This window comes from Bacteroides sp. 2201st1_D9_2201SCRN_220225, from assembly GCF_040928965.1.
Classification (GTDB): Bacteria; Bacteroidota; Bacteroidia; order Bacteroidales; family Bacteroidaceae; genus Bacteroides; species Bacteroides stercoris.
In genome coordinates this window covers 1-57,671 of the sequence record NZ_JBCODG010000012.1, presented here as the reverse complement: position 1 = coordinate 57,671, position 57,671 = coordinate 1, and the positions used below count along the sequence as shown (strand labels likewise).

42 protein-coding genes (1 of these 42 running past the window's edge) are annotated in these 57,671 nt (G+C 46.4%); 28 read left to right on the top strand and 14 right to left on the bottom strand.

From position 1 onward, the window contains the following. Positions 1-196, bottom strand: the 5' portion of a protein-coding gene (locus AB5903_RS05895) for a hypothetical protein (RefSeq protein WP_117741266.1). Its footprint begins 1,064 nt before the window's first position; 196 of the gene's 1,260 nt are visible here — the first part of the coding sequence; its start codon is at positions 194-196; the stop codon falls past the left edge of the window. 204 nt (positions 197-400) lie between these two features. Here AB5903_RS05895 and prmA point away from each other — a divergent pair, with 204 nt between their 5' ends. Then, positions 401-1,243 (top strand): 50S ribosomal protein L11 methyltransferase, encoded by an 843-nt coding sequence (prmA, locus tag AB5903_RS05890; protein WP_022103662.1) that lies wholly within the window; start codon positions 401-403, stop codon positions 1,241-1,243. 33 nt (positions 1,244-1,276) lie between these two features. Here the strand turns inward: prmA and AB5903_RS05885 are convergent, their stop codons facing one another. From AB5903_RS05885 to AB5903_RS05865, 5 genes are all read right to left on the bottom strand, one after another. Then, positions 1,277-2,125, bottom strand: coding sequence for a glycoside hydrolase family 25 protein (locus tag AB5903_RS05885; RefSeq protein WP_022103661.1), 849 nt, complete (start codon positions 2,123-2,125; stop codon positions 1,277-1,279). Between the two features lie 142 nt (positions 2,126-2,267). Continuing rightward, positions 2,268-3,914, bottom strand: coding sequence for a diphosphate--fructose-6-phosphate 1-phosphotransferase (locus AB5903_RS05880; RefSeq protein WP_022103660.1), 1,647 nt, complete (start codon positions 3,912-3,914; stop codon positions 2,268-2,270). A gap of 104 nt (positions 3,915-4,018) precedes the next feature. After that, a complete protein-coding gene (locus tag AB5903_RS05875) occupies positions 4,019-5,398 on the bottom strand; it encodes an efflux transporter outer membrane subunit (protein ID WP_117666256.1) in 1,380 nt (459 codons plus the stop codon). Between the two features lie 35 nt (positions 5,399-5,433). Further along, positions 5,434-8,544 (bottom strand): efflux RND transporter permease subunit, encoded by a 3,111-nt coding sequence (locus AB5903_RS05870; RefSeq protein WP_005654891.1) that lies wholly within the window; start codon positions 8,542-8,544, stop codon positions 5,434-5,436. Between the two features lie 9 nt (positions 8,545-8,553). Next, on the bottom strand, positions 8,554-9,804 hold the full coding sequence (locus AB5903_RS05865; RefSeq protein ID WP_040315804.1) for an efflux RND transporter periplasmic adaptor subunit: 1,251 nt from the start codon (positions 9,802-9,804) through the stop codon (positions 8,554-8,556). Between the two features lie 303 nt (positions 9,805-10,107). Between AB5903_RS05865 and AB5903_RS05860 the strand changes: the two genes are divergently transcribed. The 3 genes from AB5903_RS05860 to AB5903_RS05850 are packed head-to-tail and all read left to right on the top strand — an operon-like array spanning position 10,108 to position 11,806. Further along, positions 10,108-10,377 carry a hypothetical protein gene (locus AB5903_RS05860; RefSeq protein ID WP_005654889.1) on the top strand — a complete coding sequence of 90 codons (270 nt, stop codon included), beginning with the start codon at positions 10,108-10,110 and terminating at the stop codon, positions 10,375-10,377. Positions 10,378-10,382: 5 nt separating this feature from the next. Next, positions 10,383-10,937, top strand: coding sequence for a 1-acyl-sn-glycerol-3-phosphate acyltransferase (locus tag AB5903_RS05855; protein WP_005654888.1), 555 nt, complete (start codon positions 10,383-10,385; stop codon positions 10,935-10,937). A 29-nt stretch (positions 10,938-10,966) separates the two neighbouring features. Beyond that, complete coding sequence (locus AB5903_RS05850) at positions 10,967-11,806, top strand: amidohydrolase (protein ID WP_005654887.1); 840 nt, start codon at positions 10,967-10,969, stop codon at positions 11,804-11,806. On the opposite strand, the gene AB5903_RS05845 is transcribed toward AB5903_RS05850, so the two are convergent. Further along, entirely contained in the window at positions 11,778-12,479 is a 702-nt protein-coding gene (locus AB5903_RS05845) for an SIMPL domain-containing protein (RefSeq protein WP_016661332.1), read from the bottom strand. The genes AB5903_RS05850 and AB5903_RS05845 overlap by 29 nt on opposite strands. A gap of 251 nt (positions 12,480-12,730) precedes the next feature. Here AB5903_RS05845 and nagA point away from each other — a divergent pair, with 251 nt between their 5' ends. From nagA to AB5903_RS05785, 12 genes are all read left to right on the top strand, one after another. Beyond that, on the top strand, positions 12,731-13,897 hold the full coding sequence (gene nagA / locus AB5903_RS05840; RefSeq protein WP_005654885.1) for an N-acetylglucosamine-6-phosphate deacetylase: 1,167 nt from the start codon (positions 12,731-12,733) through the stop codon (positions 13,895-13,897). A 101-nt stretch (positions 13,898-13,998) separates the two neighbouring features. Beyond that, positions 13,999-15,990: a glucosamine-6-phosphate deaminase gene (locus AB5903_RS05835; protein WP_005654884.1), complete on the top strand. Its 1,992-nt coding sequence runs from the start codon at positions 13,999-14,001 to the stop codon at positions 15,988-15,990. Positions 15,991-16,078: 88 nt separating this feature from the next. After that, on the top strand, positions 16,079-19,009 hold the full coding sequence (locus AB5903_RS05830) for a xanthan lyase (protein ID WP_368117686.1): 2,931 nt from the start codon (positions 16,079-16,081) through the stop codon (positions 19,007-19,009). Positions 19,010-19,123: 114 nt separating this feature from the next. Next, positions 19,124-19,447 (top strand): hypothetical protein, encoded by a 324-nt coding sequence (locus tag AB5903_RS05825; RefSeq protein ID WP_005654882.1) that lies wholly within the window; start codon positions 19,124-19,126, stop codon positions 19,445-19,447. Further along, positions 19,444-19,656 carry a sulfurtransferase TusA family protein gene (locus tag AB5903_RS05820; RefSeq protein WP_005654881.1) on the top strand — a complete coding sequence of 71 codons (213 nt, stop codon included), beginning with the start codon at positions 19,444-19,446 and terminating at the stop codon, positions 19,654-19,656. The genes AB5903_RS05825 and AB5903_RS05820 overlap by 4 nt, the downstream gene beginning before the upstream one ends. Before the next feature lie 26 nt (positions 19,657-19,682). Next, positions 19,683-21,488, top strand: a complete 1,806-nt coding sequence (locus AB5903_RS05815; protein WP_368117685.1) for a YgiQ family radical SAM protein — start codon at positions 19,683-19,685, stop codon at positions 21,486-21,488. A 331-nt stretch (positions 21,489-21,819) separates the two neighbouring features. Continuing rightward, positions 21,820-22,512: a DUF3575 domain-containing protein gene (locus AB5903_RS05810; RefSeq protein ID WP_005654874.1), complete on the top strand. Its 693-nt coding sequence runs from the start codon at positions 21,820-21,822 to the stop codon at positions 22,510-22,512. Between the two features lie 20 nt (positions 22,513-22,532). Next, complete coding sequence (locus AB5903_RS05805) at positions 22,533-23,603, top strand: OmpA family protein (RefSeq protein ID WP_005654872.1); 1,071 nt, start codon at positions 22,533-22,535, stop codon at positions 23,601-23,603. Between the two features lie 73 nt (positions 23,604-23,676). Then, positions 23,677-24,882, top strand: a complete 1,206-nt coding sequence (locus tag AB5903_RS05800; RefSeq protein ID WP_005654870.1) for a fimbrial protein — start codon at positions 23,677-23,679, stop codon at positions 24,880-24,882. A 13-nt stretch (positions 24,883-24,895) separates the two neighbouring features. Further along, positions 24,896-25,795: a FimB/Mfa2 family fimbrial subunit gene (locus AB5903_RS05795; protein ID WP_117857861.1), complete on the top strand. Its 900-nt coding sequence runs from the start codon at positions 24,896-24,898 to the stop codon at positions 25,793-25,795. A gap of 18 nt (positions 25,796-25,813) precedes the next feature. After that, positions 25,814-27,256, top strand: coding sequence for a fimbrial protein (locus AB5903_RS05790; RefSeq protein WP_272710230.1), 1,443 nt, complete (start codon positions 25,814-25,816; stop codon positions 27,254-27,256). Positions 27,257-27,292: 36 nt separating this feature from the next. Then, the gene (locus tag AB5903_RS05785) at positions 27,293-30,436 is read left to right on the top strand and encodes a hypothetical protein (RefSeq protein WP_272710228.1); all 3,144 of its coding nucleotides are present in this window, start codon (positions 27,293-27,295) and stop codon (positions 30,434-30,436) included. Positions 30,437-30,632: 196 nt separating this feature from the next. Here the strand turns inward: AB5903_RS05785 and mfd are convergent, their stop codons facing one another. Then, entirely contained in the window at positions 30,633-34,019 is a 3,387-nt protein-coding gene (gene mfd / locus AB5903_RS05780) for a transcription-repair coupling factor (protein WP_272710225.1), read from the bottom strand. 191 nt (positions 34,020-34,210) lie between these two features. Between mfd and AB5903_RS05775 the strand changes: the two genes are divergently transcribed. From AB5903_RS05775 to AB5903_RS05745, 7 genes are all read left to right on the top strand, one after another. Further along, positions 34,211-34,963, top strand: a complete 753-nt coding sequence (locus AB5903_RS05775) for a polyprenol monophosphomannose synthase (RefSeq protein WP_016661339.1) — start codon at positions 34,211-34,213, stop codon at positions 34,961-34,963. Positions 34,964-34,967: 4 nt separating this feature from the next. Continuing rightward, positions 34,968-36,329 (top strand): dihydroorotase, encoded by a 1,362-nt coding sequence (locus tag AB5903_RS05770; RefSeq protein WP_005654859.1) that lies wholly within the window; start codon positions 34,968-34,970, stop codon positions 36,327-36,329. 46 nt (positions 36,330-36,375) lie between these two features. After that, positions 36,376-37,269, top strand: a complete 894-nt coding sequence (locus AB5903_RS05765; RefSeq protein WP_175456003.1) for a vitamin B12 dependent-methionine synthase activation domain-containing protein — start codon at positions 36,376-36,378, stop codon at positions 37,267-37,269. 71 nt (positions 37,270-37,340) lie between these two features. Beyond that, positions 37,341-37,826 (top strand): RNA polymerase sigma factor, encoded by a 486-nt coding sequence (locus tag AB5903_RS05760; protein ID WP_005654855.1) that lies wholly within the window; start codon positions 37,341-37,343, stop codon positions 37,824-37,826. Between the two features lie 3 nt (positions 37,827-37,829). Beyond that, positions 37,830-38,456, top strand: coding sequence for a hypothetical protein (locus AB5903_RS05755; RefSeq protein WP_016661342.1), 627 nt, complete (start codon positions 37,830-37,832; stop codon positions 38,454-38,456). Continuing rightward, complete coding sequence (locus AB5903_RS05750) at positions 38,444-39,673, top strand: metallophosphoesterase (RefSeq protein ID WP_272710221.1); 1,230 nt, start codon at positions 38,444-38,446, stop codon at positions 39,671-39,673. Before AB5903_RS05755 ends, AB5903_RS05750 begins: the two co-directional genes overlap by 13 nt. A 47-nt stretch (positions 39,674-39,720) precedes the next feature. Beyond that, positions 39,721-40,479 (top strand): 1-acyl-sn-glycerol-3-phosphate acyltransferase, encoded by a 759-nt coding sequence (locus tag AB5903_RS05745; protein ID WP_005654850.1) that lies wholly within the window; start codon positions 39,721-39,723, stop codon positions 40,477-40,479. Positions 40,480-40,498: 19 nt separating this feature from the next. Here the strand turns inward: AB5903_RS05745 and AB5903_RS05740 are convergent, their stop codons facing one another. Beyond that, the gene (locus AB5903_RS05740) at positions 40,499-41,257 is read right to left on the bottom strand and encodes a DUF4369 domain-containing protein (protein WP_005654848.1); all 759 of its coding nucleotides are present in this window, start codon (positions 41,255-41,257) and stop codon (positions 40,499-40,501) included. A gap of 132 nt (positions 41,258-41,389) precedes the next feature. Between AB5903_RS05740 and AB5903_RS05735 the strand changes: the two genes are divergently transcribed. From AB5903_RS05735 to AB5903_RS05715, 5 genes are all read left to right on the top strand, one after another. Beyond that, positions 41,390-42,622 (top strand): anaerobic sulfatase-maturation protein, encoded by a 1,233-nt coding sequence (locus AB5903_RS05735; protein WP_016661344.1) that lies wholly within the window; start codon positions 41,390-41,392, stop codon positions 42,620-42,622. Positions 42,623-42,652: 30 nt separating this feature from the next. After that, a complete protein-coding gene (locus tag AB5903_RS05730; RefSeq protein WP_005654841.1) occupies positions 42,653-44,812 on the top strand; it encodes a S46 family peptidase in 2,160 nt (719 codons plus the stop codon). Positions 44,813-44,949: 137 nt separating this feature from the next. After that, on the top strand, positions 44,950-47,139 hold the full coding sequence (locus AB5903_RS05725; protein ID WP_272710216.1) for a S46 family peptidase: 2,190 nt from the start codon (positions 44,950-44,952) through the stop codon (positions 47,137-47,139). 82 nt (positions 47,140-47,221) lie between these two features. After that, positions 47,222-47,518 carry a thioredoxin gene (gene trxA / locus AB5903_RS05720; protein WP_005654838.1) on the top strand — a complete coding sequence of 99 codons (297 nt, stop codon included), beginning with the start codon at positions 47,222-47,224 and terminating at the stop codon, positions 47,516-47,518. A 9-nt stretch (positions 47,519-47,527) separates the two neighbouring features. After that, positions 47,528-47,998 (top strand): co-chaperone YbbN, encoded by a 471-nt coding sequence (locus AB5903_RS05715; protein ID WP_005654836.1) that lies wholly within the window; start codon positions 47,528-47,530, stop codon positions 47,996-47,998. 170 nt (positions 47,999-48,168) lie between these two features. Here AB5903_RS05715 and AB5903_RS05710 read toward each other — a convergent pair whose 3' ends face one another. The 5 genes from AB5903_RS05710 to AB5903_RS05690 all read right to left on the bottom strand — a co-directional run bounded on the left by AB5903_RS05710 (position 48,169) and on the right by AB5903_RS05690 (position 57,323). Then, entirely contained in the window at positions 48,169-49,020 is an 852-nt protein-coding gene (locus tag AB5903_RS05710; protein ID WP_016661346.1) for a histidinol-phosphatase, read from the bottom strand. A 71-nt stretch (positions 49,021-49,091) separates the two neighbouring features. Continuing rightward, positions 49,092-50,981, bottom strand: a complete 1,890-nt coding sequence (gene abc-f, locus AB5903_RS05705) for a ribosomal protection-like ABC-F family protein (RefSeq protein WP_016661347.1) — start codon at positions 50,979-50,981, stop codon at positions 49,092-49,094. A 78-nt stretch (positions 50,982-51,059) separates the two neighbouring features. Beyond that, positions 51,060-51,869 (bottom strand): DUF3805 domain-containing protein, encoded by an 810-nt coding sequence (locus AB5903_RS05700; RefSeq protein WP_016661348.1) that lies wholly within the window; start codon positions 51,867-51,869, stop codon positions 51,060-51,062. 261 nt (positions 51,870-52,130) lie between these two features. After that, positions 52,131-54,101 (bottom strand): SusD/RagB family nutrient-binding outer membrane lipoprotein, encoded by a 1,971-nt coding sequence (locus AB5903_RS05695; protein ID WP_016661349.1) that lies wholly within the window; start codon positions 54,099-54,101, stop codon positions 52,131-52,133. A gap of 24 nt (positions 54,102-54,125) precedes the next feature. Then, complete coding sequence (locus AB5903_RS05690; protein WP_016661350.1) at positions 54,126-57,323, bottom strand: SusC/RagA family TonB-linked outer membrane protein; 3,198 nt, start codon at positions 57,321-57,323, stop codon at positions 54,126-54,128. Between the last annotated feature and the right edge of the window lie 348 nt (positions 57,324-57,671).

Genomic DNA, 57,671 nt, shown 5'->3' with positions numbered 1-57,671 from the left:
TGCCCGGCGACGCATAAACCGTAGTCGGAGCATTTGTCTTTACTACAACCGCATCGGCAGCCGGAGTTTTTTTCTTCTCCGTCTTTTCCTCTTTTTTCTTGGAAGGAACGTAGTAAAGGTCGTCATCTACACTTTGAGCTGAAAGTGCCCACGGAAGACACAATGCAAAAAGCGATAAAAAAACAATCTTTTTCATATTTATTTGGTTTATGGGTTTACAATTCCATACTTTTTCACACCACAAAGATAACGCAGGGATTTACTCTATACAGAAGATTTTCCCCAAAGATTTATAGGGATTTCCCTAAATGCACCTATCTTTGTATCCAAAACAAATATACGCAGAAATAGGATTTTCTCCTATACCTGCCTTTTGCATTTAACAAACAATTATATTCCAATGAAATATTTAGAATTTACATTCCATACCACTCCCTGCACGGAAATCGTCAACGATGTCTTATCGGCAGTGCTGGGTGAAGCCGGTTTTGAGAGTTTTGTAGAGCAAACAGACGGGATTGCCGCCTACATTCAAAAAGATTTATACAATGAAACTGTCCTCAAAGAAGCTCTTGCCGATTTTCCCTTACCTGATACACAGGTAGAATATGCTTACCAAGAAGCGGAAGACAAAGACTGGAATGAAGAATGGGAAAAGAATTTCTTCCAGCCCATTATCATTGGCGACCGCTGTGTCATCCACAGCACATTCCATCGCGACATCCCTCAAGCTGAATACGATATAGTCATCAACCCTCAAATGGCATTCGGTACAGGACACCACGAAACGACCAGTCTCATTATCGGTGAATTGCTGGATAACGATCTGCAAGGCAAATCTTTGCTTGATATGGGATGCGGAACATCCATTCTCGCCATATTGGCACGTATGCGCGGTGCTGCGCCCTGTACAGCCGTCGATATAGATGAATGGTGCGTACGCAACTCTCTTGAAAACATAGAGCTAAATGGAGTAGACCGTATATCCGTTTTTCAAGGAGACGCTTCTCTATTGAAAGACCAAGGACCTTTTGATGTAATCATAGCCAACATCAACCGTAACATCCTGCTGAACGACATGAAACGATATGTAAGTTGCATGCATCCGGGGTCGGAACTATATATGAGCGGTTTTTATGTAGATGATATTCCTGTAATACAGGCTGAAGCGGAGCATAACGGACTGCGCTTCGTACATCATAAGGAAAAAAACCGTTGGGCCGCAGTGAAGTTTGTATTATGACACAACGATAAAAGGAAGAAAACGGAAAGCAAGCTATTGCAGGGTCATACCAACCAATTCTTCCAACGTGCCGTTAAAAACATTCAGATCGACTTCTTCTTCAATGCCGGGGACATTACCTACATCGGTATGTTGCCAAAAGTGCCATTTGCCCTCATACTTCACGGAATCAACGTAATAATGGGCTATCCAGTAAGGATAAGCGTTGAATATGGAGTCGTTGAGATAACGTTTCTTAAATTTATAGGAAGTGTAAAGAATCGGTTTTACGCCGTAATGCGCCTCCACTCTGTCAAGCCAGGTTTTAACGGCAGATTTCAGTTCCTGAGGAGATCTCTTACCCGTAGTTTCCACATCAAGAACGGGGGGAAGGTCTCCTTTTGACAAGTGTACTGTACTAATAAAAAAGTCAGCCTGCTTATGCGCATCTGTCTTGGGTAGGAAATAATGATAAGCTCCTCGGATAAAACCGTATTTCCGTGCCTGACTGAAATTTTCTACAAAAGTTTCATCGCCATAATCGCCCCCTTCGGTAGCTTTCATAAAGATAAAATGTATGGGAAATTTCGCTTCTTTATTATGAAGGAGCTTATCCCAATCTATAATACCCTGATAGTGGGAAATATCAATGCCATGCACCTCATAGTTGCAAGGCATGCATACGCCGTAGCCTTTTAAACCATAACAAGGTTTCCAACGATAAGCATAAGGACGGATAAAGAACCAATAGAATCCTGCTGAAAATACCGCTATAATACAAAATGCCAATAAATTACGCAACCATACAGGCATGGGACGAGACACCGTCTGCTTCTTTTTTCGAGAAGAAGTACGACGGGATACAGGTTTGCGCCGGGAAACTGTACTGTTTTTAGAAGGCATTCAAGTATATTGAAGTAACAAATATCTATCAAAAATAAAACACAAACTACACAGATTACACAAATTCGGATTTGCGCAACTCTTGTGTAATTTGTGTTCTACATAGCCAATTACTGCAAATGCAGCAATTGGCTATAAGATTTTATCTACCTTGTTCCAGTTGCAAAGTCTTGGTAGGCTGGTCGCAAACTTCGGCAGGACCGAAGTATTGGATAGGACCCGGATAAACATAGTCTGTTTCCACAGCCCAACGCTCACGCTGAGCGGCAAATGCCTTGAAAGGAGCACCGTCCAGTCTTACCAAAGCTTTCTGGATAACCGGTTTCATTTCGCCGTGACGACGTTCCATATTCATCATCATTGTAATAGGTACACCACCTGCAATCCACTCTTCGGCAGGAGCTGTAGTATTACGTACGGAAGACATGTAACCGGTCTTACCGTTAGCAATCAGCGCAGATGCCGCATAACCCAAAGAGTAGCAGTAGTCAGCATCGAAATTAGACGGAGCAGCGCAACGTCCTTCATAACCGAAGAAGTGATGCTGTGCAGCGAACTTACCTACATATTTACCTTCTTCTTTCCACTGAGCCAATTTGGCAGCTACCATTTCGGACAACAGTTTCTCCGTTTCAATGAGAGATACCTGTACGTTTCCATGCGGGTCGCGGTCCAATGACAACTGACGCGCTACACCTTCGGGAAGGCTGGCATAGATAGCGGCATTTTCCGGAGAAAGTTTGCGGATGATATAGTCGCGTTGGTGTGACTTCTTAATCTGAGAGAATTCCTCTGCATTGGCAGCCAGGAAATCATTCAACTCAGCGATAAGACGTTTCATAGCGGGGATGAACTCAACCAAGCCCTCGGGGATAAGAACCGTACCGAAGTTATTGCCCTGCGCGGCACGATTAGCCACCACCTGAGCGATACCCGTTACGATATCATCCAAAGACATATCCTTAGCTTCAACTTCTTCGGAGATAATGCAGATATTAGGCTGTACCTGCAATGCACATTCCAAAGCGATATGTGAAGCGGAACGTCCCATCAGTTTTATGAAATGCCAGTACTTACGTGCCGAGTTACAGTCGCGCTGGATATTACCGATTACTTCAGCATACGTTTTACAAGCTGTATCGAATCCGAAAGAAGTTTCAATCATTTCGTTCTTCAAGTCACCGTCGATAGTTTTCGGACACCCGATAACCTGTACACCGCAATTCTTCGCAGCATAATACTCAGCCAATACGCAGGCATTTGTATTAGAATCGTCACCACCGATAATAACCAGTGCTTTGATATTCAATTCCTTCAAGATTTCCAGTCCTTTTTCAAACTGTTCCTCTTTCTCCAATTTGGTACGGCCTGAACCTATGATATCGAAACCACCGGTATTACGATATTCATCGATGATATCGGCCGTCAGTTCCATATAGTTATGGTCTACCAAACCACCGGGGCCAAGAATGAAACCGTACAGTTTACTATCTTTGTTCAACTTTTTAATACCGTCAAAAATACCGGATATCACATTGTGACCACCGGGAGCCTGACCACCGGAAAGAATTACGCCCACATTCATAGCAGGGAAATCAACGGTTTCATCGGTATTTTCGAACTTAATCAAAGGCATCCCATAAGTATTGGGAAACAATTTCTTGATTTCTTCCTGATCGGCAACCGACTGGGTAGCTGCGCCGGCCACTGCTTTTACAGTACCTGTCAGCCCTTTCGGAAGTTTGGGCTGATAAGCAGCCCTTGCAATTTGCAATGCACTTTTAGTCATTTCTCTTAAATATTTAAAGGTGTTAATAAAGTTTCGTTTAAAAGCGTCGCAAATTTCGCTCTTTTCCGCAAGAAATGCAAACTGAATGAAGAAATAATGCAAACTTATTCTTCTATCTGCCAGCCTCCACCCAAAGCCTTATAAACATTTACCACTGCTATCAGTTCGTCACGGATTGCATTGCTGACACCAATCTGGGCATCGAAATATCCACGCTGGGCATCAAGCACGTCCATATAATTAATAACACCATTAATATATTGCAACTGCGCTAAATCCACGTACGTTTTGGCTGAACGTTCCAACTTGAGACGCAACTGATACACTTCCTTTATTTTGTTGAAGTCCACAATTGCGTTCTTAGCCTCTTTAAAAGCATTCAGCACCGTTTTCTCATAGCTATGAACTTCCGCCTCAAACGAAGCTTTCTGTGCCTTTAGAGCAGCCCGATTTTTACCCCAATTGAAAAGCGGAGTCAATACCGCTCCGTTCAACAATGAATAAGGCGACTGAAGGAAGTTTGACAAGACATCACTCTCCAATCCAAACTGACCAGTCAGCGACAACCGAGGGAACATATTGGTATAGGCCACTTTCACACGAGCATGTTCAGCTATAAGCTGCTGCTCTGCAGCACGAATGTCAGGACGACGTTCCAATAAGCCGGACGGCAATCCTACAGGTAAAGACTCCGGCACATCCAACTCCTCCAAAAAGCGGCTGCGCTCTATACGTGTAGGAAATTCACCGGCAAGAAAAGCTATGTCATTCTCCTTAATGGAAATCTTACGTTCCAGATCCGGAACAAGCGTAGCTGTACGCGCCAACTCTACTTGCGCCTGCTGATAAGATGTCTCCGAAGTAAGTCCGCCTTCAAAACGGATTCTTGCAAGACGCACACCTTCTTCACGAGCCTTTTGTGTCTGACGGACAATTTCCAATTCTGTATCGAGTGCTACCAGTTCGTAATATGCCTGCGCCACTTCCGCAACAATTGTCATACGCAAGGCACGCTGTGATTCTACACTTTGCAGATAATCGGCAACAGCAGCTACTTTTTTCCAACGCAGATTTCCCCAAAGGTCAAGTTCCCACGACAAAAGAGCCTTTGCTTCATAGCTGTTACCCACATCGCGGCTATGTCCGCCATAGTTTTCAACTTCACGCTCTGCCTCTATTTTTCCATTTAACTGAGGAAGTAGATTAGCTACGCTGATACGTTTCTGGGCCGCCATTTCTTTCACACGAGCGGCCGCAACGAGCATATCTTTATTATACTCCAATGCGCGTGCTATCAGATTACGCAAAGTATTGTCTGTATAAACAGCCTGCCACTGCTCATCGGCAATGCTGATGCTGTCCTGCTGTTGCATCAAACTGTCGGGCAATGCCATTTCGGGACGGACATAGCTTTTGCCTACCTTGCACGATGCAAAAAGAACCGGGGCGAGCAACAGAAGTATATATATATTCTTTTTTTTCATAAGCGTGTAATCAGAATTCATTTACAATGTTATCATCAATCTTTTTTGATTTTGTGTTGCACTTTTTCCTTTGCCTTATAAATCAAAACAAAGAAGAAAGGCACAAGCACAATGCCGAATACAATGGCAAAAATCATTCCAAAGAAAACTCCCGTACCTATTGCCTGACGGCTTGCAGATCCCGGTCCGCTTGCAAGAACCATAGGAAGCATACCCAATACAAAGGCAAGTGAAGTCATCAATATAGGACGGAAACGGAGTTGGGCGGCATGAATGGCCGACTGCACCAAATCTCCTCCATTATCCACCTGTACTTTGGCAAACTCAACGATAAGGATAGCATTTTTTGCTGCAAGTCCCACCAACATTACCAAGCCAATCTGGAAATAAATATCATTTTCCAAGCCACATACAGCAACGCCCAAATAAGCTCCCAATGCAGCTACCGGCAACGAAAGCAATACAGCAATAGGCACAGTCCAGCTTTCGTATTGTGCTGCCAGGAACAGGAATACGAAGAGGAATACCAACGTCAGCACCAGTCCGGTCTGCCCACCGGCTTTCTTCTCCTGATAAGAAAGTCCGCTCCACTCAACACCTATATTATCCGGTAAATGTTCGCGCGCTATCTGTTCCATAATCTCCATAGCCTGGCCGGAACTGTACCCCTGTGCCGCCGAACCGAGAATAACTGCAGTAGTAAACATATTGAAACGTTTAATACTGCCCGGACCGGTTGTATAGGATGCATTACCCAACGAGGTTAACGGAACCATCGCACCATTAGCTGCTTTTACAAAGAACAGATTAATGTTCTCTTTGTGCTCACGATACGGAGCTTCAGCCTGAATATATACCTTATATATACGATTGAACATATTAAAGTCATTTACATATACGGAACCCGTATAAGCTTTCATCGTAGAGAACACATCTGCCAACGGCACCCCCAGCATCTTCACCTTGTCACGGTCTACATCAAAATAGAGTTGCGGAATCTCAGACTGCAAAGAAGAAGAAAGCCCCGTCAATTCCTTGCGTTTCTGAGCATAATACATCAAAGTATCCGCTGCCTGTACCAGATTTTCAAAAGTAGCTTCCCCACGTGCCTCAAGCTGCATTTCAAAGCCACCGGATGTTCCCAATCCCGGGATTACAGGAGGAGTAGAAAGATAGACTCTACATTCGGGGTATTCCCTCAAATCCTTTTCCACTTTCTCCATTATCTTATTGATAGTGGTATTTTTGCGTTCCTCCCAGGGCTTCAATATAACAGTTAACTCACTGCGCGCCTGATTGCTTCCTACACGCGGACTGCTACCCGTTACATTCTGCACATAAGCCACATACGGATTCTGCTCCAGATACTGCACGGCACGATCGGTCACGATACGGGTACGTTCCAAAGTAGAACCTTCCGGCAGTTCCAACTCCACTTTAAAGTATCCCTGGTCTTCCACCGGCAAGAAACTGGTAGGAATCAGACGGTGAATGATGAAAATAGCTATCAATACCATACCGAATGCACTCATCAAACGTCTGGGATGCTTGATAACGCGGCTGATAACACCAATATACTTATGATTACTGATATTCAACCATTCGTTAATCTTACGGAACACGATATTCTTTTTCTTTCCGCTGTCGGGCTTCAGGATAAGCGAACACATCACGGGACTAAGCGTCAGTGCCACAACCGTAGAAAGCAATACCGATACAGCAATGGTAATAGTAAACTGGCGATATAATTGTCCGGTGATACCGCTCAGAAAGCTTACCGGAACAAATACGGCACAGAGCACCAATGAGGTTGCAATCAAAGCACTTGCCAAACCGTTCATTGCTTTTTTCGTTGCTTCATAAGGAGAGAGTTTTTCCGTTTCCATCAGATGTTCCACATTCTCCACTACCACAATAGCATCATCCACGACAATACCGATAGCAAGAATCAATCCCAACAATGTCAATATATTCAGCGAGAAACCGAAAATAAGCATGAAACCGAAAGTACCGATCAAAGAAATAGGCACTGCAACAACAGGTATCAAAGTAGCACGCCAGCTTTGCAGTGAAAGGAACACTACCAATACCACAAGAACCAATGCTTCGAACAACGTCTTATACACCTCGTGGATAGACTCCGAAATATAGGTAGTCATGTCAAAAGGTATCTCGTAACTCATTCCTTCAGGAAAGTTCGCACTGATTTCTTCCATTGCCTTCTTCACGTTGTCCGCCACTTCCATAGCATTGGCACCCGGAAGCATATAAATGCCGAGAACTGCCGCATTTTCACCGTTAATACCACTTTCCGTACTATATGAGGAAGCTTCAAGTGACACTCTGGCCACATCGCGAAGACGAATAATAGACCCATTGGCATTGGCACGGACCACAATATCCTCAAACTGCTTTGCCGAGCTCAAACGACCTTGCGTTGTAATAGGAATTGTAATGTCCAAACCTTGCACCGGCTGCTGTCCCAAAACACCGGCAGCCGATTCGCGGTTCTGGTCTTTCAAAGCATTCTGCAAATCCTGAACAGTCAATCCGAAATTTGCCAGTTTGTCTGGCATGGCCCAGATTTGCATGGCATAGTAACGGCTACCGATATTAGACACACGTCCCACACCGGGAATACGGCGTAAAAGGTCGAGTACGTTAATAGTAGCAAAGTTACTTAGATAGATTTCGTCGAATTTCGGATCATTGGAAGTCAAACAGATTGTCATCAGCTGGCTGGGAGCCTGCTTTTCTACCGAAATACCATTCTGAATGACTTCCGCAGGCAAACGGCTTTCCGCCAGCTTTATACGGTTTTGAATTTCCACGGCAGCCAAATCCGGATCGGCAGATACATCAAAGGTCACGGTTGCCGAAAAGCCACCGGAATTGGAACTGTTGGACTCCATGTACAACATACCCGGAGTACCGTTTATTTCCTGTTCGATAGGAGTCGCCACTGCTTGTGACACAGTCAGCGCACTTGCCCCCGGATAGGATGCACTGATTTTCACAACGGGCGGTGTTATCTGTGGGTATTGATCCACCGGAAGCATAGTCAGACCGATGATACCGACAATTACAATCACAATCGATATCACCGCCGAGAATACAGGGCGGTCTATAAAGAAACTTACTTTCATACTGTTATTTTACTTTGAGAGATTCTTATCCTTTTCTTTATTCTCAGAAGCGGCTTTCTTATTCAAAGAATCTGCCGGCTGCTCATCTTCCTTTTTGGGAGCAGCTGCTTGTGCACGCACTTTCATTCCCGGAGTAAGTTTATGGAAACCTTCCGTCACTACCTGCTCTCCTGCCGCCAGTCCGCGTTCAACAACCATATTGTTACCAAACTCAGGTCCTAATTCAATGAAGCGCTTTTCAACTGTCGAATCGCGGCGCATTACATATATATAAGCACCACCTTTCTCAATGGTAACGGCCTTTTGAGGAACTGCCACAGCACCTTCGCGTACGTCCAACAACAGTTTTACTTTCGTAAACTGTCCGGGCAGCAATACTCTGTTCGGATTAGGCATTTCGGCACGAACGGAGAACGTACCGGTTTGCGGGTCAACCTGCGGTTCTGCAAAATCGACATAACCTTTGTAAGGATAAACAGTATTATCAGCCAAAGTAATCGTGATATTAGGCTGCCAAGAGCGGGTAGAATCCTGACGGCCTATCTCTATATTGCGCTCTTTGCTTTTAAGATAGTCCAATGCGGTCATGCTGAAATCTACCAATACCGTATCACTTTTTACTATGGTAGCAAGCAATGATTTAGCCCCGGGACCTACCAATGTTCCCAAGTCCACATTTCTTTCACTGATATGCCCTGATAGCGGAGAACGCACAATGGTATACCCCAGTTCCAATTCCGCCTGGTCCAGATCGGCCTGACTCATAGCAACAGAAGCCTCGGCCGTTTCATAAGCAGCCTGCGCATTATCCAAATCCAGCTGACTGGCAGCATTCTGTGCATACAAAGGACGAATACGTTCCAAATCCCGTTTGGCTTTCAACGCCTGCGCCTCATCTTTCTTTAACTGTGCACGAGCCTTGTCAGCCTTTGCACGGTATTGGTCTTGATTGATAACAAATAAAACCTGGTTTTTAGTTATATACGTCCCTTCGGCAAAAAGCATACTCTCCAAATAGCCTTCCACACGTGCACGGACTTCCACAAACTGTTGTGCACGTATACGACCTACATACTCACCAAAAATTTCCACATCACCCACTTCGGCAGGTTCTACAATAACAGTAGGTAATTCCGGCTGAATTTTCTTGGGCCAAGTCAATATCAGATAACCGGCAAGCAGCACTGTCATGCAGGCTATCATCATTATCACCCGTTTCTTTCTCAGCTTTAATTCTTTTTTTGTAAAAAATAGTCTCATGCTTGTTTGTTTATTTAATTTAACCCTATTTCCCATTTCAAAGCAAACGCAATGCCAAAGCAGGACAAAGGGTATTCTTTATTATATAATAGTTTAGTTATCAGACATGAACATATATATAAGTAGTAATATTCCACCTGCTTTCCACACTCACATTGTAGAAAATCTCCACAAATGTAGAATTATTCCACGAACTATTTCTCATTAAAAACACATAAATTTTCATTTTTTCACTCAACTCATGAAGAAAAACACTATCTTTACCGAAAATAACACTATTCATTCACATAAAAAGTAAAGATTATGGCAAGTAGAAAAGCATTGAAAAAGAACGTCAATTATATTGCCGGTGAATTATTCGCCGAATGCCTTATGAACAGTCTGTATGTACCCGGAACAGACAAGAAGAAAGCTGATGAACTAATGGGTGAAATTCTGAAAATGCAAGATGAATTCATCAGCCGTATCAGCCATACCGAACCGGGAAATGTAAAAGGTTACTACAAGAAATTCCGTTCTGATTTTAATGCAAAAGTAGACTCAATCATTGAAGCTATCGGCAAACTTAAATAATAAGAATGAAGAAAAGACTATATAGTTTTATCTATTATCGCCTGTTAGGTTGGAAAACAAATGTAACAGTGCCCAACTATGACAAATGTGTCATTTGTGCAGCGCCACATACATCCAACTGGGATTTGTTTATCGGCAAACTGTTTTATGGTGCCATCGGACGAAAAACCAGCTTTATGATGAAGAAAGAGTGGTTTTTTTTTCCTTTAGGATTGATATTCAGAGCCATCGGCGGCATACCGGTAGACCGAAGCCGGAACACATCTTTGGTAGACCAGATGGCAAACAGATTTGCCGGAAGCAAACTGTTTCATTTAGCCATTACTCCGGAAGGTACGCGCAAATCCAACCCTAACTGGAAAAAAGGTTTTTACTTCATTGCGTTGAAAGCACAAGTTCCTATCATGCTTATCGGTATAGATTATCCTACCAAGACTATAACTTCCACCAAGGCAATAATGCCAACAGGAGACTTTGAGAAGGACATGCATGAAATAAAGCTCTATTTTAAAGATTTTCGCGGAAAGATTCCTGAGAATTTCTCCGTTGGAATAAATTAAAAGACAACCGATAGCAACTGTTTACTAAAATGAACCAACTGCGTGTCAGTATCCTACAAATGGATATTGCTTGGGAGAATAAACAAGACAATCTTCGCCGTCTTCGCGAAAAGCTGGAAGCTCTTCGCGGAGCGACGGAGATTATTGTTTTACCGGAAACCTTTTCTACCGGTTTCAGCATGAACACCGACACATTGGCAGAGCCGGTAACAGGTAATACAATTACAACACTACGCCAATGGGCTTCAGAATATCAGATAGCTATTGCCGGAAGCTATATAGCTTGTGAAGAGAATTTTGTTTCATCTGAAAGCAATCCATCATCCTACAAAAACTCTACCTATTACAACCGCGCCTTTTTCCTCACTCCCGAAGGGGAAGCTTATTTTTACGATAAACGACATCTGTTCCGCATGGGCAACGAGACAGATAATTTCACGGCAGGCAGCCGTCGTATCATAATTCCGTATCGAGGTTGGAATATACTGCTACTCGTCTGCTACGACCTGCGCTTTCCGGTATGGAGCCGGAATACAGGCAATGAATACGACCTCCTGATTTACGTTGCCAACTGGCCTGTACCCCGACGTAAAGTCTGGGACATACTTTTACAGGCACGGGCATTGGAAAATATCAGTTACGTTTGCGGTGTAAACCGTATCGGTAAAGACAGTAATAGCTTCTCCTATAACGGCGGCAGCGCAATCTACTCATACAAAGGTGAAATGCAGATTCAAGTGCCCGACCATGAAGAAGGAACAGCTACGGCTACTCTTGAACTTTCCGCACTACAAGAATTCAGAAACAAATTTCCGGCATGGAAAGATGCGGATTCATTCACTATCGTCTCAGATAGTAATTCACGGTAGTCACTACCCGTATACTTTTAATATAAGGCGTATTGGCATCTCTGTCCGATATGGAGAATTGTCCCTGCGAAGCATTCCGTATCTTACCCAGGCTACTGTCTGAGTCTTTTGCAAACTTTTCGGCAGCGGCACGGGCATTTTTCGTAGCTTCTTCTATCATTTGCGGTTTCACATCATTCAAGCCTGTAAATTCATACACCACATTATAGCGATAATCACCTCCACTGATGGCAATACCCTGTTTCAACAGTTCAGCCTGTTCCGACATCAGTTTCCGTACCTTATCTACATTTTTTGAAGTAACCGTAATGACTGATGTAGCATTATACCGATAAGCAATATCACGATTTCCATAGCGTTCGGCCTGCATATCTATCACTTCCGGAGGGGCAATACTGATTTCTTCCTTAGCAATGCCGTTGCTTTCCAAAAATTTCACAATTGCCTTGTTTTTCTGTTCCATATTGGCATAAAGCAGCGACGGATCATTCCCTATATCTTTATACATCAAGGGCCATATCACCTTATCAGCAGGAACTTCCATCTCAGCCAACCCTTTTACACTGACAATACGTTCTTTATCTATAAAATCATTTATACCCCATTTAATTATCACTCCCAGCAGTACCATACCAACGGCAATAATAGCCGCTTCTACTTTCCATGTTTTCATAATCCATCGTTTTATTAAGTTTATCATAAGTAAAACAAAATAACGAAAATAAAATTCCCGCTTACCATCATCCTGATTAAAAGATATTAAACAGGTATTTCTTTAAACATTACGTATTAAATTTTAGAGTATTTAATAGAAATACCTAAATGTATGGAGTGCATCTTACCTAAAAAGTAGTTATTTTTGTCCTTTGAAATAATGTCTGACGACTGAAACATTTAATTTATTAACACTAACCCCTAAATCCTATGTTGACTCAACTTATCAACGCACGTATTCTGACCCCTCAAGGTTGGCTCAAGGACGGTTCCGTACTCATCAGAGACGGAAAAATTTTAGAAGTAACCAATTGCGACCTCGCCGTTATCGGTGCACAACTGATTGATGTAAAAGGAATGTATGTACTGCCCGGCGGTGTAGAGATCCATGCACATGGCGGTGGCGGACGCGATTTTATGGAATGTACCGAAGACGCTTTCCGCGGTGCGGTCCAAACCCACATGAAATACGGAACTACCAGCATATTCCCTACTCTGTCCTCTTCTACCGTACCGATGATTGAACAGGCGGCAGAGACTTGTACGAAGATGATGGCGGAAAAAGACAGTCCTATACTGGGTCTGCACCTCGAAGGCCACTATCTGAACATGGCGATGGCAGGCGGACAGATGCCCGAGAACATCAAGAATCCCGACCCTAACGAATACATTCCTATCGTGGAAAACTGGCACTGCATCAAGCGTTGGGATGCTGCTCCCGAATTACCCGGAGCCATGCAGTTCGGAAAATATATCACCGGAAAAGGCATTTTGGCTTCGGTAGCCCATACACAAGCCGAATTTGAGGACATACGTACAGCCTATGAAGCCGGATACACACATGCTACACATTTCTATAATGCAATGCCCGGATTCCACAAACGCCGTGAATACAAATACGAAGGCACTGTGGAGAGCATTTACCTCATGGACGACATGACTGTGGAAGTTGTAGCCGACGGTATCCATGTACCGCCCACAATCCTGCGCCTGGTCTACAAGATAAAAGGTGTGGAACGGATGTGCGCCATCACCGATGCCCTGGCATGTGCGGCCAGCGACAGCAAAGAAGCTTTCGACCCGCGTGTCATCATTGAAGACGGAGTCTGTAAGCTTGCGGACCACTCCGCCCTTGCCGGCAGTGTGGCTACTATGGACCGGCTGATACGTACAATGGTGCAGAAAGCCGATATACCTCTGGCAGACGCCGCACGAATGGTATCCGAAACACCGGCACGCATCATGGGTGTATACGACCGTAAAGGCTCGCTCCAAAAAGGGAAAGATGCCGATATTATCGTAATGGACGAAGATTTGAAGATTAGAGCAGTATGGGCAATGGGTAAATTAGTGCCTGAAACCGATACTTTATCATAAAATTTATCCCAACATCATGCGGATGAACTTTGTTTTTCGTATTTTTGTTAAGTTTTGAACAAGCGAACAGCTTTAATCATTTATTAATAACCAAATATTGTATGAAAACCAATCTTAGTTCTCAAATTACTCTGAACAGAGTATCCCCCAGGTACTACAGACCGGAGAACGCTTTCGAGCGATCGGTACTGACACGTCTCGAGAAAATTCCGACAGACATTTACGAGTCTCCCGAAGAAGGAGCCAACCAAATTGCATTGGACATCGCACAGATGATTCGTGACAAGCAAAAGGCCGGACGCTTCTGTGTATTGGCACTGGCTGGCGGCAACTCACCGCGCAATGTCTATTCGGCCCTTGTGCGCATGCATAAAGAAGAAGGACTGAGTTTCCGCAATGTAGTGGTATTCAACCTTTACGAATATTATCCGTTGGCTTCAGACGCTGTGAACAGCAACCTCAATTCTTTAAAGGAAATGCTGCTCGACCACGTAGACATTGACATGCAGAACGTATTCAGTCCCAGCGGTACTATCGCCAAAGATACTATTTTCGAATATTGCCGTTTGTACGAGCAACGTATCGAAAGTTTCGGCGGCATTGATATAGCTGTATTAGGTATCGGACGTGTCGGTAATATAGGTTTCAACGAACCGGGTTCACGCCTGAACTCCACCACCCGATTGATTTTGCTGGACAGTGACTCACGCAACGAAGCATCCAAAATGTTTGGAAGCATTGAAAGCACACCGGTAAGTTCCATAACAATGGGTGTAGCCACGATTCTCTCCGCCAAGAAAGTATATCTGCTGGCATGGGGTGAGGAAAAAGCCAAAATGGTAAAAGAATGTGTGGAAGGTAACGTAACGGATACAATTCCTGCCTCTTATCTTCAAACCCATAACAATGCCCATATCGCCATCGACCTTTCGGCAGCCGCCAATCTGACACGTATCCAACGTCCCTGGCTGGTGACTTCCTGCGAATGGAACGACAAACTGATTCGCAGCGCCATCGTCTGGCTATGCCAACTGACCGGAAAGCCGATTCTGAAACTGACTAACAAAGATTATAACGAAAACGGTCTGAGTGAGTTGCTTGCCCTCTACGGTTCTGCCTATAATGTAAACATCAAGATTTTCAACGATCTGCAACACACCATCACTGGTTGGCCGGGCGGCAAGCCGAATGCAGACGACACTTATCGCCCCGAACGTGCGAAACCGTATCCAAAACGTGTCATTGTATTCTCTCCGCATCCGGACGATGATGTCATATCCATGGGAGGTACTATCCGCCGACTGGTAGAACAGAAACATGACGTACATGTGGCCTATGAGACTTCCGGCAACATTGCCGTAGGCGATGAAGAGGTAATCCGTTTCCTGCACTTCATCAACGGTTTCAACCAACTCTTTAACAACAGTGAGGACCAAGTTATCAACGAAAAGTACACCGAAATCCGCAACTATCTGAAAGATAAGAAAGACGGTGATATGGACACCCGCGACATCCTGACTATCAAAGGACTGATTCGCCGCGGTGAAGCGCGTACGGCATGTACCTATAATAATATCCCGTTGGATCACTGCCATTTCCTCGACCTGCCGTTCTATGAAACTGGTAAGATTCAGAAGAACCCCATCAGCGAAGCCGATGTGGAAATCGTACGCAACCTGTTGCGTGAAGTGAAACCCCACCAAATCTTCGTTGCCGGCGACCTTGCCGACCCACACGGCACACACCGTGTTTGTACGGATGCCGTATTCGCAGCTATCGACCTTGAAAAGGAAGAAGGAGCCAAATGGCTGAAAGATTGCCGCATCTGGATGTATCGCGGTGCATGGGCAGAATGGGAAATCGAGAACATTGAAATGGCAGTGCCCATCAGTCCCGAAGAATTACGTGCGAAACGTAACTCTATCCTGAAGCACCAAAGCCAGATGGAGAGCGCACCATTCCTGGGCAACGACGAACGTCTGTTCTGGCAACGAAGCGAAGACCGCAACCGCGGTACAGCTGCATTGTACGACAGCCTGGGTCTGGCATCCTACGAAGCTATGGAAGCATTCGTAGAATACATTCCGCTGTAAATGTTTGCTAAATAGAAACAAGAGAGTGGGAAGTGATGAACTTCTCACTCTTTTTTATGTATTTTTGTACGGTACTTAACCATCGGACATGAAAAAACTATATTTATCCATATTGTTCCTGCTCGCAGGAGTTGGTTCTGTCTTTTCACAAGACGTAGAACAGGCCGTTCGGGAACGGCTACAGGCCTTTTTCCAAACGTATATCCCTGTCAATGTCAATATCGGTACATGCCGACTCGACAGTGTACTTATCGATTTCCACCGAAAAACAATCCGCATCTATGCCGATAATACATTCTCCTACCAGCCCTTCCGGCCGGAAACGGTGAACAGAATTTACCGGAACATCAAAGAAATTCTTCCGGGTCCCGTAACTTACTTCGACATTACTGTCTTTACAGACGGATATTCCATCAACGAACTTATTCCCAACACATACAGAAACGGAAAAAAAGACAAGAGCCGCCTGTTTACCGATATACACTATAAAGATGCTCCCTGGGTGACCCGTACATCCCGTCCTTTTGAAATAACCCGCGGACTGGAGGGACGCCATATCGCTCTGTGGCAAAGTCACGGAAAATACTACATCAATAACAAAGACAAATGGGGTTGGCAGCGTCCGCGCTTGTTCTGTACCTCCGAAGACCAATTCACACAATCGTTCATCCTGCCTTACCTCATCCCGATGCTGGAAAATGCGGGAGCCAACGTATTCACCCCTCGCGAACGGGACACGCAAAAACAGGAAATCATTGTAGACAACGATGACAACCGGAACACCACAAACTCCCTCTATCTTGAGGTAAAGAGCAGAAAAGCACAGTGGGAAAAAACCGCTCTGCCTGGATTTGCACAACAGAAGCGTATCTACACGGAAGGAGAAAATCCTTTTCATGACGGTACAGCCCGCTTTGCACAAACTGAAAAGAAGAAAAACAAAGCCTTTGCCGAGTGGGTTCCCGACATCCCGGAAACCGGAGAATATGCTGTATACGTTTCCTATCAAAGCCTGCCCAACAGCGTGAGCGATGCCAAATACCTTGTATTCCATAACGGCGGTGTCGCTGAGTTTAAAGTAAACCAACGTATAGGCGGCGGCACATGGGTATATCTCGGCACTTTTACTTTCGACAAAGGAAGCAACGACTACGGCATGGTAGTATTGAGCAATGAAAGCCGGGAAAAAGGAGTGGTATGCTCCGATGCCGTGCGCTTCGGCGGTGGTATGGGCAACATTGCGCGCGGCGGCCAAGTCAGCGGTCTGCCCCGTTATCTGGAAGGCGCGCGTTATTCCGCTCAATGGGCCGGTATGCCCTACCCCGTATATGCCGGATACAAAGGACAGAACGACCTTTCGGATGATATCAATGTACGTTCGCGTACAATCAACTACCTGTCGGGCGGTTCCGTATTCAACCCCAAAGAACCGGGATTGGGAGTTCCTCTTGAGATGAGTATGGCACTGCACAGTGATGCGGGTTTCAGGACAGACGACCGGATTGTAGGTACACTCGGCATCTACACTACCCATTTCAACGATGGCAAGTTAGCGGCAGGAACAAACCGCTACGCTTCGCGCGACCTTACCGACCTGTTCCTCACCCGTCTGCAACAGGACATCCGTTCCACTTTCAACGCAGACTGGACGCGCCGCAGCATGTGGAACCGTAACTATAGCGAGACCCGCCTGCCTGCTGTTCCTTCCACAATCGTAGAACTTCTGTCGCACCAGAATTTTGCCGACATGCGCTTGGGACACGACCCCAAATTCAAGTTCACGGCAAGTCGTGCCCTATACAAATCCATCCTGCAATATATCTGTACCCAGCATAATAAAGAATACGTCGTACAGCCCTTACCTGTCAACAATTTCTCCGTCCGCTTCGGTAAGAAGAAAAATACCCTGGAACTTTCCTGGCAAGGAGTGGATGACCCGTTGGAACCGACTGCCACACCCCGCGAATACATTGTCTATACACGCATCGGGCGAGGCGGATTTGACAATGGTGTACGCGTAAGCAATCCTTTCCACACTCTGAAGATAGAACCGGGCATCGTCTATTCCTTCAAAGTAACGGCAGTGAACCGGGGTGGTGAAAGCTTCCCGTCCGAAATCCTTGCCGCATACAAGTCCAAGCACGAAAAAGCACGCGTTCTCATCATCAACGGTTTCGACCGTATCAGTAGCCCTGCTGTGATAAACACACCCGACGAAGCCGGCTTTGATTTGACGAAAGACCCCGGAGTACCTTATCTATATGATATATCACTCTGCGGCAGCCAGCTGAATTTCGACCGCAAAGAAGCCGGAAAACGTTTGGGAGAAAGCGGCAATGAATACGAAGGGATAAAAATAACCGGAAACACATTCGACTATCCCTTTATACACGGTAAAGCCATACAGGCCGTCGGCAGCTACAGCTTTACTTCATGCAGCGACGAAGCCGTAGAAAACGGTAGTGTAGCATTGGAAGAATATCCAATAGCAGACTATATTCTGGGACTGGAAAAGACGGACGGCAATCTGTCACGGGCAACCTATTACAAAACTTTCTCTTCGTCCATGCAGCGTGCCTTGACAGCTTACTGCCGGTCGGGCGGCAATCTACTGGTCAGCGGTGCATACATAGGCAGCGACATGAACGACTCGCAAGGCAATCGGGAATTCACCCAAAACATCCTGAAATACCGTTTCGACAGCAGCTTACAGGTATCCGGCGAACATATCGGCATACAAGGTTTGGGGCGCATCCTCAGCATTCCCCGCCTGCCCAATGAACGGGCTTATCCCGTGACGACCCCCGATTGTATCCGCCCTATGGCAACCGCCTTTCCCGTAATGACCTATACCGAGAGAAATCTTCCTACTGCCGTAGCTTATAAAGGTAACGACTACCGCACATTCATCATGTCATTTCCCTTTGAAAGTATCCGGGAAGAAGCCGGCAGAACAGCGGTTATGGCATCCATTCTGCATTTCTTTTCCGCCGATAATGCAGGTGTACACAGAGAATAACGGCAATCTTGATAAATAATCCGGTGAAATAGGTATAATCTGTGGTGAAAAACTTATCTTTGCTTTTACAGAAAATATGAATCACTGAATATTAACCATTAAAACATTAACGCCATGTACACTATACAAGCCAATCCCAGCGGAACCCGCAACTTGGAAATATCGGAAGAAAACCTTGCCACTATCGAAAAATACGGTCTCTTCCGTCATCTCATCGACAGTAACGGCATCGTGGACGAAACCGTGCTCGACAAACTCAAACTGAATATCCGTTCCCTCATCGCCGCCCAGGAAGAGGACAGCAAAGACCTGCTCGACCTCTGCATCGATGTTATCTACCACAACAATATGAAAGCCTTCGGATTACAGCAGCTTATCAAGCTCTACCTGCAATGGCTTTCCCAACAAACAACCATAGAAGAGGAAGAAAATAAATGAGAACCATCGACACACGCGGACAGAACCTGTACAGTCCTCTTATTCCGGCCATAAAGGCCATGTGCGAAGCCGGAAAAGGCGAGAAACTGGAAATCATTATGGACGATGCAACCGCCTTTAATGACCTCAAAGAGTATCTTGCCGAACAGGGAATCGGCTTCCGGGAGATTTATGACGGAGAGGAAATGCTGGTACAATTCTGTAAGTAATTAAAACTTTCCGTATCTTTGCACCCATGAAAGAGTACAGACTGACTGATTGGTTGCCTACAACCAGGAAAGAAGTGGAACTTCGCGGGTGGGATAAGCTGGACGTTATTTTGTTCAGCGGTGATGCGTATGTGGATCATCCGTCATTCGGGGCAGCCGTCATTGGGCGCATCCTCGAAGCGGAAGGTTTGCGTGTGGCGATTATACCCCAACCCAACTGGCGAGATGACTTACGGGATTTCAAGAAACTGGGACGTCCCCGTCTCTTCTTCGGTGTCAGTGCAGGCTGTATGGACAGCATGGTCAACAAATACACTGCCAACAAACGTCTGCGCAGCGATGATGCCTATACTCCCGACGCACGTCCGGACATGCGTCCCGAATATCCTTCGATTGTCTATACCCAAATACTGAAAAAGCTATACCCCGATGTACCTGTCATACTGGGCGGCATCGAAGCAAGCATGCGCCGGTTGACACATTACGACTACTGGCAAGACCGTGTGCGCCCAAGCATCCTTGTGGACAGCGGTGCCGATGCACTGATATACGGCATGGGTGAAAAACCCATTATGGAACTTGTACGAAAACTGAAACAGCAACAACCGATTCTTGACATCCCCCAATTGGCTTATCTTACGAAAGAAGTGCTGCCGCAAGAAGGAGATATCACCCTATTCACACATGAAGAATGTCTGAAAGACAAGAAGAAACAGGCTTCCAACTTCCGCCATATCGAAGAAGAGAGTAATAAATATGCTGCTTCGCGTATCTTGCAGGCCGTAGGCAGGCAAACTGTCGTTGTCAACCCGCCTTATACGCCCTTGACGGAAGCGGAACTCGACCGTTCTTTCGACCTGCCTTACACGCGTCTCCCGCATCCCAAATATAAGGGCAAACGCATACCCGCATACGATATGATTAAGTTCTCCGTCAACATTCATCGCGGATGTTTCGGCGGTTGTGCTTTCTGTACCATTTCGGCACATCAGGGCAAGTTTATCGTCAGCCGCAGCAAGGAAAGCATATTGAAAGAAGTAAAGGCAGTAATGGAATTGCCGGATTTCAAAGGGTATCTTAGCGACTTGGGCGGTCCTTCTGCCAATATGTACAAGATGCGGGGACGTGATGAAGCCATGTGTAAGAAGTGCAAACGCCCGTCGTGCATCCACCCCAAAGTATGTCCTAACCTGAATACAGACCATAGTCCGCTACTCGATATTTATCATGCGGTAGACAGTCTGCCCGGCATCAAAAAATCATTTATCGGCAGCGGTGTACGCTATGACCTGCTGCTGCACCAAAGCAAAGACCCCAAAACCAACAAAAGCACGCAGGAATACACCCGCGAACTCATAGTTCGCCATGTCAGCGGCCGCCTTAAAGTTGCGCCGGAGCATACCTCGGAACGGGTGCTCAGCATCATGCGCAAACCGCCATTCAGCCAGTTCGGAGAGTTCAAAAAGATATTCGACCGTATCAACCGCGAAGAAGGTCTGAGACAACAGCTCATCCCCTACTTTATCTCCAGCCACCCCGGCTGCAAGGAAGAAGATATGGCGGAACTTGCTGTCATCACCAAGCGTCTGGACTTTCATCTGGAACAGGTACAGGACTTTACTCCTACCCCCATGACCGTTGCTACCGAAGCATGGTACACTGGTTTCCACCCCTATACACTGGAACCCGTATTCAGTGCCAAGACCCAGCGCGAGAAATTGGCACAACGTCAGTTCTTCTTCTGGTACAAACCCGAAGAACGGAGAAATATTATCAATGAACTGCGACGGATAGGACGAAAAGATTTGATTGACAAGCTGTACGGGAAATAACAGCACCGACAACCGGACCATCCATATCCTGTGACAGGCAACTTTCAATAAGTTAAAACATTCTTTTCTATTAAAATAAACTTACTTTCATAAAACAAATGAATAGTTATCGATGTTGATAGATGACATTGCCTGATAACTATTTGTAAAAATTAGTATACAGGCATATCATTAGAAGCTAATTGTTCCGTTTGCAATAATACCATCCGACCAATTAAAATTCTCTTGAACTTAGTAATAATAAAAGTACGAAAACCGGACATCGTATCCGGCTTTCCGGACTCCAACACTCTCTTAAAAGCAATCGGTTGGTAACAAAAAGTCAGTAGCAATGATACAGCGTACAATTAAAAACAGAATCCGATACTCTAAATATAAACTTCTGCTTATGCTCATAGGGGTATTATCGGCACACTCTTGGACACAAGCGCAAAACAGTCCGCCGACCAATGAAGTGATGATCGACATCGACACAACCGCCTCATGGGAAAAAATAAAAAAGAAAAAGACACATCTGGCTCTCAAAACAAATCTCCTGTACGCTGCTACCTTAACTCCCAATCTGGGTTTGGAAATAGGAATAACCCCACAGATAAGCCTCAACATAGTCGGCAGCTATAATCCATGGAACCGTGAAGGGAAAAAAGGCGATAATGACAAGCTGGTACATTGGTTAGTGCAACCCGAAGTGAGATACTGGCTTTGTGAAGCATCAAACGGACATTTTATCGGCATTCATGGCATTGTCACAAAATACAATATCGCCGGGTATAGCCTATTCAGCATGCTCGATAAGAACTATCGCTACGAAGGTTGGGGAGCAGGAGTCGGAATCAATTACGGATACAGTTGGGCATTCTCCAAAAGATGGGGCATAGAGGCTTACCTTGGAATAGGAGTCGTGCAATTCACATTCGACAAGACAGATAACAGGGACTGGTGCTGTAACAAGTCCGAACATGCTGAAAAGACCTATTTCGGGCCCACCCAAATAGGCATTTCATTAATCTACAACATTAAATAATCCGGAGAAATATAAACCTAATGAATCCTATTATTATCATCATTTCATTCATTTCACTACTGATACCTGCCTATGCCCGGGCATCAACAGAAAGCGGGTCTCAGGGAAGACACCTGTCCATCACTCAAATTCAAGTGCGGAATACAGGTGACAGTATAGAGCTCAGCTTCAGTTGTGCTTCCGCCCGGTTCAATACCCGAAAGCCGGAACGCATTACGGTTACTCCGGTAATTTCCGATGGCGTTCATCAAGCACGGTTCCCCTCTTTTGCAATAATTGGCAAAAGGAAGAGGATGTCCCCTGCATTACAGTACAATGCAACCATGAAATACGAAGACTGGATGCGAGGAAGCATACTTACCTTTGAAAGCAACATTAAATTATGCGCCAAACAAGCCATACTGACAACAGCCGTTGTCAACAACAGAATACTTCAGGACCCGGATGTGGAAATCGTACAATTTACCGATACCGCCGAAACTGTCATACCTGTTCTTACTACTGCCGAAAAGCTGGCTCAAGACTACGATTTTCTGGCTGACGAGTCCACGAGAAGCGAATTTGATGAAGAAAACCGGAGCAATGCTGTTTCCATTTTATTTAAAACTGGTTCGGCAACCCTGCTTCCCGAATACCGGAACAACAGTCGGAATCTGGATTTACTGGTCGATATTATCCTGAAGATTAACCAGTCTCCCGACAGTCGCATCAGTCATATCCTGATTGCAGGTTATGCGTCTCCCGATGGCGATATCCGCATAAACTCCGACCTTGCAATGCTTCGCGCCGCTGCATTGAAAAAGTATCTGATGCGGCACACCCGGCTCGACTCCGGTACATTCGAGGTAATTAACGGCAAGATAGACTGGTACGGTTTGTCCCAGATGGTCGGTAAATCCGATATGCCGGATAAGGAAACGGTACTCAATATTCTCAGTGTCACTCCCGTCGAGGGAAGCTCGGGCAAACGTGGCAGAAAGAACGAACTTATGTACCTGAAAGCCGGAGTCCCTTACCGTTATATGCTGAAGAACTTCTTTCCGGCACTCCGTTCAAGCACCTGTATCAAGGTATTTTACGAAAAAAAATAAGAATATAAAATAAAAAGACTCCCGACAGGGAGTATGCAATTCACTTTTCTAATAACTTAACAAAACTTTAATTATGAAATTAAGAAATCTTTTGGCAGTTTCCGCAACTGCATTCACATTGCTGTCATGCAATGATTCAGACAATCATCCGACTCCCGGCAAAGGTGAGTTAACCCCCATTACCGTCAATATAAAAGGAAATGCCGACACCCGTGCACTGACAGGAGAAGAAACGGGCGCAACCAACGAAAACGACATCAACTCATTGGAGTTCTTTGTTTTCAACAGCGACGGTTCTTTCCAGAAGTATTATAAACCGGCAAGCGTGGCATCCGACAATCAATACACATTCCTTGTCAACGCCGGCAGTCTGACCATCCTTACTGCTGCCAACCAAAACTTAGGTGAACCCTCACCCGCCCCTGCCTCTTTGGCAGATTTCAAAAAGAGCAGCTCATACAAAGAGCTTTCTTTGGATGGCACAAACTCCCGTTCGGACATCAGTACTTCCCTCGGGTTTGCCATGGCGGCAGAAGGGACGGCCAATGTAGTGGAAGGCGAGACAAACAAATTAAGCCTTTCCATACGCCGTTTGCTGAGTAAGGTTGAAAGCCCCAGGGTAGCCCCTACCAACGAAATAAAAATACCCGATGCCGAGTTGCTTAAAATATTGGGACTCGGCACTTCCGAAACCGTTCCAAACGATTTGAAATGGACATTCAAGGGTTATATGGTAATCAACGGCATCAACCAATCACTGGCTTTTGAATACGAGAACCTGACAAACTGGGAACGTTTTGCCACTGCATCCAACTTCAAAACTACATTCAGCCCCGACGGTGCAACTGTAGAGACCGTATATTCCGTAAAAAGCGATGATAACAGCGAAACATCAAACGGCTTCCTGCCGGCTGGCTACGACAAACCGGTCTATGTATACGAAAACATTCCTACCATGCTGCAAGGCGGCAACGGACAGGCGGCAACGGTATTCGACAAAGATGAAGTTGTGGCTTTCATCATCAAGGGAACATTCTCTGGCACAGGAGTTTCAGATGTGACCCGCTACTGGAGAGTCAATCTTCTGAAAGACGACGCTTGGAAAATATTCCGTAACAGCATTTACCGCATCACGATGCAGGACATCACTACCGTAGGATGGGGTACTCCGAAAGAAGCCGAAGAAGAAGGACCTGTTATCGACCCTTCCGAAAGCAGCATTACAATAGACATTGAAGTAGCCAAGTGGGATGTCAGAACCCAAGATGTAGACCTATAAACGTACAAATATCGTGAAGAAAGTAATTCTAATAATATCAATGGCATTATCCCTCACCGGATGTACCCATGAAGGTCCTCACACAGGTTGTGACGAGGGCTCATTGAATCTGCTCTTCACGTATGACGGCAACACGGCCGGCTTTGACCAAACCATAGCCGAAGACATAGAATTATATCTGTATGACGACCAGGGAAAAAAGATGAATGAAAGGCATATCCCCTATGAAAACATCAAAGGGGGTAAGCCTTACCCTCTTGAGTTGTCCTATTCGGGAAATGCCTATCTTGTGGCATGGACATTGACAGGCAACGAGGATATCAAAAAGACTTCCCCCGCATTGCATGACGATGAAAGCTATTCCACCGCCAGGTTCAGTATGGGCGAACATGCCACGAAGCTGTCATCTGCCTATAACGGTTCCATGCAGGAACTCTTCCTGAGAAGTATGGCGTTTACCCACAACCGACAGGAAAACCGTATTCTCAGTGTCGATGTCCAAAAACAGTTATGCAGCATTTCCGTCACCATAGAAGAAGGAAGCAATTTCGCAACCCGATACTCCGGAACACTCAGCATGGCCATTTACGGTTCATCCCATTCATACAATATTGCTGAAGACAAACAAAACGGCAGCAGGATTGTGATAGAAGACAGCTTCGCCTATATAGAAAGCAGCAATGAATACGTTGCGGAGAACAAGGTCATGCCTGCTTCCGTCGATTCGGCAACCGGGCAGAGAGACAACATTGTTGTCACGATTCTTGAAGACGGAGCAGCCTGCCTGAGCGTAGATACGGAGACTCAAGCGCTACGAGGCGCACAAATCAATGTTGTAATCAGACCGACGAAAATGGAAGCGATTATTACAGTCGGCTCATGGCAGATTCGTAAGGCAGTGACTGTACTTTAATAAAAAAACGGTAAAAATATGAGAAAATCATTTATACTATTAACAATATGCGCATTGGCGGGACTTTGGTCGTGTCAGTCAAGGATTGAAGACGAAACTCCCATTACGTACGCTTCGGACGAATCCGAAGTGGAAATTACTGTTGCAGCGGACAGAACGCCCCGCAATGTCCCGTCAGCCACTCCGGACGAAAACATCATCGATAATCTGGATATATTGCTTTTCGATTCCAACGGAAAGTTTATATGTTGGCGGGCGACTTTCAAGATAAACGGAAAGTTGCGGACGACTCTTCCCGTAGGCAAAGACTACGATGCCTATTTCTTGGCCAATTGCCGTAGCTTCATCGGGGAAATGCTTCCCGATAAAGCCACGGAAAAACAATACAGGCAGCAGGCGGATTGGGAAGTCTTTCGAAAAACCTTGGTTGATGCAAACCCTCAAAGGCTGCTCCAGGAAAATACAGCTTTTACCAGCCTGCCCATGTGGGGAATGCTGAAGAAGCAGGATGTAAACGACCGTGTAATCAATTATTGGCCGCTACTGAGCCTGACCCGTTCGGTCGCATCAGTAGATGTGTATGTAGCCAATGGCATCGACTATTTTATATTAAAAGACATCACCCTGTTTCATGTGCCCGACAAGGGCTTCTTAGGCAACGTCCCTGCTAATGTTACAGATGGGCAGGCTCTGGAAGCCTCTTCACCCGCAGATATGCAGACCGGCCTGACTTTGGAATCGGACAGCTACAACAGCACCGACCGTTCCATTGCCAACAAGCTTTATCTGTACGACAACGATACGGAGAACGAAACTGCAGACAAGAAGCATACCCGCCTCGTCATCGGAGCCGAATACAAAGGAACGAAAGGCTATTACCCCGTTGATTTTGAAGATACCGATGCAGACAAGCTCATCAAAATCATACGGAACAAGAAGTACGTATTCAATATCAATTCTGCCGACGGTCCGGGATATGCGGATAAGGCAACAGCCGCCAGCCAGCCTTCCGTCCATATCAATGTCAACATCATAGAATGGGACATGACGGAAGGACAGATGGGAGCAAGCGGCAATTACTACTTGTGGACGGAAAAGCGTGAAGCGGTATTATACCGCAAGGCAAACTCTGCTGTTACTATCGGCATGAAAAGCAACATCCTGTCAGAAGCTATTACCATGGTTTTTAAAACGGACCTAAACGGGCCTGCCACAAACATCGCAAACGGCATCCGCAACAACCGCTTCGAAGCCCTGTTTGTGAACGATGCCGACGGCTATCCTGCCGGACTGAAAATAACGGCTTTGGGAGACTACGATAAAAACTCCGCCGGTACCAACTCCGATACAATCGTGCTGCTTTCCGGACGAATCAGACTGGAAATACAAATACACCTGTATAATCAAGGGCAGAACGACTGGGAACTGGATGGCGACATCAGCACCGATTTAGGAGAATAATTATATAACATCATTACAATAAAAACAATCAACATAATGAGAAAAATATTATGGTATGCTTTTCTTCTGATACCGGCCGTTTTCACGTCTTGCAATTTGGAAGACGATAGCGGGCTCATTCCACAAGAAAACAGAAAACTGACTATCAGCTTCAGTGTACAAGACCCTGCCAGCGGATTGGCTACACGTGCGGCCATCGCACCGGAAGCCGGGGAAGAAAATATAAAAACGCTCGATTTGATTTTCTTCGAATCAAACGGTAACGGTACCGGCACATTCAAAGGCTGGAAAGAACTGACCTCTGCATCCGGCTCTCCCTTGGAGATGAATACCGACATTGTGTTCGACTTTTCGGATATAGGACTAAAAACGACAGATGCTTATGATATTTTAGCTGTAGCCAATATGGGAAGCAACTATCTGCCCACAGACGGTTCGCAAAGTATGGACGACTGGAAAAACGCCATTAAGAACAGCAACTTCAAAACAGCCCGGGCGGAAGTACAGGCTTTTATGGCAGGTACATCCGCAGATATCCCCGAATATATTACAAAACCGATAGTGAGCGAAGCATTGCTTATGAGCGCTTCGCTTAGAAAAGAATCGGAAGATACTAAAATCAGCATAGTATTGCAACGTTCCGTTGCCCGTTTCGACGTGTATAACTCGGCGGCAGGATATACGCTTGAATCCGTTTCCGTATGGAACGGATACCCTTCCCTCTTTGTGTGGAACGGAGAGCCTACTGCTTTCGACAAAGCGGCGAAACGAATTGCAAGACTCTACGGAGTGGAGAGCGAAGCCGGTGCCGACATTGTAGGAAAACTATACGCATACGAAAACTATGTACCCGCCCCCAAACAGAACGACCAGGTGACTACCTGCCTCATCATCAAAGTAAGAAACAAGCAGAGCGGTACGGCATCGTATCACCGCGTCAATGTACACCCGCTGGAATCGGGACAGTCGCTCAAACGCAATAATGTGTACAAACTTACCGTCAATTCCGTAAAGAAAGAAGGATATGCCACCGAACTGGAAGCCTATAAAGGCACACTGACTTCTTTAAGTTACTCCATCAACTACTGGGATATGGACAGCCACGGCACGGTGCAATTCGATGGTGACAACATTCTGGCCATACCTTCCAAAAAAGTTCTGTTCACCCCCAATGGCGGCAGTTATGATTTGGGCATATTCACTTTTGGCGAAGGGACGTTATCCGTCAGCAAAAAGGTGCTGGACAACGGTCTGTCCGCCACTCTGAACGGCAAAACACTGACCGTATCGGCCACTGCACTGGACAATGTAAAAGACCGGCGCAGCGGAATCGTCGAACTCTCTTTCGGCAATCTGAAAGCGACCATAGACGTGGTACAGTTGGAAGGCGGAGACCTCTATCTAGAACTGAACCCGAAAACCATTTCCCATTTTGGCAATACCGCCGGTGTGGCTGCATCTCCCATTGCAGTAAAGAGTTCGGGAGAGTGGAGCGCAAGCATCTATCCCCCGGGAGCCGGTGCTTTCTTCTCTTTTGCCCAAACGGGTTCCGCCGCCGTAACCGATTACGACAGCAGTAAAGCTGTAAACAACATTATTCCCGTCTATACCCATACCGGCAACACAGGTATCAGTCCGCGTTATGGTTTTATGGTAGTCAGCTTGAAAGAAGACCCTTCGGTACAAGGCACCATGTTACTGATTCAGGACGGTGTGCCCGGATTTACGCTGACACCGGATATTGCTTCCATCGACTTTGAATACGACGGTGAACTGACAATCACCGGCAACAATACCAATTCGTTCCTTGTCAACCCCGGATTGACGGCAGACGGCTCAACCGTCAACGAATGGGAATACGTGCTTGAAGGCAACGATGCGGCAGTCTTTGAAGTAAAGGACACGCACGATGCGTCCGATCCCAAGCTCAACCGTATCACCGTAAAGGCCAAAAGTCATAATGAAGGCAACGGTATCCTGAAAGCCCGGCTCTATCTGGCTTTGAAAGCCTCTCCCGGAGTGAAGTCTCATGTAATCGACATCAGCCAGCAACCAATGTCATTCGGTACAGGAGTTCCGGGCAACACGCTTTACATATCCGAAAATGCGGACGAGACCCAACTTATAACTCTGCAAGGCGGTAGCGGGATGCGATGGATTGCCGAACTGGAACAACCCGAACCGGCAACGGCTCATGCGTACAATATAAAAATGACCGGCGAAAACGGTACGGAGATGTCTTGGGGAAGCGAATACACCATGAGTACCAAATTCAAGGTCAATTTTCCCAAAACACTGTACAAGGACGCCAACCGGAACATCACCTATAATGTAAAACTTACTTTGGCCGGAACGGCAGTAACAATCCGTCTGGCTATCGTAAGAACGGTGCTTCAGCCCATAGCGATTAACACCGCCAATCTTTCCGGTGGCTACGGTTCACTCGGCAACGGCATTTTCAGCACATTCCGCGAATACGGCAATTACGGCACATTCTTCGGTCCTCAAGGAATAGTCTATACTCCGGCAGTACCGACTTTGCCGAACAGCGACAATAACAATGCGGGAGTAGGCGCAGACATTCCGGACAATGTGAACATTCTCTTCTCGGGAACATACACAAGCAGAATTGCAAATTATTATGACAATCTGCTTACTTGGCTCAAGAGCAGTCCCGGCAAGAACAGAATTACCGTAATCACTCTTGACAACAGTGTCGCGGATAATCAGGCCTTGTTCACCAAGATCGCCTCATTGGGATATACCTACAAGAGCAACAGTAGCATATCTGCAACTTGGGTCGGAACTCATTCCAACGATCCTGTATGGGATTATATTGTCAAAAACGGACCGTTCAGCAATTACAAGCCGTCGCAATCCATTGACTTCACCGCCTTGTTTTATAGAGACGGGATAAGCGGAAGCTTTGACACGCCTACCGGAGTAACCCATGTACTGGAAGTGCCCGGTTACGGATGTTCCTTGTCTGTCGACCTGCAAAGGCGAATTATAGTTATCGGCGACAGCCAGCATACCAATACCTGGACACCGACTTATAGTGCGCTGGCAAGTACCACCGACAATAAATACTACGGCCGCGGAATACTATGGGCTTCATTGTGGGCAATCATTTACAATACCGCTCAGTACGGAGACCATTTTACGGATGCACTCAAATAGTTGAGGATATCCGGTTACCGCTTATATACAGAGAAGTCCTCAAAAACGGAGCATATCGAATCCGTTTTTGAAGACTTCTCTCATTATATCAATAATAAACAAAGATATATTCTCCACGAGCATATTGCTCCTTTGCCCGTATGGCCGATGCCAACTCATGTTCCGGAATTTAGAATAAAGTCGTAAGCCAATAGAATCATTCTTCCGCCTGCATCGCCACAATCTCCTGTAACACCGACACAGCCTCTTCCACGGTAGTGACGTCCTTCACCACCATGCTCCGCTTGCCGTTCTGCTCACGCAGGTCGCAACGGCGGGTATATTTCATCATGTAGGCGATGACTTTGCCGAAAGCCAGGCTCTGATAGTAAGGGCTGTCCGGATTGGAAACAAAGAACAGCGTCATGCGACCGCCTTTAAGGAACACCTTTTCCGTTCCCAGACGCGCTGCAAGACGGCGTAGGGGAACGATGCGGAGCAGTTCCTCCGTTTCGGGCGGAACAGGTCCGAAACGGTCTTCGAGACGGGCACGGAAAGCATCTACGTCTCTGTCCAGCGTCAATCCGTCCAATTCGCGATAGAGCAGCATACGTTCGCTGCTACCGGTGACGTAGGCGGCGGGCAGCAACAGTTCGAGATCGCTTTCCACCTGGCATTCGTCAACAAACTGCTCGCCGCTGATAGTACCGTCGCCTTTCAATTCATCAGCATAGAGGTCGGCAAATTCGTCGGTCTTAAGCTCACGTACGGCTTCGGACAATATCTTCTGATAAGTTTCGTAGCCCAGATCGGCAATAAAACCGCTTTGCTCCGCGCCGAGCATATTACCCGCACCGCGGATGTCGAGGTCCTGCATGGCAATGTGGATACCGCTACCTAAATCGGAGAAGTTCTCGATGGCCTGCAGGCGGCGTTTGGCTTCAGGAGTAAGCGAGGACAAGGGGGGAGCAAGCAAGTAGCAGAAAGCCTTTTTGTTGCTGCGCCCCACACGGCCGCGCATCTGGTGCAGGTCGCTCAAACCGAAATTCTGTGCCTGGTTGATGATGATGGTATTGGCGTTCGGTATGTCGATACCGCTCTCGATAATGGTGGTGGCGAGCAAGACGTCATAATCATAGTTGACAAAATCGAGAATAATCTTCTCCAGTTCGGCAGGTTCCATCTGTCCGTGACCGATACAGACACGGCAATCGGGAATGTTGCGCTCTATCATCGCTTTCAGTTCCGAAAGATTGGAGATACGGTTGTTTACAAAGAACACCTGTCCGTTGCGGCTCATTTCGAAGTTAATGGCATCAGTGATAATCTCATCACCGAAAGTATGCACCTCCGTCTGAATGGGGTAACGGTTGGGAGGCGGCGTCTGAATAACGCTTAAATCGCGCGCACCCATCAGGGAGAACTGCAAAGTGCGGGGAATGGGAGTGGCGGTCAGGGTCAGGGTATCCACGTTTACTTTCAACTGGCGGAGTTTCTCCTTGACGGAAACGCCGAACTTCTGTTCCTCATCGATAATCAGCAGGCCGAGGTCTTTAAACTTAACATCCTTGCCCAAGATGCGGTGCGTACCGATAAGGATATTCACCTCCCCCCCCGCAAGACCTTTGACAACGGATTTAGTCTGTGCCGCCGTCCGGGCACGACTCAAATATTCCACACGGCAAGGCAAACCTTTCAGACGCTCCTTGAAAGTCTGGAAATGCTGGTAGGCAAGGACAGTGGTGGGAACGAGAACGGCAACCTGCTTGTTGTCCGCCACCGCCTTGAAAGCGGCACGTATGGCAACCTCGGTCTTGCCGAATCCTACATCGCCGCATACCAGCCGGTCCATGGGACGGGCACTTTCCATATCCGCCTTTACGTCGGCAGTCGCCTTGCTCTGGTCGGGGGTATCCTCGTAAATAAAAGACGCTTCCAGCTCCCGTTGCAGGAAACTGTCGGGACTGTATTGGAAGCCTTTCTCTTCGCGCCGTTGCGAATAGAGTTTTATCAGGTCGCGGGCTATATCCTTAATCTTGGTCTTGGTACGGTCCTTCAGTTTCTCCCACGCACCGGTTCCCAATTTGTTGAGACGGGGAGCTTCACCTTCTTTGCCTTTGTACTTGGAAACCTTGTGCAAAGAGTGGATGGAGACAAAGACCACATCGTCATTTTGATAGACCAGGCGCATTACTTCCTGCGTAGTGTCTCCGTTGGGAACACGTACCAATCCCGTAAAACGCCCCACGCCGTGGTCGGTATGTACCACGTAATCTCCAGGGGTAAACTGGTTCAGCTCCTTCAGGCTCAGGGCCACCTTGCCACTGCGGGCTTTATCGCTTTTCAGGTTGTATTTATGGAAACGGTCGAAAAGCTGGTGGTCGGTAAAGATGCAGAGACGCAACGTATCGTCGGCAAAACCCTCATGCAGGGTACGTTCAACGGGTGTGAAGGAGATATTATCTCCCCGGTCTTCAAAGATAGCGCGGATACGGTCGGTCTGCTTCAGACTGTCGCTGCATATATAGAGGGTATAGTTGCGGGAAAGATAGTCGCGGAAACTTTCTGCCACCAAGTCGAAATTCTTATGGAAGATAGGCTGTGCAACGGTGCTGAATGCAACTGTCGCATCCGGCGTTCCGGTGGGCTTCGTACCGAATTCCATGCGGCGGAAATCAAGGGCACGCAAAGTAAACTCTCCTCCATCAATCAACTTACCTTCCAGAGAGATTGCACCGTTTTCTTCGGCTTCGCAGGCTGCAATAGCCTGTGCGGTAAGCGATTCATCGTGGACGACCTGAATACGCTCCCGCAACCAAAGGAAATCACGCATCGCCAGCAAGGTATCCGGCCGCAGAAAATCCAAGAAAGAAACCATGCCACCATTCCCCCCTTGCTCCAAGCTACGGCTTAAATCGGGGACAATGACAATCTCCTCTTTCTTCTCTTTGGAAAGCTGGCTCTCCACTTCAAAAGTACGGATACTCTCCACCTCATCTCCAAAAAAGTCGATACGGAAAGGAAACTCGGACGAAAAGGAAAAGACGTCGATAATACTGCCGCGCACAGCATACTGCCCCGGCTCGTACACATAATCCACATACTCGAACCCATAGCTGCGCAGCACTTCCGTAACAAAGTCCATATCCACCTTTTCGCCGGCATGAAGCTTCAAGGTTTTATCTCCCAGTTCCTTACGGGATACAACTTTTTCCGCCAACGCATCCGGATAGGTAACTACACAAAACCCCTCTTCTCCCTTTTGCAAACGGCTCAGCACTTCCGTACGGAGAATCTCGTTAGCCGCATCTTTCTGGCCGTACTTTATGGCACGGCGGAAAGAAGAAGGAAAAAACAACACCTGTCCGGTTCCCAAAATCTGTGTCAGGTCGTGGTAGAAATATCCCGCCTCTTCCAAATCGCCGAGGATAAAGACAAACGGACATTCCGCCCGCTGCACCAGCACGGATGAAAACAGTGAGGCGGCAGAGGCGCACAAACCACTGCAATAGAGATGACGGACGGAATTGTCCTTTAGCAACTTGCACATGCCTTCTACATTGGGGTGGGTGGCGTATAATTGTTGTAGTTCGGTAATAATCATTGCTGTCTTTTTTAGTTCACCGTAGATTACACAAAGTCACACAGATTAAGAGAAACCGATAATCTGTGTAAACTCATAAATGTTCCATAACGAATTTCCGTTGCAAAAATACATAAATAATCCTTAGTTTTATCTGTAAGTAATAGAAAAGCACTACTTTTGTTCCCAATAACAAGCTCCATCTATTTTCAATGAATATGCAGACATCAGACAGTATTGTCATCATCCCCACCTACAATGAACGGGAAAATATCGAGAATATCATCCGTGCCGTTTTTGCCCTGGAACACGGATTCCACATACTTGTCATCGAAGACGGTTCTCCCGACGGCACAGCCGCCATCGTAAAAGACTTGCAACGCGAATTTCCCCACCGCCTGTTTATGGTGGAGCGTAAGGGAAAACTGGGACTGGGTACGGCCTACATAGCCGGATTCAAATGGGCTCTGCAACGCGACTACCAATATATATTCGAAATGGATGCCGATTTCAGCCATAACCCCAAAGACCTACCCCGCCTCTACCGGGCTTGTACCGAAGAGGGAGCGGATGTGGCCATCGGCTCGCGCTACGTCAGCGGCGTGAATGTGGTAAACTGGCCTATGGGACGTGTGCTGATGTCTTATTTCGCTTCCAAATATGTACGGTTTATCACGGGATTGCCCATACATGACACTACCGCCGGCTTTGTATGCTACCGCCGCAAGGTATTGCAAACCATCAATCTGGACGGCATCCGCTTCAAAGGGTATGCTTTCCAGATAGAAATGAAATTCACCGCTTACAAATGCGGAGCGAATGTAAAGGAAGTGCCGGTTATCTTCATCAACCGCGAACTGGGAACATCCAAGATGAACAGCAGTATTTTCGGAGAAGCCGTGTTCGGAGTTATCCGGCTGAAATGGAACAGCCTGTTCCATAAATATCCAGACTTAAAAAACTAAAGATATGAAAAGAACACTGATACACAACGCTACGATTGTCAACGAAGGACAAAGCGTACAAGGCTCGGTAGTGATAGAAAACGGGCGCATCGCCGAAGTACTTACCAACTGGAAGCCTCTTTCCGCCCCTTGTGAAGAAGTGATTGATGCAACAGGCTGCTACCTGCTGCCCGGCATTATCGATGACCATGTGCATTTTCGTGATCCGGGTCTTACCCATAAGGCAGATATTCTGACGGAAAGCCGTGCAGCGGCTGCCGGCGGGGTGACTTCCATTATGGACATGCCCAATACCAATCCGCTGACCGTAACGTTGGATGCCTTGAATGCCAAACTCGACTTGCTGAATGAGAAGTGTATCGTCAACCATTCCTGCTACTTCGGAGCAACCAACAACAACTATACGGAATTTGACAAGCTGGACAAACACCGCGTTTGCGGCATCAAGCTGTTCATGGGCTCCAGTACCGGTAATATGCTGGTGGATAAAATGAACAGCCTGCTGAATATATTCAACGGTACGGATATGCTGATTGCCGCCCATTGCGAAGATCAGGAAACAATAAAAAACAATATCGAGAAATACAAGCAAAAATATAAAGGAGCGGATGACATTCCCGTCAGTGCCCACCCCAGTATCCGTTCCGTTCCGGCATGTTATGCCTCTTCCGAACTGGCTGTCCGTCTGGCAAAGATTGCCGGAGCGCGCCTGCACATCCTGCATGTTTCCACAGCCAAAGAACTGCAACTGTTCAGTGACGAACCTTTGGCAAACAAGAACATCACCGCTGAAGCATGTGTAGCGCATTTACTTTTTACGCTGACGCACTACAACAGTCTGGGCGCACGCATAAAGTGTAATCCTGCCGTTAAACGAAAAACAGACCGGGAAGCACTGCGGACCGCTGTCAACTCAGGACTGATTGACGTTATCGCCACCGACCACGCCCCTCACTTGTTGAGCGAGAAAGAGGGCGGGGCTTTGAAAGCAATGTCCGGTATGCCTATGATACAATTCTCCCTTGTCAGTATGTTAGAACTGGTGGACGAAGGAGTGTTCTCACTGGAAACGGTTGTTCAGAAAATGTGTCATGCACCTGCCCGGATATACGGTATTTGCCAGCGTGGATATATCCGTGAAGGCTATCAGGCGGATTTAGTGCTGGTACGCTCTAACTCTCCCTGGGAAGTCACTACCGACAAGATTCTGAGCAAATGCGGCTGGAGTCCTTTGGAAGGGCATACGTTCAACTGGAAAGTAGAAAAAACGTTTGCCAACGGACATCTTATTTACAACGGCAATACTGTGAACGATTCTTACCGCGGTGAAGAGCTGCGGTTTGATTATCCGTCGGCAGGAGCATAATATAGTATTATCTATTCAGAGCATAACCTTATATAGAGATTATCAATTGCCAACTATCAATTATAAAATCCATGAAGTAAGCCCCTATATCAACTGGATTTATTTTTTCCATGCCTGGGGCTTTCAACCCAAGTTTGCAGCAATCGCCAACATTCACGGTTGCGATTCCTGCCGCGCCATGTGGCTTGCGGCTTTTCCGCAAGAAGAACGCTCCAAAGCCGCAGAGGCTATGCAATTGTTTAAGGAAGCCGGCAGAGTACTCAACCGGTTGGATGAGAAAATTTCGGTGCAATGTATTTACAGGCTATGCAGTGCCAATGCAGAGGGAGACAATCTCATCATCGAAGATACGGTGTTCCCTCTGCTCCGCCAGCAGACACCTCATCCGGACGGAAGTCCGTTTCTCTGCCTGAGCGATTTCATACGGCCTCTTTCATCCGGAGTGCCGGATACGATAGGGCTTTTTGCATCTTCCGTCAGTGCGGAGAGCGAAGGATGTTATAAAGACGATCCTTATAAGCATCTTCTCGTACAGACCCTGACAGACCGGCTTGCCGAAGCCGCAACAGAAAAGATGCACGAATATGTGCGCAAGACAGTCTGGGGATATGCTCCCGATGAATCGCTTTCCATTCCGGATTTGCTGGTTGAGAAATATCAGGGCATCCGTCCGGCAGTAGGCTATCCTTCCCTACCCGACCAATCCGTAAACTTTATATTGGACGAATTGCTGGATATGAAACAGATAGGCATTACGCTCACCGAAAACGGAGCCATGTATCCGCATGCTTCTGTCTGTGGTCTTATGTTTTCACATCCCCAGTCACGCTATTTCGCCGTAGGCAAGATTGGTGAAGACCAGTTGGAAGATTATGCCTGCCGGCGCGGTAAACCGATTGAGGAAATGCGAAAGTTCCTGGCAGCAAATTTAAAGAGTTAAATGTTGCAAGTGTGATTTTCCGGTTTCTCTTACGACAAACAGAATAAAAGCGATTCGAGCAAGCATACACAATGGAAAATGTAGAACAAGAGTTTCTGTCCGTCATACGGGAATATGAGCGCGTCATCTATAAGGTGTGTTACCTGTACACCACTCCGAACGCGACTCTTAATGACCTGTATCAGGAAGTAGTGCTCAATATATGGAAAGCGTTTCCTAAATTCAGAAGGGAATGTAAAATCTCGACGTGGATTTACCGTATCGCCTTGAATACCTGTATCAGCTTCATACGGAAAGAAAAGAACATTCCGGAGATTGTCACCCTCACCCAGGAAGCCGACCGCAGCGAAGAGGACGACGAAACGCAAGCCATGTTACAGCAACTCTACCGGATGATAAACCGGCTGGGACAGTTGGAGAAGTCTATCATCCTGCTTTATCTGGAAGAAAAAAGCTATGAAGATATTTCCGAGATTACCGGACTGACCGTAACCAACGTGGCCACCAAACTCAACCGTATTAAAGACAAACTGAAAAAGATGAATAAGGAGGATTAATATATGGAACTGGACGAACTGAAAAAATCATGGAATGCCCTGGATGCACAGTTGCAAAAGGAACCTATTGCCGATGAGAAACAGATAAAAGAACTGATTGCAAATTATAAAACAAATACCCGGCACAGTTTGGGACGACTCGTTATCCTGCAACGCTTCTCACTTGGAACAGGTGCGGTAGGATTGGCTGTCATCCTGCTGGTGTGGTTCTTACTGCCTACCTTCGGTTTCAACGAGCATTTGCAGAACAAGATAATTCTGTTTCTGATTTTCATTACCGTAACTATTCTCAGCGGTATGTGGTGGGACTGGAAAACCTACCTTTGGAACAAGAACACCCACATAGACGAAATGTCCGTAGCCGAAGTGAGCCGACGCATGACCAGATTCCGTAACTGGACCCGTTACGAAATATGGGCAGTAGCTGCCTGGACCGTTATCTTCACCATACTGTTCTTCTGGATAATGGATTACTATACACTGCCTCTCATGATACAAGCCGTCTTGCTCGGTTGCTACATCATCCTGGATGCACTTCTTATTTATTTCATATATAAAAAAGTCGTTTACAAACACCTCGACAGCATTAAAAAGAACATAGAAGAATTGAAAGATATATGCACCGAATAACTCTCATACTTATCTTATGCCTGCTTTTACCGGACATGTACATCTACTTGGTGTACATCGTAAAGAGAACACGTAACATACTTTGGCGCAGTGTGTATTGGCTTCCTACAGTTGTGCTGGTAGCTATATATATGTATTACATCTATATGACAGGTGACAATGCGCTTTCACGCCATCCGCAAGGCATCGGCAGGCTGGCAGTGACCGTAATGCTGTTTGCCGTCCCGAAGACGGTATTCATGCTTTGTTCGCTGTTTGGCATATTGATGCGGGGAATCAGCCGCCTTTTGTCATTCATCATTTTCCATACGCCGTTCAGGAATCCCCGTTTTCCTTTCGTTGCCCACCGGCTTCCTTACACACTTCTCGGATTGATATTGGGGATAATCGGTTTTGCCAATATCCTTTACGGAGCCATTGCCGGTATCACGCGCTTTGAGATAAAGAATGTCGAATATCGCTCGCCCAACATTCCCAAAGGTTTTGACGGTTACCGCATTCTTCAGCTATCGGATATACATATAGGCAGTTGGTTAGGAAATCCGGAAGCTATCCGGCGTCTGGTTACGCTGGTGAACGAACAGCAAGCGGACCTCATTGTCTTTACCGGTGATTTAGTCAATCAGCAAAGCCACGAACTGGACGGTTTCAAAGAGACACTTTCCCTGCTTCATGCTCCCGACGGAGTATATTCTATCCTCGGCAATCACGATTACGGGACATATTACCGCTGGCATAACAGAAAAGAGGAAGCAGCCAACTTGGAGTATCTAATAGGACAGCAAAAAGATATGGGTTGGGAAATGCTGAATAACGAGCATTGCATCCTATATCATAAGGGCGACAGCATAGCGCTGATAGGTGTTGAGAACGACGGTGAACCGCCTTTCTCACAATTCGCCGATTTATCCAAAGCCATGCAAGGCACGGAAGGCATGTTCCGTATACTGCTCAGCCATAACCCTACGCACTGGCGACGCGAAGTTTTGCCTGATTCGGATATAGAGTTAACCCTTTCCGGACATACGCACGCCATGCAGATGGAAATATGCGGACACTCATTATCTTCTCTCATCTACCCTGAATGGAGCGGTATGTACTACGAAGGCAAACGCGCCCTGTATGTAAATGTCGGTATAGGATACGTAGGTCTGCCTTTCCGCTTCGGTGCATGGCCCGAAGTCACCGTCATAAAATTAGTTAGCGAGAAAGAGTGACAGAATATAAAAAAGACCTATCTTTGTGGCAATAAAATCCACAACCCATGAAAATACTCTACAATATTTACCAGATTTGCTTTGCACTGCCTGTTTTATTGGTCCTGACTGTCCTTACCGCATTGGTCACAATTATCGGTTCGTTACTGGGGGGCGCTCATTTCTGGGGATATTATCCGGGTAAAATATGGTCACAACTGATTTGCTACCTGCTGCTCATCCCGGTAAAGATAAACGGACGCGAGAAACTTCACAAACGTACTTCTTATGTGTTTGTCCCAAACCATCAGGGTTCTTTCGATATTTTCCTGATTTACGGCTTCTTGGGCAGAAACTTCAAATGGATGATGAAGAAAAGCCTGCGAAAGATTCCGTTCGTAGGCAAAGCATGCGAAAGCGCGGGACATATCTTCGTAGACCGTTCCAGTCCTAAAAAAGTACTGGCCACCATGCGCCAGGCAGAGGCTTCCTTAAAGGATGGAGTATCATTGGTAGTATTCCCCGAAGGAGCACGCACATTCACCGGTCACATGGGATACTTCAAGAGAGGAGCCTTCCAATTGGCAGATGAACTGCAGCTGGCGGTAGTGCCCGTTACCATCGACGGTTCGTTTGAGATACTTCCCCGCACGGGCAAGTGGATACACCGCCACCGCATGATACTGACGATTCATGAACCGATTGCCCCTAAGGGACAAGGAGTGGAGAACATCAAGGCAACTATGGCGGAAGCCTATACAGCAGTAGAAAGCAGCCTTCCGGAGAAGTTTAAAGGAATGGTTAAAAACGAAGATCAAGACCGTTGAAGTCTTTCATCCGCACTGCCTACGGTTTATTGGCGGAAGTATCAGTTGAAGCATTTTGCCTGACGCGCTGGTGTTCCTCAATCAACTGCATGTTTTCCTTCGCTTTTGAAAGGAATTCCTTTATCAACTGATTCTGCTTGAATGCCAATGGAGCGGTTCGCATAATATCCTCTATCTGCGGAGTCATGACAGGATACGGTAATGTGCTGCACATCATCATAAACACGCTTGGACCCAAAACATTTTCATTGTTGTCAATGATGAACTGCTTCACATAATTATTCATTTCTTCAACAAGAGTTTCCCCTTCTTTCGCCAGCTCCTTATGGACATCTTCCAAATTGGCTCCGTCCAGCACCATACGCGCCTCTTTGCGGTCGAGCTCCTCTATCTGCAGTTCCAGTGCATTCCGTTTTTCTATAAACTCATACAGCCGATCATTGAGCAATGTCCCTTTAGCTGCCAATTGCGTATTTGAAATAGAGACTTCTATCTTACCGTCTTCCAGTACAAGCGGCATAATCCCTTCATCGTCCATATAGAGAGTTACCATCATCACAGAATCTACAGGACCTTTCATTGAGAAAAGCCCATGAATAACTTCCGCAGAATCGACAGCTACCCACTGCCCGTTCTGAAGAGTTTTAAGAAACAACATTTTTCCATCAAGGCTTGTCACTGAAGAACTGCCTTCCACCTTGTATTTTCGGGCACAAGAAGTGAAAAACACGAGTAAAAGCAAAAGAGGCAAAATACGATTTACACTCATTCTAATCATGCAGGAAACGATTTATGAATTATACGTGGCAAAGGTATTAATATTCCTTATAAACGGGATAGAAAGAAAGGAATTTTCATTTGGTTTACGTATTTTTGCACAATCATAAATATAAAAAACGGAGAAATATACATGTCAACCTATGCTCCTTTTGCCAAACCTCTTTATGTAATGCTCAAGCCCGTAGGGGCTGTATGCAACCTGGCATGCGATTATTGTTATTATCTGGAGAAGTCCAAACTGTATGTAAACAATCCAAAACACGTGATGAGCGATGAACTGCTGGAGAAGTTCATTGAAGAATATATCAATTCGCAAACAATGCCTCAAGTATTGTTCACCTGGCACGGCGGAGAAACCCTAATGCGCCCGCTGGCCTTCTACAAAAAAGCGATGGAACTGCAAAAGAAATACGCCAACGGACGGACGATTGACAACTGCATACAAACCAACGGCACACTGCTCACCGACGAATGGTGCGAGTTCTTCAAAGAGAACAATTGGCTGGTGGGCGTATCTATCGACGGGCCGCAGGAGTTTCATGACGAATACCGTAAAAACAGGCTTGGAAGACCATCCTTTGTCAAAGTGATGCAAGGCATCAACCTGCTGAAAAAGCACGGAGTAGAATGGAACGCGATGGCGGTAGTAAATGACTTCAACGCCGACTATCCCCTTGAATTCTATCATTTCTTCAAAGAAATCGGTTCTCATTATATCCAGTTCGCTCCTATCGTAGAACGCATCATGCCGCACCAAGACGGACGCCATCTGGCCTCACTGACCGATAAGGAAAAAGCTACGGAACTGGCGGACTTCTCCGTTAGCCCGGAACAATGGGGAAACTTCCTCTGTACCCTGTTCGATGAATGGGTGAAACAGGATGTAGGTACTTACTATATCCAGCTCTTCGACTCCACCCTTGCCAACTGGGTGGGCGAACAGCCGGGCGTATGTTCCATGGCAAAGACCTGCGGACATGCCGGTGTAATGGAATTCAACGGTGATGTATATGCCTGCGACCACTTTGTATTTCCGGAATACAAGCTAGGAAACATCTATCAGAAAACACTAGTGGAAATGATGTACAGCGAACGTCAGCAAGCCTTCGGACAGATGAAGCAAAAGTCTCTCCCCACCCAGTGCAGGGAGTGCGAATGGCTGTTTGCCTGCAACGGTGAATGTCCTAAAAACCGCTTTGCACATACTGCCGACGGCGAACCCGGACTGAACTACCTGTGCGCCGGCTACCGGAAATTCTTCAAGCATGTGGCTCCTTACATGGATTTCATGAAGCAAGAGCTGATGAACCAGCGTCCGCCTGCCAACATCATGGATGCTATCCGGGAAGGAAGATTCAATTAAAAATCATATAGTAAATTAACAACAAAAAAGATGAAAGTAACGAAGTATTTGATTGCGGCGGTCGCCGTACTGACAGTCTGCTCGGCACGTGCAGACGAAGGAATGTGGTTACTGCAACTGATGAAGCAGCAGAACTCTATCGACATGATGAAGAAACAAGGACTGAAACTTGCAGCCGATGATTTATACAACCCGAACGGAGTATCGCTGAAGGATGCCGTCGGCATCTTTGGCGGTGGTTGTACGGGCGAAATCATCTCACCCGAAGGACTGATTCTCACCAATCACCACTGCGGCTACGGTGCTATCCAACAGCACAGCTCAGTGGAACACGATTACCTGACAGACGGTTTCTGGGCAAAAAGCCGCAATGAAGAGTTGCCTACTCCGGGATTGAAATTCCGTTTCGTACACCGCATTGTAGACATCACCGACCTCGTAAACGCGAAAGTCAAAGCCGGAGAAGTGACGGAAGTCGATGCATTGACCGCCCCGTTCCTCGGCAAACTTGCCAAAGAAGAACTGGAAAAGAGTGATTTGAAAGGCAAACCGGGCATCGAGGTAAGAGCACTTCCTTTCTATGCGGGAAATAAATTCTACCTGTTCTATTACAAAGTGTACAGTGACGTACGCATGGTAGCCGCTCCCCCTTCCTCGGTAGGTAAGTTCGGCGGTGAAACCGACAACTGGATGTGGCCGCGCCACACGGGCGACTTCTCCATGTTCCGCATCTATGCCGATGCCAACGGAGAACCGGCCGAATACAATGCAAGCAACGTACCTTTGAAGACTCCGAAATTCCTGTCCATTTCCATCAAAGGACTGAAAGAAAACGACTATGCCATGATTATGGGATTCCCCGGCAGCACCAGCCGTTACCTCACCCGGTCGGAAGTGAAAGAACGCATGGAAGCAGACAACCAGGCCATGATTGACATGCGCGGTGTCCGCCTCGATGTACTGCGCAAGTACATGGATGCCAGCGACAAAACCCGCATCCAGTATGCCAGCAAATTTGCCGGAAGCAGCAACTACTGGAAAAACTCCATCGGCATGAACAAGGCAATTATCGACAACGATGTGCTGGGCACAAAAGCGAAACAGGAAAAGAACTTTGCCGAATTTGCCAAAGGTAAAACCGAATACGAGGGTGTAGTAGAGAGAATCGACGAAATCATTGCCAAGAGAATGCCGGTTACCCGTCAGTTCAACTACTTGTACGAAGCCTTGAGCGGCGCTATCGAATTCGGAAGCCCGTACATGATTATGCATAAGATAAAGACGGCGCTGAAAGAGAAAAACGACTCTTTGCTTGCTGCTTCCAAAGCACAGTTGGAAGAGGTGTTCAACGACATCCACAACAAAGACTACGACCACGAAGTAGACCGTGCCGTAGCCAAAGCCATCCTGCCCGCTCTCGCCCAAAAACTGCAACCTGAACAGTTGCCCGTTTTCTACCAGACTATCCAAAGCAAGTACAAAGGCGACTACAATGCTTTCGTAGATGATATGTACGACAACTCCATCCTTGCCAACCGCACCAACTTCGACAAGTTCATGAAGAAACCTACGGTAAAGGCTATCGAAAAAGACCCTGCCACAGCTTACTCCCGCTCGAAGATAGAAAAGCTGAAAGCCGTTTCCATAGAAGAAAAGGCACTGAGCAACGGTCTTGAGTTGCTGCATAAAGCATACATCCGCGGACTGGGCGAGATGAAACTGCCCGTACCCTCTTATCCGGACGCCAACTTCACGCTCCGTCTGACCTACGGCAATGTGAAAGCATACAGCCCGCGCGATGCCATACACTACAATTACTACACCACCACGGACGGCATTCTTGAAAAAGAAAACCCCGAAGACCGCGAATTCGTAGTGCCCGCCAAACTGAAGGAGCTTATCCTCAATAAAGACTTCGGACGCTATGCCATGGCCGACGGCACAATGCCCGTTTGCTTCCTGACTACCAACGACATCACCGGCGGTAACTCCGGCAGTCCCGTCATCAACGGTGAAGGACAGCTTATCGGCTGTGCATTCGACGGCAACTGGGAATCCTTGAGCGGTGACATCAACTTCGACAACAACCTGCAACGTTGCATCGCACTGGACATCCGCTATGTACTCTTCATTCTGGAAAAACTGGGAGACTGCGGACATCTGATAAAAGAAATGAACATCATCGAATAATGGGAACCCATCCCCAAAAGGGTATGAAAGTGAATGGCATTCGGTCGTATACTGAATGCCATTCACTCGTATACTGAATTCTATTTAGTCGTATATTGAATTTCCCTCTCTCAGAACACCTTCTAACGCATAGTTACATGAGACGAATCATATTATCATTATTCCTTACATCCGGCATCCTTTCGGCACACGCCGACGAAGGAATGTGGATGCTTACCGACCTCAAACAGCAGAACGAGGTTGCCATGACAGAGCTCGGCCTGCTTATCCCTGCCGAACAGATATACAACCCCAACAGCATAGCCCTGAAAGATGCGGTAGTGCATTTCGGCGGCGGTTGCACGGGTGAGGTTATCTCGGCAGAAGGGCTGGTACTGACCAATCATCACTGCGGCTATGGAGCCATCCAGCAACACAGCAGCGTGGAGCACGATTACCTGACCGATGGTTTTTGGGCAATGTCCCGCAGCGAGGAGCTACCCTGCAAGGGACTTACTGTGACCTACATCGACGAGATAATGGACGTGACGGACTACGTAAGCGACCAGTTGCAGATAGACTCTGACCCAAACGGCACAAATTACCTCTCGCCCAAATACCTTGCCATGATAGCCGACCGTTTCCTGTCCGCGCAAGGCATCACGCTGACATCCGGCCGTAAAGCAGAACTGAAAGCATTCTACGGCGGAAACAAATATTACTTGTTCCTAAAGACAACCTACAGCGATATCCGCATGGTAGGTGCTCCTCCCTCTTCCATCGGCAAGTTCGGAGCCGATACGGACAACTGGATGTGGCCGCGCCACACGGGCGACTTCTCCTTATTCCGCATCTACGCCGGCAAGGACGGCCAACCCTCCGCTTACAACCCCGACAATGTGCCCTTGCAGGTAAAGAAGCACCTCACCATCAGCCTCGCCGGCTATCGTGAAGGCGACTTCACGTTTGTCATGGGATTTCCCGGACGCAACTGGCGCTACATGATTTCCGACGAAGTGGAAGAACGTATGCAAACCACCAACTTCATGCGCCACCACGTGCGTGACATCCGCCAGAAAGCCCTCATGGAGCAAATGCTGAAAGACGATGCCGTGCGCATCCACTATGCAAGTAAATACGCCTCATCCGCTAATTACTGGAAGAATGCCATCGGCATGAACGAAGGGCTTGTCCGCCTGAAAATACTAGATACGAAACGCGCACAGCAGGAACAGCTCCTTGCACGCGGCCGTGCCCTGAACGACAGTTCTTATCAAAAGGCTTTCGACCAAATACGCGGCATCGTGAAGCATCGCCGCAATGCTCTCTATCATCAGCAGGCCATTCAGGAAGCATTGGTTACGGGACTCGACTTCATGCGGATTCCGAGTACCGCCGCCCTGGTTTCTGCCCTGAAAAGCAAGGATAAAACCCGGATAAAAACCGCCGCCGACAGTCTGCAAGTTGCCGCCGACAAGTATTTTGCGTCCGTCCCCTTCCCCGAAGTGGAGCGAATTGTAGGGAAGAAGATGCTGCAAACCTACATGAAATACATTCCTGCCGAACAGCGCATCGGTATTTTCAAAGTTATCGACAAGCGTTTCAAGGGAGACAGCGATGCCTTTATCGATGCCTGCTTCGAATATTCCATCTTCGGCAGCAAGGAGAATTTCGCCAAGTTCATCCGCAAACCCAGCTTGTATAAGATTGGCAACGACTGGATGACACTGCTCAAATACTCCATCACCGACGGTCTGTTGCAAACTACCATTGCCATGATGGATGCCAACCGCAACTATAATGCCGCTCACAAGGTATGGGTAAAAGGCATGATGGACATGAAGCGGGAAGCCGGCACACCTATATATCCCGATGCCAACTCCACCCTGCGCCTGACCTATGGACGCGTATTGCCGTATAAACCTGCCGACGGTGTGGAATACGGATATTACACCACCCTAAAGGGGGCAATGGAAAAGGAAGACCCCGACAATTGGGAGTTTGTGGTGCCTGCCAAACTGAAACAATTGTACCAGACAAAAGATTTCGGACGATATGCCATGCCCGACGGCGAGATGCCCGTATGCTTCATCGTGAACACGGACAATACGGGCGGAAACTCCGGCAGCCCGGTGTTCAATGCCAAAGGCGAACTGATAGGTACGGCTTTCGACCGCAACTACGAGGGTCTGATGGGTGACATCGCTTTCCGTCCATCTTCGCAACGTGCCGCCTGTGTGGATATCCGCTATACGTTGTTTATCATAGACAAGTATGCCGGTGCTTCGCACATCATCAAGGAGCTGACGATTAGCGAAGCGGAACCGGACATGACAAAAAGTAATTAGTTATTACTAATTTACAATTGACGGCGAACAATTTCTTCGTTTATCCGTTATATATTCATAAACTATATATAAGACAAAGATTATGGAGAAATTTGAAGAATTAATACAATCGGAAAAACCTGTTTTAGTAGACTTTTTTGCTACCTGGTGCGGACCTTGTAAAGCCATGCACCCCGTGCTGGAAGCATTGAAAGGCGAAATCGGCGACAGAGCGCGTATTGCAAAAATCGATGTAGACCAGCATGAAGAATTGGCTGCAAGCTATCGTATACAGATGGTTCCTACCTTTATCCTGTTCAGAAAGGGTGAAGCTTTGTGGCGTCATTCGGGGGTAATCAGCGGTAAGGAACTTAAAGCCATTATCGAACAAAACTCATAATTAAGAAACATGAAGAAAATCATAACCATGGCGGTTCTCATCTTCTCAAGCATGCTGACTTATGCTTGCACCGGTGGAGCCGAACAGAAACAAGCTGAAACGCAAAAGACTGCCCAGGAGGGTAGCGTAATCGTAATGAACAAAGCCATGTTCATCAAGGATATATTCGATTACGAGAAGTCCAAAGAGTGGAAATATAAAGGCGACAAACCCGCCATCATCGACTTATATGCCGACTGGTGCGGACCTTGCCGGATGACAGCGCCTATTATGAAGGAACTGGCGAAAGAATATGCCGGGAAAATCGTAATATACAAAGTCAATGTGGATAAGGAGAAAGAACTGGCAGCCTTGTTCAACGCCACCAGTATTCCCCTGTTTGTCTTTATTCCGATGCAGGGCGAACCCCAGTTATTCCGCGGAGCTGCCGATAAGGCAACCTACAAAAAGGCTATCGATGAGTTCCTGTTGAAGAAATAACAGCATATACAAGTAAAGAGAATATGCCCAAATAGAGAATGCTCACTGTGTGCTTTTTTTAGGCACGGGAAATCGAAATCTGTGTAATCCCTGCCTAAAAAGAGCATCAGGTGCACGTCTTAATACAATTTTTGAGGAACAAACTACCGGGTTTCTGTTTTACAGGATTCTTATAATACTATCGGCATCTCCTGCCATACCCCGTTGTACATCTCCATCACAGTTTCATACCCTGCCTGCTTTAATGCCCGCAATGCTTCCGGGCGACCGCTGTTAATCCGCTCCGGATAGTGAGAGTCGCTATTGACCTGAACGCGGATACCCAAACCACGCAATAACGGGAAATAACGTCCGTTGGGATAGAAAGTGCCCAAATCATGGTAAGACTTGGTATTGATTTCCACCTGATAGCCTCGTGCGGCAATGTCTTCAAAATACTCTTTCACGAGCGTATCATACCAAACCTCGTCGAGCAGACCGGGACGATAGCAAGCAGCATTATAGTGCATCTTGTCCGCATGTCCCACTACATCGAACCCGCCCAACTCCAGCATACGCCTCAACCGTCCGTAGTACAAGCGCACCACCTGCTCCAAGTCGCCGCCAAACTGCTTATCTACTATCTGCCTGAAAACATCGGCCGGAACATCCACATCCACCACTTCGCCCCGTTCATTATACAGCATGTGCACGGAACCGATGCGATAATCCAGCGGCAGTTCACGAAAACGGGCAGCAGACGGATTGCTCTCTTCATTTAAATAATCTATTTCCAAGCCGAGATAAAGTTCTATCTTTCCGGCATACTTTTCCTTTATCCGATGAAATTCGGCCTGATAGTCGTTCATACGGTCCCACTCCATAGTCCATGCCGTAGAAAAAGGCAACGGGGCATGGGATGAAAAGCCATACGAAGTAAATCCCTCGCTCAAGGCAAACCGCACGAAATCTTCCATGCTGGCACGTCCGTCACAATACAGGCTGTGACTATGATAGTTCGTCAGATTCTTGCTTCTGCTCATTCTCGTATATTTTAGTTAGATTCTTAATTCCGGCGCCTCATCAGTCTGCCGATAAAAACCGGAGCTAGTTCTCAGTTCGACTCTATCTCGCTCAGTTCCAGCCAGCGCATGGTCTTTTCATCAATCAAGTCCGTCAGTTCCGGCAAGCGTTTTGACTTCTCCGTCAATTCCTCTACGGATAGCGCACCGCTGCACAACGCCTCTTCAATGGATTGCTTTTCGGCTTCCAATGCCGCAATCTCCTGTTCGAGTTGTTCAAATTCGCGCTTCTCCTTGAAAGACATACGGCGCTTTTCATTCAGACGCACTTTCGCAGTCTTTTCTTCCTGAGTTTTAGCCGCTTCTTTTTCCTTTTCCTTCTCTTGGGCGGCTTTCACATCCTTCCAGTCACGATACTGCGTATAGTTGCCGGGGAAATCGCGGATGTCTCCCTGCCCGTTAAACACCAGCAAGTGGTCCACCACCTTATCCATGAAGTAGCGGTCGTGGCTCACCACAATCACACATCCCTTGAAGTTCTGCAAGTACTCTTCCAATACGTTCAGCGTAACGATGTCCAAGTCGTTGGTAGGCTCGTCCAGAACCAGGAAATTAGGATTGCGCATCAGCACCGTACACAGATAGAGACGGCGGCGCTCGCCACCGCTCAGCTTATAGACATAGCTGTGCTGCGTTTCAGGCGTAAAGAGGAAATGTTGCAAAAACTGCGATGCCGTCAGACGCTTGCCGTTACCCAGCTCTATCACTTCCGCGATGTCCTGCACCACATCGATGACTTTCATCTGCTCGTCAAATTGCAAACCCTCCTGCGAATAATAGCCGAAACGGACGGTTTCGCCGATGTCCAGCGTACCACTATCCGCCAACTCCTGTCCCATCAGTATCTTGATGAAGGTGGACTTTCCCGTACCGTTATTCCCCACGATGCCCATCTTCTCATAGCGGGCGAAGATGTAGGAGAAATCATCCAGTATCTTCAAGTCGCCAAAGGACTTATAGAGGTGGTCTGCCTCGAATATCTTGCTGCCAATATAGGATGCCTTTACATCCAGCTTTACATTGTCGTTATTGAAACGTTGCTTGGCTACCTTCTCCAATTCATAAAAAGCATCTTCCCGGTAACGTGCCTTATGCCCTCTGGCTTGCGGCATACGCCGCATCCATTCAAGCTCCGTACGATACAGGTTATTGGCGCGTTCTATCTCTACGGTCTTGGCCTCGATGCGCTCTTCGCGTTTTTCCAGATAATAGCTGTAATTGCCCTTGTACTGATATATACAGCGGTTGTCTATCTCGATAATCTCCGAGCAGACGCGGTCGAGGAAGTAGCGGTCGTGCGTCACCATCAGCAAAGTGAGGTTGGTACGGCGCAGATAATCTTCCAGCCATTCGGTCATATCCAGGTCGAGGTGGTTGGTAGGCTCATCCAATATAAGGAGATCGGGTTCGGTGATAAGCGTATTGGCAAGTGCCACACGTTTCAATTGTCCGCCGGACAGAGACTTCACCTGCTGATTGAAATCGCGGATTTTGAGTTGGGAAAGAATTTGTTTGGCTTTCTGCTCATACTCCCAGGCCTTCTCATGGTCCATGCGCACCAGAATTTCATCCAAACCGGGATGCCCTTCCGTCTCCATGCAACGTTCATACTCCTTTATCAGCTCTACGGTACTGTTGCCATGATGAAAACATGCTTCCAACACAGTCAGCTCTTCCGGATATTGAGGGTCTTGTTCCAGATAGCCGACACGTATATCACGTCTGAAAGAGATTGTACCGCCGTCATAGCCTTCTTTTCCGGAAAGGATATTAAGCAGTGTGGACTTGCCGCTGCCATTCTTGGCAATAAGCCCCACCCGTTGCCCTTCGGACAAACCAAAGGATATATTCTCGAATAGTACCAAGTCGCCAAACGACTTAGTCAGGTTTTCCACTTGAAGGATTGAATTTACTGCTGCCAAAACTTATTAAATTGAGAGTTGAGAATTAAAATTGAGAAATTGCCATGCAGACGGCAATATGAATCGGGCAATGGCTTGTCATGAAAGTAAATTCCGGTAAACCTCTGCAAGATTGCAGGGCTCTCCGGCTTTGACTTTGCTCCATACCAATTTCATCGGGTCTATCACGGTATCGCCCGCAACACTCGTCAGAACAGGGGCTTCACGATTGCCGTCGATAAGCGTACGCCATTCCAAGCCGTCTACTTCATTAGCCAAAATCACGCAAAGTGTAATACCCAGCGACAACCATACCTCTTTTTTCTTGGCGCCTATGCTGCCGCTGTCTATGACCTGCTGCATATTGGCTATATCTTCTTCCTGTCCCTGGAAGTCTTTCTTCAACTGCTCTTTTACAGTGGTACACACCCACTCGTATGCTTCGTTTATCCGGTAAATTTCCGATAGGCGCACCGGAATTATCTCTGCCGGATATTTTTGGCCGGCCCGACGGACTTCCAATGAAGCTATGATGCTTTCGGCCTCTGCCACCGGCTCTCCCTTACGCACCGTAAACGAGCATTCAAAAGCAACATCGTCTATCCCAGCTATCCAGAGATGGGAAGTGTAGTATGTTCCTTCTTCCTCGAACATTTCCTTACTGTACGCACAATCCAGACGACCTATTTTCACAAGTGTGGCCGAAGTATTCTCTTTGAGTTCCTGCTTAACGGATTCCCTGCCGTATGCAGTATCTCCCTTATAAGCCGATATACGGAAATTACCGGTCCACTCGTTAGGATTATAAAACAGGAAAGAGCCTTCCCCGTCTTCAAATTCGTTCCAGTCTGCCGGATAAACCATAGAGAACCATGCTCCCGGAGAAATGTATTTCTTACCTTGTTTCATACTTCATTGACTAAATGGGTTCTTTCTTGCAAAAGTAACATTACCGCTGTTGATATGCAAACAAACCCAACAAAAAACAGCCGATTCTCACGAACCGACTGTTCCAATCATCATCTATGAATGAAGACTGTTTAGGTCTCCAATATTTTAATATATCTTATAAATCCATATTTCAAGTGCAAAGATAATCAATGAAATAATATGTGCATCAAGATTTTAAGATATTTAAATTAACATTCTATAAACTAATAAGGTTATGACCTACTTAATGTAACCGTAATACTCATTATCTGTCGCACAATCCCACCAAACCGGACACGACCAAATCGGGTCTGTCATGGCTTGCTTGTTGGATGCCTTTAGCTGAGTCAGATTATAGTTGCTCTCATGAGTACTTTGGCTGAAACGACGGAACCAATAAGTAGGCTCATTCTTAGAAGTACCTACAATCTTGCTGACAGCCGTGAAATCCTGCGGACGGTCGTAATCCACATAGTCATAATCCAAACGGCGCATATCATTCCAATTTTCGGTATTGATACCCAATGCGATAATCTTCTGACGCATAATCTCGAACAAGGTCAGACTGGCAGCATTCTGACATACGGAAGAACTTGCCATATAAGTACTGATTTCACCTTCATCCATCGGCTTCTGATCCGGATTCTTTGTTCCTTCGGCTTCCCATGATTTCAATTTAGCCTGCATACGGTCAAAGTTTGCCTTTATGCCTTTTTGATAGGCATCCAATGCACCATCGGTATCTCCTTTGCGGAAAAGGACTTCCGCCTTGATAAAGCACATTTCCGAATAAGTAAGAATATCGGAATCTGAATTAGGACGTGCATAGAATGTACCCGTACCGCCCACATAGTCTGATTTCGCATCGGTATAGTAATACATATCCGTAGTGTTTCGCCCGCTATTGGCCATACCGTTAGAACGTAAATTTACATAAATAGTATCACCTGCACGCTTATAATCCTTATTATTGCAATATGCAGCCCCCTTTTGATAAAGCACGGTCACATTGTTGCCGTCGACCGTTGTCTGGTGTATGGCCTGAGCATCAGCAATAAATTTCGTCTTTGTTTCATTATCCGCTTTGGATAAATCATAAGTTATCATAAATCCGCCTTTTTCCTTATTATAACCGGTTTCTCCACCCGTTACAAACAAAGCAGCTACCGGACCGCCTTCTGCGCGTGTAGTGGAATGTATCACATCCACCCCGGCATCACGAATCCATTCATTAGCCGTTATTTTACCATCAGCATTCAGTTTCACATTTGTCATCATGGCAGGAACAAGCTTTGACAAACGAGGGTCTTCCGCACCCGAACCACCTGTAAATTTATTAGTCAACAGATTAACATACCAGCGCGTCAGACGTTGTGTCGAACCATATCCGGTACAATCCCAAATAACGGAAGCCTGATAAGGGTCGCTCACCGTAAAATTAACCTCATCCCCTTCCACATTATAATGTTTCATAATGGTGTTGTCATCATTCGATTGAGGAGCAGAGTTCAATGCCGTCAAAATAGCCTCCGGATCATACAAATCCTCTTTCTTGGATAATTTCAGCAAATAACGGGCTTTCAGACCGTAACATAATTTCAGCCACCTGGAAACCTCTCCGCCATTCCATAAATCGCCTGCACTCAATGCGGGAGCCGTGGTGTTCTGCTGCTTGCCAAAATTCTCGATAGCTTTGTCCAGATACCCCATACAGAGTTCATACATGGTTTTACCGTCATCATAGGCCGGATTGGTCTTACCGGTAAACGCTTCCTGAACAGGCAGCTCGCCATGCAAGTCGAGCATCATCATAAATCCCATCGCCTTAATGCAATAAGCTGCACCTTCATAATGATAAGCTCCTTCCGCTTCCGCCTTCTCTATCAAAGGATCGATATTCACACCTGCACCCAGATAAAAATTCTGATAAATAGTGGTACATGAACTTTGGGCAGGATTCCATGATGACAAGAGGCTGTTAGCAGCCGTGCCGCCAGTCTGTGTCATGATACCGGCAATTGTATTGGTACGCATACTGGCTGTACCCCATGCGTAAGCATAATAGTTCTGTATCCACGGCAGGCGAAGCTGCGGTGATACGGTTTCGGAAACCGGATTATCCGGATCTGTATTCACATCCAGGTAGTCCTCGCAAGAAGACATGCCGAACACAAGCGCCAAGCCAAGTGCAATATGTATTAGTTTCTTCATACTCTTATCTTTTTAAATCTGTTATTAGAATGTAAGATTAATGCCAAACGACATGCCGGCTGTGGCCGGAACACCGCAATAGTCGATACCTGCAGAACCGGAACCACCTGTACCGGAACCTGAAACGCATGTTTCAGGATCCATACCCTTGTAGTTTGTCCAAACAAACAGATTAGTTCCCGTAATTGTAGCAGTCAGCCCCTTGATTATATTTTGTTTCTTCAACAAATCCTTGAAATCGTAGGACAAGGAAATAGAACGCAAACGCAGCCAATTGGTGTCAGTTATAAAGTTATAGGCGTTCTTGGCATAATTCTTATAATACTCCTGAATCATATACTTGCCGGAACGGGTAGAGTTACCAACCTGATAAGTTTCATTGGCATTATAGGTAATTGTTTTGGTTTCATAAGACGGTTTTGCAGCAGTACCCGTATTGACAACACCCGTAAATGATACGGATTCTCTGTTTATTGTCTTTGTGCTCAATCCTTTCGTCACGAGATAGTATTCGGTCCCATTATAGATGTCACCTCCCAGACGGATATCGAACAAGAAAGAAAGGTTGAAATTCTTATAGCTGAAACTATTATTAAAACCACCTATCAGCTTCGGTTCACGGTTACCCACAATATTGGTTTCAACTTGCGTATCCTTATACAAACCTGTAGACGGGTCGATAACATTGTACATCTTGCCGTCGGGCCCTTGAGCCGTTTCATACTTATTACCCGTCAATCCCAAAAAATAACCGCCATTGGGTATTGAACCGGCTTTGGCTGCACCGACCTGCGCATCCGTCACATAGAAAATATCCACACCGTCGATAAAATCTCCCAATCGTCCACGGTTACCGGAAAGATTCAATGTCGTTTCCCATTGGAAGTCTTTCGTTACAATAGGTTTACCTGTAATCGAGAGCTCCATACCCTTATTTTCTACCGAACCGCCATTCAGCGTAAGGAAAATGTATCCCGTAGACTGTGCCAAACGCGGTGCACAAATCTGGTCTTTCGTCTTGCTTTGATAGTAAGTATAGTCAAAGCCCAAACGTCCGTTGAAGAAACGCATTTCCAAACCCAATTCATAAGAATCCTGTATTTCAGGTTTCAAACCGACACTACCGCCTGTCCAACTGTTGCCCATACCATATTTGCCACCGTTCAGCGTAGCTACCGGCCACATATAGTATCCCAAAGAATAGGCATCGGCATCTTTACCTACCCGTGCCCATGAACCGCGGATCTTACCGAATGAAAGTACGTTGTTCTTCGGCAGCAGTTCGGTAAACACAAACGAACCGCTTACGGAAGGATAAAAATAAGAACGGTTATTCACCGGCAATGTAGAAGACCAGTCGTTACGTCCGGTCACTGTCAGATAAACAAGATTCTTGTACGAAGCACGGAATTCACCGTAAAGGCCTACCATGCGTTTGCGTACCGTACTCTCTTTGAAATACTGGTTGGCTTTAATAATATTGTTGAAACTGTAAAGCCCTTCCGTTACAAAATTATATCCCCAACGGGTGTTATTCGTTGTCTTCGTAGCTTCTGTAGTAGTACCTACCAGAAGATTCAAATCAAAATCACCGAAAGTCTTATGGAAGTTAGACATCACATTCGTAGTAATGTATTGGTAATTCACATCACCTTTGGACATATAACCGTTCTGATATATCTGCTTGACCGCACCACCCGGACGCCGAAGCGTATTGGAACTGGTAGTGTACTTATCAATACCCGCACGTGCGGAAACATCCCACCAGTCTGTCAGTTTGAGGCTTGCGTTGACTGCACCCGTAAAACGGGATGTTTCGTCCGTCAAAGTATTTTTATTCAGAATCCAATACGGATTTTCAACATCATCCTCCAAATCCTGCAAACCCTCCAATATGCGGTATTTACTACCATCATCATTCAGATAGCGACTCATCTGATCGTCGACAGGCCATCCGTAAACAGCGGTCATTGCACCGTTACCGCCCTGTCCGTACAAACCTGCACTGGTCAGTGTCTTATCAGTACTTGCCTGCGAATAAGAAACGTTGGCTCCTACTGTCAGGATGCCGTATTTCTGTTCACCATTAAAGCGGAAAGTCGTCTTGTCATAACCAGTTGTAGGGATAATGCCGGACTGATGATAATTGGAACCGGATAAATAGAAAGAACCGTTCTTACTACCGCCGGACACACTTACACTATTATCCCAAACACTACTTCCTTGAAAGAAATCATCTATATTATCATAAGCCATACCATCAATCTGATCTCCCCAGGAATCCATCGTCTTATCAATAAAAGCACCGGAAGTGTTATATTCTCCACGGCCATACAGTTTTTGAACTTCCGGTAATTTATTAGCCCATGAATAGGTATATTTACTGCTTACATTCACCCTTACAGCACCCTCTTCACCTTTCTTGGTCGTAATGATAATAACGCCATTAGCAGCACGGGAGCCATACAGAGCAGCAGCCGCAGCACCTTTCAACACGGACATGCTTTCAATGTCTTCAGGGTTAATATCCATTACACGGTTGCTGAAAGTAGTTGCAGTTTTCGTCATGCCATCCGTACCGGAATTACCGGTATTTACTGTAGAGTTATCATAGATAATACCGTCTACAACAAATAAGGGCTGGTTATCACGAGATTCGCTGGCAGAGTTACCGCCACGAATTACAATATTGGAACCGGCACCCGCAGCACCACCTGCCTGCGTAATATTCACACCGGGGATTTTACCAGCCAAAGAGTTTACTACATTCGTTTGCTTGTTCTTCATCAACTCTTTGGAATTAATATCCGAAACAGAATAACCTAACGCCTTTTTCTCTTTCTTAATGCCCATAGCCGTTACAACAACTTCACTCAATGACTGGGTATCATCTTTCAGGGTAACCGTATAGTCGCTTGCCGCTCCTACCTTCACTTCTTCCGTAGCATATCCAACAAATGAGACTACCAATGTGCTACCCACTGGAGCTTCTACCGAGAATTTTCCATCGATGTCAGTAACAGAACCTGTACTGGAACCTTTCACCAATACACTGGCTCCAATAATCGGTTCGCCTGCAACATCCACTACTTTACCTGTGATTGTTTTGGCTTGCTGAGTACTTTGGGAACTTAGTGCATTATCAGCAGCAACAACCGAATATGGCACAGACATCCCAAGCAATGCAAGCAACACTAATGATAAGCAATAATTTCTTTTCATAAGCTCTTTTTTATTTGGATTTATTTGCAAATTTATAAATTAATTCAGCAAATCAAAGAGAGATGTATTTAAAATATATTAAATAAATATTAATATATTTGCTTTTATAATTTTAAAATATTGGCAAATATAAAACAATAAACATTATTATTTCTTATCAGATAAGTAGCGTATATAATAAATGGCTACACGTTTATTATCATTCTGTTAATTCTTTTATCACATTTTTGGAAAATAGAAAATTGCTGAAAAAGCGGCAGTATTATTAACACAATACTTCGGTAAATTTTTACCGAAAGATTAAAAGTTAAACAATAGAACCGGCAAAAGCTGGTTCGGAAACACTAA

Excerpts from the sequence above, each read along its gene's own strand:
- AB5903_RS05740 (WP_005654848.1), bottom strand. The coding sequence starts at position 41,257 with ATGATTAGAATGAGTGTAAATCGTATTTTGCCTCTTTTGCTTTTACTC.
- AB5903_RS05885 (WP_022103661.1), bottom strand. The coding sequence starts at position 2,125 with ATGCCTTCTAAAAACAGTACAGTTTCCCGGCGCAAACCTGTATCCCGT.
- AB5903_RS05770 (WP_005654859.1), top strand. The coding sequence starts at position 34,968 with ATGAAAAGAACACTGATACACAACGCTACGATTGTCAACGAAGGACAA.
- AB5903_RS05715 (WP_005654836.1), top strand. The coding sequence starts at position 47,528 with ATGAAGAAAATCATAACCATGGCGGTTCTCATCTTCTCAAGCATGCTG.
- AB5903_RS05820 (WP_005654881.1), top strand. The coding sequence starts at position 19,444 with ATGAGAACCATCGACACACGCGGACAGAACCTGTACAGTCCTCTTATT.
- AB5903_RS05730 (WP_005654841.1), top strand. The coding sequence starts at position 42,653 with ATGAAAGTAACGAAGTATTTGATTGCGGCGGTCGCCGTACTGACAGTC.
- prmA (WP_022103662.1), top strand. The coding sequence starts at position 401 with ATGAAATATTTAGAATTTACATTCCATACCACTCCCTGCACGGAAATC.
- AB5903_RS05800 (WP_005654870.1), top strand. The coding sequence starts at position 23,677 with ATGAAATTAAGAAATCTTTTGGCAGTTTCCGCAACTGCATTCACATTG.
- AB5903_RS05710 (WP_016661346.1), bottom strand. The coding sequence starts at position 49,020 with ATGAGCAGAAGCAAGAATCTGACGAACTATCATAGTCACAGCCTGTAT.
- AB5903_RS05870 (WP_005654891.1), bottom strand. The coding sequence starts at position 8,544 with ATGAAAGTAAGTTTCTTTATAGACCGCCCTGTATTCTCGGCGGTGATA.
- trxA (WP_005654838.1), top strand. The coding sequence starts at position 47,222 with ATGGAGAAATTTGAAGAATTAATACAATCGGAAAAACCTGTTTTAGTA.
- AB5903_RS05690 (WP_016661350.1), bottom strand. The coding sequence starts at position 57,323 with ATGAAAAGAAATTATTGCTTATCATTAGTGTTGCTTGCATTGCTTGGG.
- AB5903_RS05805 (WP_005654872.1), top strand. The coding sequence starts at position 22,533 with ATGAATCCTATTATTATCATCATTTCATTCATTTCACTACTGATACCT.
- AB5903_RS05860 (WP_005654889.1), top strand. The coding sequence starts at position 10,108 with ATGGCAAGTAGAAAAGCATTGAAAAAGAACGTCAATTATATTGCCGGT.
- mfd (WP_272710225.1), bottom strand. The coding sequence starts at position 34,019 with ATGATTATTACCGAACTACAACAATTATACGCCACCCACCCCAATGTA.
- AB5903_RS05725 (WP_272710216.1), top strand. The coding sequence starts at position 44,950 with ATGAGACGAATCATATTATCATTATTCCTTACATCCGGCATCCTTTCG.
- AB5903_RS05815 (WP_368117685.1), top strand. The coding sequence starts at position 19,683 with ATGAAAGAGTACAGACTGACTGATTGGTTGCCTACAACCAGGAAAGAA.
- AB5903_RS05700 (WP_016661348.1), bottom strand. The coding sequence starts at position 51,869 with ATGAAACAAGGTAAGAAATACATTTCTCCGGGAGCATGGTTCTCTATG.
- AB5903_RS05810 (WP_005654874.1), top strand. The coding sequence starts at position 21,820 with ATGATACAGCGTACAATTAAAAACAGAATCCGATACTCTAAATATAAA.
- nagA (WP_005654885.1), top strand. The coding sequence starts at position 12,731 with ATGTTGACTCAACTTATCAACGCACGTATTCTGACCCCTCAAGGTTGG.
- AB5903_RS05825 (WP_005654882.1), top strand. The coding sequence starts at position 19,124 with ATGTACACTATACAAGCCAATCCCAGCGGAACCCGCAACTTGGAAATA.
- AB5903_RS05855 (WP_005654888.1), top strand. The coding sequence starts at position 10,383 with ATGAAGAAAAGACTATATAGTTTTATCTATTATCGCCTGTTAGGTTGG.
- AB5903_RS05750 (WP_272710221.1), top strand. The coding sequence starts at position 38,444 with ATGCACCGAATAACTCTCATACTTATCTTATGCCTGCTTTTACCGGAC.
- AB5903_RS05875 (WP_117666256.1), bottom strand. The coding sequence starts at position 5,398 with ATGAAAAAAAAGAATATATATATACTTCTGTTGCTCGCCCCGGTTCTT.
- AB5903_RS05880 (WP_022103660.1), bottom strand. The coding sequence starts at position 3,914 with ATGACTAAAAGTGCATTGCAAATTGCAAGGGCTGCTTATCAGCCCAAA.
- AB5903_RS05745 (WP_005654850.1), top strand. The coding sequence starts at position 39,721 with ATGAAAATACTCTACAATATTTACCAGATTTGCTTTGCACTGCCTGTT.
- AB5903_RS05695 (WP_016661349.1), bottom strand. The coding sequence starts at position 54,101 with ATGAAGAAACTAATACATATTGCACTTGGCTTGGCGCTTGTGTTCGGC.
- AB5903_RS05760 (WP_005654855.1), top strand. The coding sequence starts at position 37,341 with ATGGAAAATGTAGAACAAGAGTTTCTGTCCGTCATACGGGAATATGAG.
- AB5903_RS05785 (WP_272710228.1), top strand. The coding sequence starts at position 27,293 with ATGAGAAAAATATTATGGTATGCTTTTCTTCTGATACCGGCCGTTTTC.
- AB5903_RS05735 (WP_016661344.1), top strand. The coding sequence starts at position 41,390 with ATGTCAACCTATGCTCCTTTTGCCAAACCTCTTTATGTAATGCTCAAG.
- AB5903_RS05865 (WP_040315804.1), bottom strand. The coding sequence starts at position 9,804 with ATGAGACTATTTTTTACAAAAAAAGAATTAAAGCTGAGAAAGAAACGG.
- AB5903_RS05830 (WP_368117686.1), top strand. The coding sequence starts at position 16,079 with ATGAAAAAACTATATTTATCCATATTGTTCCTGCTCGCAGGAGTTGGT.
- AB5903_RS05755 (WP_016661342.1), top strand. The coding sequence starts at position 37,830 with ATGGAACTGGACGAACTGAAAAAATCATGGAATGCCCTGGATGCACAG.
- AB5903_RS05850 (WP_005654887.1), top strand. The coding sequence starts at position 10,967 with ATGAACCAACTGCGTGTCAGTATCCTACAAATGGATATTGCTTGGGAG.
- AB5903_RS05835 (WP_005654884.1), top strand. The coding sequence starts at position 13,999 with ATGAAAACCAATCTTAGTTCTCAAATTACTCTGAACAGAGTATCCCCC.
- AB5903_RS05775 (WP_016661339.1), top strand. The coding sequence starts at position 34,211 with ATGAATATGCAGACATCAGACAGTATTGTCATCATCCCCACCTACAAT.
- AB5903_RS05790 (WP_272710230.1), top strand. The coding sequence starts at position 25,814 with ATGAGAAAATCATTTATACTATTAACAATATGCGCATTGGCGGGACTT.
- AB5903_RS05845 (WP_016661332.1), bottom strand. The coding sequence starts at position 12,479 with ATGAAAACATGGAAAGTAGAAGCGGCTATTATTGCCGTTGGTATGGTA.